The organism is Microcoleus sp. LAD1_D3 (assembly GCF_036702135.1).
Lineage (GTDB): Bacteria > Cyanobacteriota > Cyanobacteriia > Cyanobacteriales > Microcoleaceae > Microcoleus.
Genome location: NZ_JAUBSB010000010.1, coordinates 86,762 through 144,432 on the forward strand (window position 1 = coordinate 86,762; position 57,671 = coordinate 144,432).

Annotated in this window: 48 protein-coding genes and 1 tRNA gene (2 of these 49 running past the window's edge); 22 read left to right on the forward strand and 27 right to left on the reverse strand. The window is 45.8% G+C overall.

What is annotated here, in order from left to right; all coding sequences use genetic code 11:
• Positions 1-909 carry the 3' portion of a malic enzyme-like NAD(P)-binding protein gene (locus QUA74_RS08465; RefSeq protein WP_333326968.1) on the forward strand. Its footprint begins 483 nt before the window's first position, so 909 of the gene's 1,392 nt are visible here — the last part of the coding sequence; its start codon lies off the left edge, out of view; the stop codon is at positions 907-909.
• Positions 910-1,102: 193 nt separating this feature from the next.
• Complete coding sequence (locus QUA74_RS08470; RefSeq protein ID WP_333326971.1) at positions 1,103-4,945, forward strand: PAS domain S-box protein; 3,843 nt, start codon at positions 1,103-1,105, stop codon at positions 4,943-4,945.
• Positions 4,946-5,000: 55 nt separating this feature from the next.
• Here the strand turns inward: QUA74_RS08470 and QUA74_RS08475 are convergent, their stop codons facing one another.
• From QUA74_RS08475 to QUA74_RS08495, 5 genes are all read right to left on the reverse strand, one after another.
• The gene (locus QUA74_RS08475) at positions 5,001-6,389 is read right to left on the reverse strand and encodes a cytochrome P450 (protein WP_333326973.1); all 1,389 of its coding nucleotides are present in this window, start codon (positions 6,387-6,389) and stop codon (positions 5,001-5,003) included.
• A 76-nt stretch (positions 6,390-6,465) separates the two neighbouring features.
• Complete coding sequence (locus QUA74_RS08480) at positions 6,466-7,008, reverse strand: MAPEG family protein (protein WP_333326975.1); 543 nt, start codon at positions 7,006-7,008, stop codon at positions 6,466-6,468.
• A 19-nt stretch (positions 7,009-7,027) separates the two neighbouring features.
• Positions 7,028-7,519: a GNAT family N-acetyltransferase gene (locus tag QUA74_RS08485; RefSeq protein ID WP_333326977.1), complete on the reverse strand. Its 492-nt coding sequence runs from the start codon at positions 7,517-7,519 to the stop codon at positions 7,028-7,030.
• A gap of 92 nt (positions 7,520-7,611) precedes the next feature.
• The gene (locus tag QUA74_RS08490) at positions 7,612-8,208 is read right to left on the reverse strand and encodes a tRNA isopentenyl-2-thiomethyl-A-37 hydroxylase MiaE (protein WP_333326979.1); all 597 of its coding nucleotides are present in this window, start codon (positions 8,206-8,208) and stop codon (positions 7,612-7,614) included.
• A 31-nt stretch (positions 8,209-8,239) separates the two neighbouring features.
• Positions 8,240-10,420: a tetratricopeptide repeat protein gene (locus tag QUA74_RS08495; protein WP_333326981.1), complete on the reverse strand. Its 2,181-nt coding sequence runs from the start codon at positions 10,418-10,420 to the stop codon at positions 8,240-8,242.
• Positions 10,421-10,519: 99 nt separating this feature from the next.
• On the opposite strand from QUA74_RS08495, the gene QUA74_RS08500 reads away from it, so the two are divergent.
• A complete protein-coding gene (locus QUA74_RS08500) occupies positions 10,520-11,185 on the forward strand; it encodes a glycosyl hydrolase 108 family protein (protein WP_333327059.1) in 666 nt (221 codons plus the stop codon).
• 120 nt (positions 11,186-11,305) lie between these two features.
• Here the strand turns inward: QUA74_RS08500 and QUA74_RS08505 are convergent, their stop codons facing one another.
• The 4 genes from QUA74_RS08505 to QUA74_RS08520 all read right to left on the reverse strand — a co-directional run bounded on the left by QUA74_RS08505 (position 11,306) and on the right by QUA74_RS08520 (position 16,869).
• Complete coding sequence (locus QUA74_RS08505; RefSeq protein ID WP_333326983.1) at positions 11,306-11,668, reverse strand: retropepsin-like aspartic protease; 363 nt, start codon at positions 11,666-11,668, stop codon at positions 11,306-11,308.
• 28 nt (positions 11,669-11,696) lie between these two features.
• Positions 11,697-11,930, reverse strand: a complete 234-nt coding sequence (locus QUA74_RS08510; RefSeq protein ID WP_333326985.1) for a hypothetical protein — start codon at positions 11,928-11,930, stop codon at positions 11,697-11,699.
• A gap of 347 nt (positions 11,931-12,277) precedes the next feature.
• Positions 12,278-12,820 (reverse strand): GUN4 domain-containing protein, encoded by a 543-nt coding sequence (locus QUA74_RS08515; RefSeq protein ID WP_333326987.1) that lies wholly within the window; start codon positions 12,818-12,820, stop codon positions 12,278-12,280.
• Between the two features lie 101 nt (positions 12,821-12,921).
• On the reverse strand, positions 12,922-16,869 hold the full coding sequence (locus tag QUA74_RS08520; RefSeq protein WP_333326989.1) for a DUF4347 domain-containing protein: 3,948 nt from the start codon (positions 16,867-16,869) through the stop codon (positions 12,922-12,924).
• Positions 16,870-17,241: 372 nt separating this feature from the next.
• Here QUA74_RS08520 and QUA74_RS08525 point away from each other — a divergent pair, with 372 nt between their 5' ends.
• From QUA74_RS08525 to QUA74_RS08560, 8 genes are all read left to right on the forward strand, one after another.
• Positions 17,242-18,372: a serine/threonine-protein kinase gene (locus QUA74_RS08525; RefSeq protein ID WP_333326991.1), complete on the forward strand. Its 1,131-nt coding sequence runs from the start codon at positions 17,242-17,244 to the stop codon at positions 18,370-18,372.
• A 531-nt stretch (positions 18,373-18,903) separates the two neighbouring features.
• Positions 18,904-22,410, forward strand: coding sequence for a PAS domain S-box protein (locus tag QUA74_RS08530; protein WP_333326994.1), 3,507 nt, complete (start codon positions 18,904-18,906; stop codon positions 22,408-22,410).
• 212 nt (positions 22,411-22,622) lie between these two features.
• Positions 22,623-23,891, forward strand: coding sequence for an FAD-dependent hydroxylase (locus QUA74_RS08535; RefSeq protein WP_333326996.1), 1,269 nt, complete (start codon positions 22,623-22,625; stop codon positions 23,889-23,891).
• A 185-nt stretch (positions 23,892-24,076) separates the two neighbouring features.
• Positions 24,077-24,301, forward strand: coding sequence for a DUF2281 domain-containing protein (locus QUA74_RS08540; protein WP_333326998.1), 225 nt, complete (start codon positions 24,077-24,079; stop codon positions 24,299-24,301).
• A complete protein-coding gene (locus QUA74_RS08545) occupies positions 24,301-24,705 on the forward strand; it encodes a type II toxin-antitoxin system VapC family toxin (protein ID WP_333327000.1) in 405 nt (134 codons plus the stop codon). Before QUA74_RS08540 ends, QUA74_RS08545 begins: the two co-directional genes overlap by 1 nt.
• Positions 24,706-24,723: 18 nt before the next feature.
• On the forward strand, positions 24,724-24,948 hold the full coding sequence (locus QUA74_RS08550; protein ID WP_333327002.1) for a hypothetical protein: 225 nt from the start codon (positions 24,724-24,726) through the stop codon (positions 24,946-24,948).
• A gap of 307 nt (positions 24,949-25,255) precedes the next feature.
• On the forward strand, positions 25,256-25,933 hold the full coding sequence (locus QUA74_RS08555; RefSeq protein ID WP_333327004.1) for a DNA-binding response regulator: 678 nt from the start codon (positions 25,256-25,258) through the stop codon (positions 25,931-25,933).
• 80 nt (positions 25,934-26,013) lie between these two features.
• Entirely contained in the window at positions 26,014-29,067 is a 3,054-nt protein-coding gene (locus QUA74_RS08560) for a CHAT domain-containing tetratricopeptide repeat protein (RefSeq protein WP_333327005.1), read from the forward strand.
• On the opposite strand, the gene QUA74_RS08565 is transcribed toward QUA74_RS08560, so the two are convergent.
• From QUA74_RS08565 to QUA74_RS08585, 5 genes are all read right to left on the reverse strand, one after another.
• Complete coding sequence (locus tag QUA74_RS08565) at positions 29,064-29,444, reverse strand: hypothetical protein (RefSeq protein ID WP_333327008.1); 381 nt, start codon at positions 29,442-29,444, stop codon at positions 29,064-29,066. The genes QUA74_RS08560 and QUA74_RS08565 overlap by 4 nt on opposite strands.
• A gap of 111 nt (positions 29,445-29,555) precedes the next feature.
• Positions 29,556-29,807 carry a DUF5615 family PIN-like protein gene (locus QUA74_RS08570; protein WP_333327009.1) on the reverse strand — a complete coding sequence of 84 codons (252 nt, stop codon included), beginning with the start codon at positions 29,805-29,807 and terminating at the stop codon, positions 29,556-29,558.
• Positions 29,800-30,198 carry a DUF433 domain-containing protein gene (locus QUA74_RS08575; protein WP_333327011.1) on the reverse strand — a complete coding sequence of 133 codons (399 nt, stop codon included), beginning with the start codon at positions 30,196-30,198 and terminating at the stop codon, positions 29,800-29,802. The genes QUA74_RS08570 and QUA74_RS08575 overlap by 8 nt, the downstream gene beginning before the upstream one ends.
• Before the next feature lie 37 nt (positions 30,199-30,235).
• Positions 30,236-30,448, reverse strand: coding sequence for a helix-turn-helix transcriptional regulator (locus tag QUA74_RS08580; RefSeq protein WP_333327013.1), 213 nt, complete (start codon positions 30,446-30,448; stop codon positions 30,236-30,238).
• Between the two features lie 292 nt (positions 30,449-30,740).
• Positions 30,741-30,824, reverse strand: a tRNA-Leu gene (locus tag QUA74_RS08585).
• Between the two features lie 228 nt (positions 30,825-31,052).
• Between QUA74_RS08585 and accC the strand changes: the two genes are divergently transcribed.
• Entirely contained in the window at positions 31,053-32,408 is a 1,356-nt protein-coding gene (gene accC, locus QUA74_RS08590) for an acetyl-CoA carboxylase biotin carboxylase subunit (RefSeq protein ID WP_333327015.1), read from the forward strand.
• A 122-nt stretch (positions 32,409-32,530) separates the two neighbouring features.
• Here accC and QUA74_RS08595 read toward each other — a convergent pair whose 3' ends face one another.
• Positions 32,531-32,815, reverse strand: a complete 285-nt coding sequence (locus QUA74_RS08595) for a YggT family protein (protein WP_006634856.1) — start codon at positions 32,813-32,815, stop codon at positions 32,531-32,533.
• 124 nt (positions 32,816-32,939) lie between these two features.
• Between QUA74_RS08595 and psbX the strand changes: the two genes are divergently transcribed.
• From psbX to QUA74_RS08620, 5 genes are all read left to right on the forward strand, one after another.
• Positions 32,940-33,059, forward strand: a complete 120-nt coding sequence (psbX, locus tag QUA74_RS08600) for a photosystem II reaction center X protein (RefSeq protein WP_006634855.1) — start codon at positions 32,940-32,942, stop codon at positions 33,057-33,059.
• A 281-nt stretch (positions 33,060-33,340) separates the two neighbouring features.
• Complete coding sequence (locus QUA74_RS08605) at positions 33,341-34,150, forward strand: Ycf66 family protein (RefSeq protein WP_333327017.1); 810 nt, start codon at positions 33,341-33,343, stop codon at positions 34,148-34,150.
• Positions 34,151-34,432: 282 nt separating this feature from the next.
• Complete coding sequence (locus tag QUA74_RS08610) at positions 34,433-35,557, forward strand: redoxin domain-containing protein (RefSeq protein WP_333327019.1); 1,125 nt, start codon at positions 34,433-34,435, stop codon at positions 35,555-35,557.
• A 109-nt stretch (positions 35,558-35,666) separates the two neighbouring features.
• Positions 35,667-37,118, forward strand: coding sequence for a trypsin-like peptidase domain-containing protein (locus QUA74_RS08615; protein WP_333327021.1), 1,452 nt, complete (start codon positions 35,667-35,669; stop codon positions 37,116-37,118).
• A gap of 190 nt (positions 37,119-37,308) precedes the next feature.
• Positions 37,309-37,929 carry a pre-peptidase C-terminal domain-containing protein gene (locus QUA74_RS08620; protein WP_333327023.1) on the forward strand — a complete coding sequence of 207 codons (621 nt, stop codon included), beginning with the start codon at positions 37,309-37,311 and terminating at the stop codon, positions 37,927-37,929.
• Positions 37,930-38,163: 234 nt separating this feature from the next.
• On the opposite strand, the gene QUA74_RS08625 is transcribed toward QUA74_RS08620, so the two are convergent.
• The 3 genes from QUA74_RS08625 to QUA74_RS08635 form a co-directional block, all read right to left on the reverse strand.
• Positions 38,164-38,352, reverse strand: a complete 189-nt coding sequence (locus QUA74_RS08625) for a chlorophyll a/b-binding protein (RefSeq protein ID WP_006634850.1) — start codon at positions 38,350-38,352, stop codon at positions 38,164-38,166.
• A 94-nt stretch (positions 38,353-38,446) separates the two neighbouring features.
• Positions 38,447-39,463, reverse strand: a complete 1,017-nt coding sequence (locus QUA74_RS08630) for a succinate dehydrogenase/fumarate reductase iron-sulfur subunit (protein ID WP_333327025.1) — start codon at positions 39,461-39,463, stop codon at positions 38,447-38,449.
• Between the two features lie 206 nt (positions 39,464-39,669).
• A complete protein-coding gene (locus QUA74_RS08635) occupies positions 39,670-39,969 on the reverse strand; it encodes a hypothetical protein (RefSeq protein WP_333327027.1) in 300 nt (99 codons plus the stop codon).
• A gap of 424 nt (positions 39,970-40,393) precedes the next feature.
• On the opposite strand from QUA74_RS08635, the gene QUA74_RS08640 reads away from it, so the two are divergent.
• Positions 40,394-41,017, forward strand: a complete 624-nt coding sequence (locus tag QUA74_RS08640) for an excalibur calcium-binding domain-containing protein (RefSeq protein WP_333327029.1) — start codon at positions 40,394-40,396, stop codon at positions 41,015-41,017.
• A gap of 239 nt (positions 41,018-41,256) precedes the next feature.
• Here QUA74_RS08640 and QUA74_RS08645 read toward each other — a convergent pair whose 3' ends face one another.
• The 8 genes from QUA74_RS08645 to QUA74_RS08680 all read right to left on the reverse strand — a co-directional run bounded on the left by QUA74_RS08645 (position 41,257) and on the right by QUA74_RS08680 (position 51,904).
• Positions 41,257-42,075 (reverse strand): ABC transporter ATP-binding protein, encoded by an 819-nt coding sequence (locus tag QUA74_RS08645; RefSeq protein WP_333327031.1) that lies wholly within the window; start codon positions 42,073-42,075, stop codon positions 41,257-41,259.
• Between the two features lie 105 nt (positions 42,076-42,180).
• Entirely contained in the window at positions 42,181-43,221 is a 1,041-nt protein-coding gene (locus tag QUA74_RS08650; protein WP_333327033.1) for an iron ABC transporter permease, read from the reverse strand.
• Positions 43,218-44,249 carry an iron ABC transporter permease gene (locus QUA74_RS08655; RefSeq protein WP_333327035.1) on the reverse strand — a complete coding sequence of 344 codons (1,032 nt, stop codon included), beginning with the start codon at positions 44,247-44,249 and terminating at the stop codon, positions 43,218-43,220. The genes QUA74_RS08650 and QUA74_RS08655 overlap by 4 nt, the downstream gene beginning before the upstream one ends.
• 104 nt (positions 44,250-44,353) lie before the next feature.
• Positions 44,354-46,135: an ABC transporter ATP-binding protein gene (locus QUA74_RS08660; protein ID WP_333327037.1), complete on the reverse strand. Its 1,782-nt coding sequence runs from the start codon at positions 46,133-46,135 to the stop codon at positions 44,354-44,356.
• Between the two features lie 27 nt (positions 46,136-46,162).
• On the reverse strand, positions 46,163-46,564 hold the full coding sequence (locus tag QUA74_RS08665; RefSeq protein WP_333327039.1) for a DUF1636 family protein: 402 nt from the start codon (positions 46,562-46,564) through the stop codon (positions 46,163-46,165).
• A 4-nt stretch (positions 46,565-46,568) separates the two neighbouring features.
• Positions 46,569-47,399 (reverse strand): iron-siderophore ABC transporter substrate-binding protein, encoded by an 831-nt coding sequence (locus QUA74_RS08670; protein ID WP_333327041.1) that lies wholly within the window; start codon positions 47,397-47,399, stop codon positions 46,569-46,571.
• Positions 47,400-47,536: 137 nt separating this feature from the next.
• Entirely contained in the window at positions 47,537-50,575 is a 3,039-nt protein-coding gene (locus QUA74_RS08675; RefSeq protein WP_333327043.1) for a TonB-dependent siderophore receptor, read from the reverse strand.
• Positions 50,576-50,905: 330 nt separating this feature from the next.
• Positions 50,906-51,904 (reverse strand): AraC family transcriptional regulator, encoded by a 999-nt coding sequence (locus QUA74_RS08680; RefSeq protein ID WP_333327045.1) that lies wholly within the window; start codon positions 51,902-51,904, stop codon positions 50,906-50,908.
• Positions 51,905-52,158: 254 nt separating this feature from the next.
• Between QUA74_RS08680 and radC the strand changes: the two genes are divergently transcribed.
• Together radC and QUA74_RS08690 are read left to right on the forward strand one after the other, a co-directional pair.
• A complete protein-coding gene (gene radC, locus QUA74_RS08685) occupies positions 52,159-52,890 on the forward strand; it encodes a RadC family protein (RefSeq protein ID WP_333327047.1) in 732 nt (243 codons plus the stop codon).
• A gap of 317 nt (positions 52,891-53,207) precedes the next feature.
• Positions 53,208-53,546, forward strand: a complete 339-nt coding sequence (locus QUA74_RS08690) for a DUF1815 family protein (protein ID WP_015176985.1) — start codon at positions 53,208-53,210, stop codon at positions 53,544-53,546.
• 819 nt (positions 53,547-54,365) lie between these two features.
• On the opposite strand, the gene QUA74_RS08695 is transcribed toward QUA74_RS08690, so the two are convergent.
• The gene (locus tag QUA74_RS08695; RefSeq protein ID WP_333327049.1) at positions 54,366-55,412 is read right to left on the reverse strand and encodes an endonuclease/exonuclease/phosphatase family protein; all 1,047 of its coding nucleotides are present in this window, start codon (positions 55,410-55,412) and stop codon (positions 54,366-54,368) included.
• Between the two features lie 252 nt (positions 55,413-55,664).
• Here QUA74_RS08695 and QUA74_RS08700 point away from each other — a divergent pair, with 252 nt between their 5' ends.
• Together QUA74_RS08700 and QUA74_RS08705 are read left to right on the forward strand one after the other, a co-directional pair.
• Entirely contained in the window at positions 55,665-56,144 is a 480-nt protein-coding gene (locus tag QUA74_RS08700; RefSeq protein WP_006634842.1) for a DUF4079 domain-containing protein, read from the forward strand.
• A gap of 210 nt (positions 56,145-56,354) precedes the next feature.
• Positions 56,355-57,671: the 5' portion of a ComEC/Rec2 family competence protein gene (locus QUA74_RS08705; RefSeq protein ID WP_333327051.1), read on the forward strand. The gene runs 1,275 nt beyond the window's last position; only the first 1,317 of its 2,592 coding nucleotides appear in the window; its start codon is at positions 56,355-56,357; its stop codon lies off the right edge, out of view.

Genomic DNA, 57,671 nt, shown 5'->3' on the forward strand with positions numbered 1-57,671 from the left:
GCCGCGCTGCCAGTCATGGAAGGCAAAGCCATGCTATTTAAAGAATTTGCAGGTATTGACGCCTTTCCTATCTGTTTGAATACCCAAGATACCGAGGAAATTATTCGCACAGTGCAGAATATCGCCCCGGTTTTTGGCGGCGTTAACCTCGAAGATATTTCTTCTCCCCGCTGCTTTGAAATCGAAGCAAGATTGCGGGAAACCTTAGATATTCCGATTTTTCACGACGACCAGCACGGCACTGCGATTGTTAGTTTGGCAGCATTAATTAATGCCTTGAAACTCGTCAAAAAAACAATAGAAGAAGTGTGTATCGTGATTAACGGAGCAGGTGCGGCCGGAGTCGCGATCGCCCGCTTGCTGCGTAAAGCAGGTGCAGAAAACATCATCATGTGCGACTCCAAAGGCGTTCTCTCCGAAGACCGCACGGATATGAACCCAGAAAAACTAGAATTTGCTGTGGCTTCGAGCGGTACTTTGGAAGATGCGATCGCCGGTGCCGATGTATTTTTAGGAGTCAGCGCCCCCGGGGTAGTCACCCGATCGATGGTGCGTTCGATGGCCGAGAATCCCATTGTTTTTGCAATGGCAAATCCCATTCCCGAAATTCAGCCCGAATTAATTATGGAAGATGCGGCGATCATTGCCACCGGACGTAGCGACTACCCGAATCAAATTAACAATGTTTTGGCATTTCCGGGGATATTTCGAGGTGCTTTGGACTGCAAAGCTGCCACGATTACGACCAGTATGTATTTGGAAGCAGCTTATGCGATCGCCTCTTTAGTCAGTCCTTCCCAGCTTGACAAAGAGCACATTATACCGTCTGTTTTTGACGAAAGAGTTGCCATTGCTGTCGCCGGTGCAGTGCAGTTGGCCGCCCGCTCCGAAGGTATTGCCCGCGATTAATTGAAGAAAGAAGGAAGAAGGAAGAGGGCCTTCTTCCCTCAACCCTCAGCATCCATCCGTTAAATCCGTTAAATCTCTTATACAATCTGTTGCTGAACTTCCTTCTTCCCTCTTCCTTAATGAAGGATAAAAGTTACACTAATAAACAAGATAAAAAGATATAATTAAATAACTTAAGCCCAGCTATGTTCAGATGCAAAGCCAGTTAGGAAAAGCCAAGCGCGATCGCTCCCGCCGCCAATTGTTAGAACTAAGCCCGCTCGGGCTGGCATTGTGCCGGACAGACGGGACTTTTATCGACGTAAATCTAGCTTTTGCAAGTATTATCGGCCGCACAGTTGCAGAAACTCTTCACATCAACTACTGGGAAATTCAGCAAACGCAGTGCGCGGGCCGAGAAAAATATCTACCAAGTCAAGCAAAAAATAGCTGCACGGGCCTGTGCGAAGCAGCATACAAACATAAAAACAACCATCTCGTACCCGTGCGAGTTTCTGAGCGGACAATTGAAACAGGGGGAGAGTGCGCGATTTGGCTGAGCGCTGAAGAAATCTTTAATTCTGAGCCTGAAAATAGCGATCCGCTGGAATCAGCGCCGCCGGAGTGCAATTCACATCTGGAAAAATTGCTGACAAAGCAGACTGCCGAACTGGAAAAAACTCAGAAACTACTCGAAGAAAAAATCGCCGAACTGGAACAGGCTCAAGAAAGATTGCGTCTCCAAAGTCAAATTATCGACCAACTTCACGAGTCGGTGATTTCAACAGATATGGACGGCTTGATCGGTATGTGGAATCAAGCCTCCCAAAAGTTATACGGCTATCAAAAAACTGAGGCTATCGGACAGCACATTTCTCTAATTTACTCCCCTGAACAGCACGAATTTTTGTTAGATCAAGTCATCAAACCGCTACCAAAAGAAGGCGATCCTGAAATAGAAGTTATCACACGCCGTAAATCAGGAGAAAATTTTTACTCGCACCTAATGCTTTCGCTATTGAAAGACAACACGGGAGAAGTTGTCGGGATGATTTGCTGTTTAACAGATCTCAGCGATCGCAAAGCTTTAGAACAAGAATTAGCACAGAGACAAGCACTATTTGATGCCTTTTTTCAAGAGGCGCCTGCGGGACTTTGCATTTTGGACTCCCAACTGCGCTACGTGCAAATTAATCAATTTTTAGCAGAAATAAATTGCCTGAGTCCAGCAGAGCACATCGGCAAGACTGTACGCGAAATATTGCCAAATATCGCTCCAATAATAGAGCCTTTGTACGAACAAATTTTGAGGACGAAACAACCCTTAATTAACATCGAGATGAGTGGGGACAATCCAAGAAAGCCGGGGTTTGTGCGACACCTGACAGGCTCTTATTTTCCCCTGCTCGACCAAGATGGCGAGGCGTTCGGCATCGGTGCAGTCATAATTGACATTACCGATCGAAAACTTGCAGAAGCTGCGCTGCAAAAAAGCGAACAGCTTTACCGCACTATGGCACGCAACTTTCCTAACGGCGCGGTGATGTTGTTCGATCGAGAAATGCGCTTCACCCTGGTAGAAGGTAGAGAATTAGCAGCAGTCGGGCTTTCCAAAGAATTGATGGAAGGCAAGACAATCTGGGAAGTATTCGAGCCAGATTTTTGCGGTGTCCTCGAGCCAAATTATCGGGCGGCACTGGCAGGAGAAACAGTTGTTACAGAATTTACTTATCGCGATCGCATCTACCTCGGTCATACTTTGCCAGTCAGAAACGAACGGCAAGAAATCATCGGCGGATTGCTAATGACTCAAAACATTACCGCTCGTCAATTAGCAGAAGAAGCGCTCAGGGAAAGCGAGGAAAAATACAGGTGCATTGTCGAGACAGCAGACGAAGGAATTTGGATGATAAATACGGAGGGTAACACTTCTTTTGTCAACAACAAAATGGCTGATATGCTCGGCTGCACTCCAGAAGAAATGATCGGGCAGTCGCTATTTGCTTTCATGGATGCAGAAGGCATCGCACTCGCACAAGCCAATCTCAACCGCCGCCGTGAAGGAATTCGCGAACAGCTCGATTTTAAGTTCCGTCGCCGAGACGGCAGCGACTTGTGGGCGATAGTTTCTACTAATTCCTTGGCAGACAAACAGGGACGCTATGTGGGCGCTTTGGCAATGGTTGCCGACATTACCGATCGCAAGCAAACAGAAGCCGCCTTGCAGCAGTCGGAATCCAAATTTCGATCGCTCTACGAATTAACCAGTTTGCCCGTTTTGATGTTATATGAAAAGGCGATCGCAGATGCCAACACAGCCACCCTAAAACTATTTGGCTGCACTGCCCCGCAACAGTTGTACGGAAAAAACCCCGCCCAATTGTCGCCTCCTTTCCAACCCAACGGCAGAGATTCTTTGAGTTTGGTTAACGAAATGATGGATCTCGCCTTTGAGCGGGGAAACCACCGTTTTGAGTGGGTTCACCAGCGCTTAGACGGTACTGATTTTCCTGCAGAAGTCGTGCTGACAGTCATCGAAGTTGGAAATGAAAAAATTATCCAAGCCGTCGTCCAAGATTTAACCGATCGCAAACTTGCAGAAGAAACATTAGTGCGATCGGAACAAGCGCTCAGGCAGCAAGCTCAGCGAGAACAACTGCTCAATCAAATTGCCAACCAAATCCGCACTTCTTTAGATTTAGACACAATTGTAGAAACCGCCGTTCAAGAAATTCGCAATTTGATACACCTAGATTGGTGCATCTTCACTTGGTATCGCCCCAACAGCAATTCTCCGGTTTGGGACGTAACTTACGAAGCGAAGAATGCAGATTTGCCGAGTATACTGGGCACTTATCCTGTAGACCACAAATCTAGTCTCGCAGTGGGACAGATTTTGCGGCGAGAAATTCTGCGAATTGATGATGTCAGCACTTTTGAAGATGTAGAATTGCGCGAAGTTTTGCAGGGTTCCAATTTTAATTCAGTCCTGTCGCTGCCAATTTATACTGCTTCCGGGGATATTGGGGCGATTACGTGCTATCAGGCTATGTCCGTGCGAAATTGGAGCGACTCTGAAGTCGAACTGATGCAAGCGGTGGTCGCTCAAATTGCGATCGCGATCGACCACGCCGAACTCTACACCCAAACCCGCACGGCGGCCCGATTAGCTCAAGCTCAAACTCAACAACTAGAACAAACTTTGCAGGATCTCCAACGCACCCAAACTCAATTAATTCAAAGTGAAAAAATGTCGAGTTTGGGACAGTTAGTCGCAGGTGTCGCCCATGAAATTAACAACCCGGTTAATTTTATTTATGGCAATCTCAGCTACACCAGCGAGTACACTCAAAACTTGCTAAAAATGCTGCAACTTTACCAGAAAGAATACCCGCAGCCTAGCGCCAGAATTGTAGATGCAAGGGAAGACTTTGAAATTGATTATCTTATTGAAGATTTACCGAAAATTTTAGCATCTATGAAAGTCGGAGCCGATCGCATCCGCGACATAGTTTTGAGCCTGCGGACTTTTTCAAGACTTGACGAAGCTGAAAAGAAACAAGTTGACATTCACGAAGGCATTGAAAGCACGCTGCTGATTTTGCAAAACCGCCTGAAACATAAAGCCGATCACCCGACAATTAATGTGATTAAAGAATACGGTACGTTGCCTTTAGTTGAATGTTATCCCGGTCAGTTAAATCAAGTATTTATGAATTTGTTGAGCAATGCGCTAGACGCATTGGAAATGGAGATGAAGGAATCCGAGCGCAACGCCAAAAATCTCTCAATTACGATTCGCACCCAAGTAACCGACAATAACAGCGTTGCCATATCGATAGCTGACAGCGGTCCAGGAATGAGCGAAGATGTGCAAAAGCGCTTGTTTGACCCGTTTTTCACTACTAAACCCATTGGCAAAGGAACTGGCTTAGGATTGGCTATTTCGCACTCTATTATAGTAGAAAAACACGGCGGCAAACTTTCTTGCACTTCTTTATTGGGAGAAGGTTCCGAATTTGCGATCGAGATTCCTCTGCGGCAGAAAATAAATTAAAACCTTTTGCATTGGTATCATATCATCTCCGGTCGCTCGACCGGATTGATAGGATTCAAATCCTACCCTTTACAACCAAAGGCACACCACCAGCGGGTGCCATTGTCAAACCCCGGCGTACTGGCAAAACCGGGCGATTTTCTGCAAGTTCTAAAGAGTATCGTGACAGCACTTTCGCCAATACTAACTTCATTTCAAACATGGCAAATGCCGTGCCAATACAGCGGCGGTTCCCTCCCCCAAACGGTAAATATTCGTAAGGCGAAAATTGCGTTTCTAGAAAACGTTCTGGTTTAAAACGCTTTGGTTCCGGGTAAATATCCGGTCGGTGGTGAACCAAATAAATACAGAGAGAAAGTATCATTCCTTTGGGAATATTAAAACCCATTAACTGCATGGGAGCTTGTAGAAGGCGCGGAAATGTAAAAAATAGGATCGGATAAATCCGCAGCGTTTCGCAACATACAGCATTCAAATACGGGAGTTTAGTTATTTCCGCAGGATCGCAATTTTCGACATCCAGAGAATTGAGTTCTTGCAGCAGTTTTTCACGGACTTCTGGGATGTAGTGAATCCAATACAAAGCCCAGGCTAAAGCTGTGGCTGTAGTTTCGTGTCCTGCGAATAAGATTGTCATTAATTCATCCCGCAATTCAACGTCGCTCATCGGCTGTCCCGCTTCGTCACGAGCTGAAATTAACAAGCTCAGGATGTCTTCGCCCAATGGTTCAGACTGAGTTTTGCGATCGCGAATTTCTTGATAAAGCAGTTCATCTAAACGCTGTCTTTGTCGAATAAATCCTCCCCAAGGACTCCAAGCACCTAAATCTTTTTGCAACGACTTGATAAACAAAAAGGTAGCGCTTAATGGATTGCTAAACAGGCTGAACATATTAGTAATTAGTTGCTTAATTTGCTGGTAGCGTTCTCCTTCGCTCAACCCGAAAACCGCGTGCAAAATTACTTCCAAGGAAATTTCCTGCATAGTTGATTGCGCGATAACCGAGTTACCAGGAGTCCAATTATTAATTACTTTTTCGGTGGTATTGCAGATGATGTGTCCGTAAGCTTTCATGCGTTCACCGTGAAAAGGTGGCATTAAAAGTTTGCGCTGCTGCAAATGTCGAGCGCCATCTAACAACAATAACGAATTGGAGCCTACTAAAGGTAGCGCTATCTGGTTTCCCGTACCGCATTCAAAGAGTTTAGAATCGGCTGTAAAAATTTCTTGAATAGCTTGAGGATTGCTAATAATTACTTGCGGCGGAAAGTTGCTGAATTTGCTGGTAAAAAGGTCGCCGTAGCGTTTATAGTTACTATCTAAATAATACAGAGGATTTAAAATTCCCCCCACTGTCTGAACAAATCTATTGTCTTTAGGGCCGTCTAGAATTTTTTTTGTAGCCTGATTTTGAGAGTGAGAGTTTTTGGTGGGGATAGTCATTTGTTTTCCTCCTAGTTTTAGGGTTTCACAGGACTAATCAAAGCATAAGTCTTATTCCAAAAAACTCTCAAATCCCTCAGCTATTGAAAAATAGTAAGCGGTAGGCATCATAAATTAGTACGGCAATAGTAGGATACAGAGTAACTCCCAGGCCAAAAGCTCGTTCGATCGGCTCTTTGAGATAGCCTATCCAAAACGCTATTCTTCCGAAAACAAACAAAGTTGCCAAAATTGGAATCAGCTTGATGCTGTAAGTATCTAAAAAGGTAGAAAGAATTAAACTCCCTACAAAAAACAGCACAAATTGCTCTAGAGTGTTGCTCAGATAACGCACATTAATCCGCATTGCTTCTGATTCGGCATTTGCTAAAGGGTTGATGGCTGGGCTACTAAATCTACCATTACCAACTGCAACGATGCCGGCAAATAACATCAGTACCGGAAAAATTTGGCAGCGAAGGCTGAAAATTAGGCGCGACTCTGGGGTATTTAATAGGGGTAGGGGCAGCGCTATCAAAAAATAACCAATTAGTACAAAAGTTAGGCAGAAGATTAAGGCAGAAATGCCTCGCCAAACAACTATTTGCTGTTGTGGATTGAAGCTGAGTAAATTAATCATTGTTTACAGAAACCTTATTCTAACTTTTTTTACCTAGACATTTTAAGTAAACCCGATCGCACCTTTGCGTCTCCACACCAGTTGTCGGTAGATATCCGTTATTTTCGTACATTTTCACAGCTTCCTTGAGAATGCTCGCAGTTTCTATCCAGATTTCCTCAAAGCCACGAGCGATAATTTTACTTTCCAATTCTTGCAGTAAAAATTTCCCCAAACCCTGTCCCCTTGCTGCGGGCAAAATATACATTTTGCGAATTTCTACAGCATTATTCCCGCGCTCAATCGGATAATAAGCGGCTGTACCCACTATTTTATCCTGCCGTTCAACTACCCAAAATTCACCGCCTTGATTATGATAATGTAGTTCTACATCATAGACATCTCGATCTGCCCCGTGAGGTTCGCATTTTAAACCGTACTCTGCTAAAACATCCCTAATTAAATAGAACGCCTCAGCGCGATCGCGCGTTTCCCAGGAACGAATTAAAAAATCCAGATGTTGGGTTTTCATTGGTGGTTGCAACTTAATATTTATTTGTTGACTTTAGCAACTGTAAACTTACTAATTCTTTGTGTTTTACAGTTTTTAAATGCAGCTAACTTTTAACTGTGAATTCTCGGTTCAGGATGAAGAATGGCCAGTAACTCGCTCTCTACTAATGATAATTCCTCCAGTCTGTCAATCACAAGAGCGCGATCGAAATAAGTTGTTGCCAAAATCCAATATACACCGTAATGACGCGCCTCCGAAGCCATCAAACTGCGGTAAAACTTAGCTAATTCCGCGTCGGGACAGCGATCGCCCAGCAACCCCAACCGTTCGTGACTGCGCGCTTCTATCAAACCAGAAACCAACAAAGAATCCAAAAGTCTATCGGGTTCCTGCTTGCGAATTTGGGCGGACAAACCAGCACCGTAGGGAGGTGCAGCCAAAGGGCCTAAAGCAATGCTGCGCTGTTCTAACCGCTGGTTGACTTGCTCGAAATGCTCTAATTCTTCGCGGGCGATCGCCGTTAGCATCCTCACCAATTTTTCCCGGGCTGGGTAGCGAAACATCAAATTTAACGCTACTCCCGCCGCTTTCCGCTCGCAGTGAGAATGGTCTAATAAGATTGTATCCAAATGGGCGATCGCCTGTTCTATCCAAGCTTCCGAAGTCGGCTGTTTTAAAAACTTAATAGTTGATAGTGTTGAAGTCATTAGTCATCAGTCATTAGTCATTAGTCAGCATTTATCCTATTTTACACAATTTTTCAAACACCCCATACATATCACCAGCAAACTTTTTCGGATTCCACAGCGGCGACAAAGTGGCTGCCTCTTTAGATTGCACCAACTGTGATTTAATTGCGTTTCTCAATTCACGGTCTGTACCCAATTTTACACCCAAATCAACATATTCCGACCAAGACCAAGCCACACCAGTTTCAATTCCCAAAGTCTGCAAAAACGAATAACCCATTCTCGACAAAAATTGCTCTCCTGTGCGAGTCACCACCGGCAAATTAAACCACAAAGCCTCTAAAGTGTGAGTTCCTCCGTTGTAAGGATAAGAATCTAACAAAACATCAGCCAGCAAATAGATAATTCTGTGTTCTTCCTCAGTAGCAAACCTCGGCAAAAACTTAATTCGGTGCTTGCTCACTTTCTCCGCTTCGCAAGCTTGGTGATATGCAGCCTCAAACACGGCAGCATCGCCTAAAGCTTTGTGAATTAAAATACTGTTCGGCACTTCTTTGAGAATCGCAATTTGTGCTTTTACCAACTCGCGATTAAATTTTCTGCCGGGAGCGACGCACAGGTAAACTATCTGATCCAAACCGATCCGGTTCGACCTTCTCAATGCAACGGGATCGACTGCATATCTCTGAAAACCTGACACCGCTACAAAGGAATCAGGCATCCTAATTAGCTGCTCGTCATAATATTTTTCCCGGTCTGCTGGGTGCGAGTGCCAGTCTGTAAGAAAGTAATTTTCCCGCGATATGTAAGGCGCATCAAATCCCAGCCAAGAAACACAAACTGGTGCGGGTTTTTGGTAGAGAATGTCAGCGTGAACTGGTACGCTGAGAGAATCTAAATCAACTAAAACGTCCAATTCATCTTGCTGAATTTGGTCGATAATTTCTGCGGAATTGGCAAGTCCGTTCGGGTAGGTTGTCGGAAAAGTCAGTTTGCCCCAAGTTTCAAATTGCTGAGTGCGATCGTCAGGAACAATTTTTTCGGAAGCGTACAAATACAAATTGGGTGTGATGTCCGACAATTCGCGAATGATGTCAGCGCTGCACCAACCTACAGAATGGCGGCTGAAGTGATTGGACAAAAAGCCGATTTTTAACTTGCTGGATGGGGTACTTGGTTTGAAACTGTAATTGGCGGGTTGAGAAAAATTAGGTTTAATACATTGGTCGATATACTTTTGGGCAATTAATCTGTAAAGTTTTGAGTTGGCTGCCAAGTCATCTCGCAAATAGGGTGTACTGAATAACAAATTTGCATAAAGCGATTTAATTTCCACCGGGCTAGCGGTTTCTAATTTTTGCTGCAAGTACGACTCTAGCTCTAAAAATCGATCGCCCGCAATTTGATTTAATCCCGACACTTGATAGGTGCTAATGAAGTAAATCGCGGTCATAATTGGATCGGTTTCGGCACACATTTGGCTGTATTGGTGCACGGCTTGCCGCGCGGCAGCTAAATTGCTAGTATCTCTGAGGATGCCGCACAAATGTTGGTGGGCAGAAATAAAATCGGGTTTAATTTCTAGGGCTTTTTGAAGGTTGGGTATTGCGTCTTTAAATTGACCCTGGTGGCGCAAAACTCGGCCAATTTGACAGTATGCTTCGGCTAAATCGGGTTTGAATGCGATCGCCTGCTGCCATGCAGCCACTGCCTCATCTAACTTCCCTTGCCGCGCTAATTTATCTCCTAAATTTAAGTGAAAATCTACTTGAGCTAGGTGGGGATTGAGTTCAAGAGCTTTTTGCTCGTATGCTACCGCTGCCTCCGGCTGCCCCTGCTGTTTCAGTGCCCCTGCCAAATTCCAGTAAGCAGCAGCCAAATTCGGTTTAAGTTCGATCGCCTTTTCGTAATTGACAATAGCCTCCACCAAATGCCCTTGTTTGTAGAGCATACTGCCCAAATTAGCATAGGCCTCAGCAAAATCGGGATTCAGGGCGATCGCCTCGGAATAAAACCGCATCGCTTCCTCAATTTGGCCGCTTGCTTGCTGCACATTGCCCATTGTCACGTAAGCCGCCGCCCAATCCGGTTGCAATTCCAGAGCTCGGCGACAAGCAGCGACGGCTGCTGCTAAATTGCCTTGAGAGTAATAGGTTTCTGCAACGACTGTCAGCGATGCAGCATCTTCAAATTGGGGTGTTTCGGATTGGTTGGGAAAATCGGACTTCATTTGGCGGCCTATCTGTGCTATCAAGTTAAAGGTTGAATCTATATTATTTTGCAGAGTAGCAGTTTTAGCGGAATTACGGGCGATCGTCACACAGAATTTATGAGCGACAAGCAAGCGACACAGCGCCAACATAACATTAAGTGGAAACCAAACCTCCTGCTGGGGATACTCTTGTTAACCTTAGCAATCCCCTTGCCATTTGCCCAAAAGACTTTCGCACAGCAGCAGCAGACAGCCAGCTTTCGGCAGAAATTATTTCAAACTGCTCTTTATTTCACCCTCTATTTTGAGGGCGGATTCAGCAATCACCCAGCCGATAAGGGCGGCAGAACTTATCGGGGCGTCTTGCAAACGGAATACAACGCCTACCGCTACAGTCGTGGGCTTCCGCCCCTCGACGTGACGCAGATGTCGGAAGCAGAGCTCCTAGAAATTTATAAATATTACTGGGATTCGAGCCTATCGGGCACGATGCAGCCGGCTTTGGCGATCGTCATGTTTGACACCGCCGTTAATTTCGGTATTAATAACTCAATTACCTTTCTTCAGCAAGCCTTAGGATTGCCACAAACGGGAGTTTTTGATGCCCGCACCAAGGAAGCGCTGAAAGGGGCAAATAATAGAAATACCGCGCTGCAAATGATTAATGAACGAATTATTTACCGCTACAAACGGGTGCAAGAAGATCCGAGTCAGATGGCATTTTTCCGGGGTTGGCTGAGTCGAGATTATAGTTTGTGGGGCTATGTTAATAAGATTAAGTAGTTGACAGTTGATTGTTGACAGTTGACAGTTGATTGTTATTTCTTATTCTATATTTGTGGAACAGGCATCTTGCCTGTTGCTGATATTTGTGTAACAGGCATCTTGCCTGTTTTCTATAAATTATCGGCTATGAAATTCTACTTGGTTTTCGAGAATTCGCACATTATAACGAGCTAGAAAATCTTGTCCTAAAAGCCCATAGGTTATCCGATTATCACCGATCGCAATTTGAATGTTGCATACAACGGCAGTTTGCACTGCTAAAGATTGCACCCAACCTAAGTCAAACGTTACAACGCTACCATCAGCAATCATCGACTGACAGGTTCCAGACGGCACAATTTTTAGGAGCTCGGCCATTTGTTTCGTAATTAGTGTCCTGCTTGCTCCTGTATCCAAAAGCAGATCGAATGTAAAAGCACAACCATTATTTAAGACAACTTCAACTATTGGAACTCGTCCCCAACGATATTTAATCGGCACTCGAATGATGCTTGCTTCCGCCGCTTTTTTAGCTTGCGCGATCGCCTGTTGGTGAGCTTGCCAATTGCCTTGATTGAGCCTTCATCGCGGCCGCTTGCTGGAAATCTGCGATCGCCCCTTCTATATCCCCCGATGCTTCGGCTACGCCCGCGCGACTGGCAAAAGCTTCTGCATCGCGATCGCACATGGCGATCGCATTCGAGTAATCTTTGAAAGCTTTTTCCAAGTCTCCCAGCAAGCGATACCCGTGTCCCCTGTGCAAAAACAGGCGAGTGCGATCGCACCTTTCAAATCCTGGAGTTTTGCGCGCACTTGTGCTCTGGGCCGATAAGCTTGTGCGAACTTAGGATTTTTTTTGATAATGCGATCGAGGCTTTGCAGAGATCCTGCTAAATCTCCAGTTTCTATCTGTTTTAATGCCTTTTGATAATCTGCTTGGCTCATATATTTCTCAGCACATATAAATTGCCGGCCCCTTGAACAATAATAGCTTTTTAAAGGAAGCAGAAGTATGAAAGCAAAAGAACGTAAAACGCTCTCGCGCTTTAGATACCCGACTTCTTAAAGAAGTCGGGTATCTGGGTGTTCTGTTTTTTTAGGTTGGTCTACTTACTTGCCGCAATTAGCAAAAGTAGAGAACAAGTTATAACCTTGAACTTTCCACGCTTGCCATGTATTCCGGGTGCCAAAAAGAATCTGCATAGTTGCATCTCCATCCACGTAGCCTTGCCAACCTAATGCAGCAACTGTTGGGTACTGAGCTGGAAAATCCCCTAACATAGGAGTTGCTTGCGGGCCTAGTTTCCATCCTACCTTTTCGCTAAATTCTTTAATTTCACCTTCGCAACTTTGACAATTTAAACCCTTGCCCGCCTTCTGCCAAATCTCTAACTGCGGGGTCAAACCGTATTTGTTACTGCTGTGTTGCATCCACAATTGGTCGATCGCGCGGAGGTTCGGACAAGACGTGGGGTTGTTGCGGAGTAGAGAGACGGTTTCGCGATCGGCGTCGTCCCATTTCTTAGCTTCTAATAAGGTTTGCAGTTGCCTGAATTCGCTGCTGGTTTCTTGGGCGCTAGCTGAAAAAGCTGGCTGCAAAACAGCAACAGATGCGGTGATGAATACTAGGGTCATTTTTCCCAATTTAAACATGATGCTCCTCCCGGTAAAAGTGATTTAACAAATGATTCGTTTTTAGTGCCTACCTCATTTAGAAGGGCAACCACAGGATTGCCCCTCCGCTGGAGTTAAATCTAAAGCAACACAAAATCCGATGCAGTAATCGAACTATTCAACCCAGTCACAGTTGCCAAAACTTGATCGGTGGATATAACTTTCAGCACTGTTCCTCCCGCAGTTTGACTAATTTCTAACTGCTGGAAAGTCAAACCGTTATCGATCGCAAATTTATCGATACCCACCTCAAAATCAATCACCGTATCCGAGCCGGTACTTGGAGTTAACAAAAAGCGATCGCTCCCAGCACCTCCAATCAGAAAATCGTTGCCATTTTCGCCGCTGAGAAAATCATCTCCTAAACCGCCAAGCAAAGTATCATCTCCCTTGCCACCGTACAAACTGTCATTGCCGATACCGCCGTCCAAACTGTCAGCACCGCGGCCTCCAAATAGGATATCATCGCCACTGCCACCTGTCAGCGTATCGAGTCCCCGCCCACCGTAAATCGTGTCATTGCCGCCGCCACCATCGAGGGAATCACTAGCTTTTCTGGCACTGATAAAATCGTTACCGCTGCCGCCGATTAAAGTATCGCTATCATCAGTACCGACAAGATTTTTGCCCTCAGCGCCGAGAATTTCAGGAGAAGTATTGACAAGTTCCACATCACCTTCCACAACTGGAACAGCGGGTTGAGAAGGTGCTGGATTTCCTTGAATTTTGGCAGTTAAAAATTCGCCAGTATTTTCGGAAACTACCTGTGCAATTGGTTTTGTGCCAGCGGCAGCTTCTTCGAGGGCGATCGAACTTTCACCTAATGTCACCTTTTGGACTTTGGCAATTTCCGAGGGAATAAACTCAGGCAAAAATTTAGATTTAACTTTATCCGTGCTTTGATTTGCCTCAGCCATTACCTTCGCCGCTTCCGGGGCAATTTGGGAAAGTTTTTCAGTGTTGAGATTGGTGTCAATTTCTTTGACCTTGGCAACAGATTGCTGGATAATGCTTTCTACCTGTGCCGCATCGCTCAAATCCAGGGAACCACCGGATTGAATTTTACTGTTAATTGCCCCGACAACAGCTTTGACGATCGCAGCATTGTCCGCCGTAGATGCACCGTCTATGAGGCTGCTGGTTTGGGTGATGACGTTTTGGACTTTTGTCATGGCGACTAGAGTTTCAACGCCGCCCGGTTCATTTTTGGCTGTAGAGGCGATCGGATCTAAGTCTAATAAGTCAACTCCTGCAGGAATAGACAGAGTAGATTTAACTTTTGACTCCGCTTCACTCTGCGTCATTCCCCCAGCCATCAAATCAGTTACCAAACTGGTTAATAGAGTAACCACAGCGGCATCCGCAGGTGCAGAAACAGGAGTTTCCAGCGGCAAACCAGTGGCAGTATCCGTCCCGCCAAAAGCCACTAAATTTCCTTCTTCTGCGTCAAAAATTCCATTTTTATTCGTATCAAAACTGTCCGGGATATCGAGTTCGTATTCGCCATTAGCATCAGTCGTTGCAGACGGTTCGCTAGCATCCTTTACCCCGTTTTTGTTAGCATCAAAAAAGATAGTCGCACCCTCAATATAACCATCAATTACCACACCCGTTTGACGAGATCTTAACAGGATGACATCGCTAGCAGTTGCACCAGCTTTGTCGGTGACAGTTAACTTAATCGCCAGAGACTGCCTTTGAGTATTGTCGCCGCTGAAAGTACGGGTATTGGGATCGAAAGTCAGCCAAGTTGGTAAAGGTTGACCATCCTCCAGAGTTGCTGAATAAGTCAGTTTGTCGCCCGGATCTGGATCGGTAAATGCCTTTTCTGGAACCGTATACTCAAATTTCGACGACTTGCTGACACTCACATTGCTGAAGCGCCAGGGAGTTGTTTCTGGGCCTTCGTTTAGCTGCGGCGGGCGGTTAATTGTAGTTGGAGTTGGTGGAGTTGGTGGAGTTGGTGGAGTTGGTGGAGTTGGTGGAGTTGGTGGAGTTGGTGGAGTTGGTGGAATTGGTGGAATTGGTGAAGTTGGTGTTGGAGTAGCGGACGTGTTGCCAGGAGTGTCATCGTCTATAATCGTACCCTTAGCGGTAGCAGTAGTAATGGTAGGTTTGGGGCCTGGTGCGATCGGATTTGACAAAGTAACGATAATGTCTTCATTGCTTTCTGGTAATGTATCGCCCAAGACATCCATAATTAGGGTTTTGGATGTTTCACCCGGAGCAAAATCGATCGTGCCTTTAATACCAGTTGCCTCAGAAGTCCCACCAATATTGTTGTAATCGCTGCCGTTAGTAGCATTGCCAGTAATGTCATAACTAACACTGCTGCTAAATTCAAGATTGCCACTGCGAGTCACCGTGAAAATGGGATTTTTTACACCGGTGTTGCCTTCAGTATCGCTAGCAGCATTGATAGTAATAGCGTAAGAAACGGCCTGATTAGCGTCTAAATCGTTGAGCAAAACCCTGATATCTCCAAGGGTGTTGCCAACTATATCGTCCTGTTTATCTGCGTTAAGGTCTACTATGACAGGGTTGAGACCAGTGTAGGGAACCTCGTCGTAAGTGTTGAAGCCGCCCGTACCGTCTCCCCACAAAATGAAGGTCGAAATGACATCAGAAACTGCTAAATCAAGTTTGGCATCAGCATTAAAGTCTGCCAGGGTAAGTGAAGAGGGGTTCACTCCTCCATAAGCACTGGTGGTAGAACCAAAGCTACCCTTGCCATCTCCAAATAAAATAGAAACGCTGTTTGAGGCGCTATTTGGAGTTACTAAGTCAAGGTTGCCGTCGTTGTTCACGTCTCCCACATCTATAGAAGTGGGGGATTTTCCTACATCAAAGTTCGTGGCTTTGCCGAAACTACCTTTGCCATCTCCCAACAGTACGGAAATATTATTAGAGTTCTGGTTTGCAGTTGCTAAATCGAGCTTGCCATCGCGGTTAAAGTCTGCCACAACGATGCCGCTGGGAAATGTTCCCACACTAAAGTTAGTGGGTTTGCCATAGCCGCCCTTGCCATCTGCCAACAGTACGGAAATGTTGTTAGAGTCGGAGTTAATAGTAACTAGGTCAAGCTTGTCATCACCGTTAAAGTCTCCCCAATAGACGAAGGTGGAGGACGAACCCAAATCAAAGTTGGTGGCCGGACTAAAGCTGCCTTTGCCGTCTCCTAATAAGACAGAAAAGCCTTTAGAACTCAAGTTAGTAATGCCTAAATCAAGCTTGCTGTCACCATTAAAGTCTCCGGCAGCAAAGTCGTAAGGATCTACTCCTAAATTAATTTTGGGGCCAAAGTTAAATGTGCCATTGCCATTTCCAAAGAGAATGCCAATGTTGTTTGAGGAAAGATCCATAGTGGCTACGTCAGGCTTACCGTCACCGTTAAAGTCTCCGGCGGTGATATTGGTGACGTAGATTTCTGGATCGTAGTCATTAATTTTAAAGAGTGAGAGAACGTGGCTGTAAGCAGCCAATACCTCTGGTTTCAAGGCTAAAGGTGTTTTGATTTTTCCTGTTTTTATTTCGAGTTCCCAATCGCCGCCGAGGGTCGCACTTCCTGTTAAATTCTGGGAGGCGGCAACGCTGGCTCCGGTTAGTTCGCTCAGCCTTTTGACAAAGGCAATACCTGTATCGCCTGCTGCTACTTGGCATCCATAAAGCAGAATTTCTGGTTGAATCTGTTCTTCCCCAGAGTTTGTGGGCTGCGAATTTTTGATCGCGCCCATTGATGTCGAAAACCACTGCTGTAAAGAAGTTCGATCGCACTCGATGCTGTCTGCATTCAAGTTGCTGCTGCCCAATTGCAAGCAGCCCGGCGATCCGTGGGAAATTATGTGAATTGCGGAGACACTGCGATTTTGCAAGGCTTCTGCTATTTGTTCGACGCCGCTGCGACTTGCATCTAATTGAATGACTTTGATTTCTGGGTTAATGCCGTTGGTTAAGGTTTGGGATTCGGGTACGGCACTGTCGATAAATGCGATCGACTTGGTAATTGTTTGAATCATTGAGTTTGGCATGATACACCTCTAAATAGTTTGCTTAAATTGGGTACAGTCAAATCAGCGATGTGCTAATTTGGCAATGTATTCCTAGTTAAAACTTGTAATTGAGATAATAGCCAAAACTACTTATAACGTCAATTCATAAAAGTCATAACTTAAAGTCATAAAAGTCATATTTGTAAAAATATATTTCAATAAGTAGACAAGCTCTCAAAGTAAAGTTAAATCATGTATAAGCTAAATGCAGCAGTTTTCGGTTGCCCCATCGCAACGCAATCAATACTTGGTAATTGGGAAGTGGAAAGCTGTACATCATCCCTTGAAACTTGCTATTTTAGGACAAAAAAAATGTGCAGAGCCTGTACAAGTAACTTAAGCCATGAAACTATGACGGTAGAAGAAGCCATAATTTTTTTGGACAATCTGGTATACGAACAAACGGAAAAACACCTGAGTCGGCTGCAACAGTCGATAATTCGAGGCGTTGTAGGGGGTTTGACGTACAAAGAAATTCAGCAAAACGATCCGATCGCCCGCGGGTACACAGTGGGCTACCTGGGGCGGTATGTCGGCTACAACTTGTGGAAAGACCTCACCAAGGTACTCAAGCAAGCAGAAATTCTCGGTCAAGAAGAAAGAGTAGTCGGAGCAAATCTTTGGGACTGTATCATGAGAGCTGTAGAACAAGGCACACAACCCGCTAAATCTGTCGATCCGATCTTGCAAAAGCTGCTGCGGATGCGTTACCGAATCAGAGAACATTTGGTCAGCACGGAGTACAGCGATACCTATCTGGCTGAAGATGAAAATTTGCCCGATCGACCTTTGTGCCTCGTCAAGCGCCTGAAAAGCCAGTGTGAGAGAACCAGGCATTTATTCGATCGAGAAACGCGGGTTTTATATCGATTGGGTCAACACGATCGCATCCCGGAATTGTTAGCTCGCTTTGAAGAAGATGGATATTTTTATTTAGTCTATCAATTCATCGAAGGGCAACCGCTGTATCAAGAACTAATCGAAGGTCAACCTTGGGAAGAACATCAGGTTATCGCTTTGTTGAAAGATATCTTGGAAGTGCTTGTTTTTGTTCACAAACAAGATGTAATTCACCGCGACGTTCACCCTCAAAACTTAATCAGGCGGACATATGATGGCAAGATTGTATTAATTGACTTTGGGGCCGTTAAAGAAATCAACACTTCACTTCACAGCATCGGTCAAACGAAATCGCGCGGTGGGACTCAGCAAGATTATATTCCTCCCGAACAAGCCATCGGCTCGCCGAAATTTTGCAGCGACATCTATGCTGTCGGGCTCATCGGGATTCAAGCCTTGACAGGGATGCGCCCGAAACAACTCAGAGTTGATAATTTAGGCAATCTCATCTGGCAGAAAAATGCAAGTGTCACCCCGGAGTTGGCTCGCGTTTTAGACCAGATGGTGCTGTACGCTTTCCCCCAGCGTTACCCGTCAGCAACCGAAGCTTTGGAAGCACTTCAAAAGTTGGGAGTTAGTTGACTGTTGTCAGTTGACAGTTGACCGTTACCAAATCCGACTTTAATATCCCCTCTTTAGTCCCCCTCTGCGGGGACTTTGTTTGTGTAGTAGCGGTTTTCAACCGCCGAGTCTTATCTGTTGTGCCGATCGCATTTCCCACAGCCACAGCAGCCGGTTTACAATGCGAGTGATCTTGTTGCAGAGTGATTCATCCGCTACCATTATCCCTCGATGTACTGAGTAAAAACACTCGGTCTTGCCGATGAATCGGGCGCCAATTTCCGAAATCGAAGGGACAACGAACAAGGAACAAGGAATTTTTTATTAAAATTTATACATAAAAAATTAGTCAATTCTGCCGAATGCCTTCTACATAAGAGCCTTCAACCTTCATTTGACTATCTCTCTAAAGTTAGATAAAATAATTCATATTTTATGATTAGCAGGTTAGAGAAAATCTTAAGCAGCTTTGTATAGTAGGCAACAATATTACTAGAGTGTTTATTGTTACGTTAGATACGTAGAAACCCAATAATTAGAGGGATCGAGAAATTGGAAGTTTTTGAACGAACACAACAACGGCAAACGCCCTCCACCCGAATGGCTGCTGTCGAGTCTTTTTCCAAAAAAGCGAGTATTGCAGTAATGGCGATCGGCTGTACAGTCCTTTTGGGTTGGATATTCGATCTGCAAATGTTAAAAAGCATTCTGCCCGGACTCGTTACCATGAAAGCCAATAGTGCGGTCTGCTTTATTTTGGGCGGGTTTTCTCTATTCATCCAACAGATCCGGCGCGCCAAATTTACAGCAAGAAAGCCTCAAAGAAATCATAAATATTTAATTTTGGGATGTTCATTTTTAATTATATTAATTAGCTTATTAACCCTAGTTCAATATAGCTTTAATTTAGACTTAGGCATCGACCAACTGCTATTTAAAGAAAGTTACACCTTGACAAGACCCGGAACACCAGGACGCATGGCACCGAATACTGCTGGTGCTTTTTTATTGCTGGGAACAGCGCTGCTGCTGCTGTCAGAACGTCGCCCTAAATACCTGCGGATTCAAATCTTAAGCTGTTCAGCATTTTTAATTGCATTTACGGGTTTGATAGGCTATTTCTACGACAAAGCTTTATTTTACCAAATTGGCAATAATACAGGAATGGCTTTGCACACCTCCGCAGCATTTATGTTGCTGAGCTTCGGCATTTTATTTGCCAGTCCAGAGCGAGGATTGATCGCAGTAATGACGAGCGATCGCGCGGGCGGCATCATGGCGCGGCGCTTGTTACCACGGGCAATCATTATCCCGCCTTTAGTGGGTTATTTCATCATATCGGGAGAGCGGTTACAAGCCTACACACCGGAGGTAGGGATATCGCTGTTAAGCGTATTGAACGTGATTATTTTTACAGTTCTGATTTGGCAGAATGCCAAAACTCTCTGCACCGCAGACCGGAAGCGCTATCGAGCGGAACTGGGACTGAGGAAAGCTAAATTAGACTTAGAAACTCAAGTTGAGAAACGGACTCTCCAACTGCAACTCGCCAATGAGCAATTGCAGGAGCAAATTTTTGAATCTCAAACAACAAAGCAGGCGCTTCAAAAAAACTACAACCTGTTGATGGCAGTCATTAACAGTACGCCCGAAGCCCTATTTGTCAAAGATATTCAGGGCCGTTACCTGATGCTCAATGCTGCGGGAGCTAGTATAATTGGCAAGTCTGTAGACGACATTATCGGCCGAGATGACAGCGAGTTATTTCCGCCGGAAATTGCGGGAAATATTAGGAAAACCGATCGCCCAATTATGACAGCCGGCGAAACGCAAGCGATCGAAGAAGAACTACCAGTTAAAGGCAATTTGCGGACATTTATTTCTACAAAAAGCGCTTATCGGGACGGGCTAGGAAATATCATCGGTATAGTTAGCATCGCGCGGGATATTACTGAGAGAAAACAAGCCGAAATCGCCCACAAAAATCTGGCAGCAATTCTGGAAGCAACGCCGGATTTTGTAGGTATCTGCGACCTCGAAGGACGCGCGGTTTATATCAACAAAGCAGGCCGAAAAATGGTGGGTATAGACGAAAACGAAGATATATCCAACCGACAAGTTCCAGAATTCACGGCAGAGTCAGCCCGCAGCACTTTGAATCAAGCGATCGCCACCGCTGTTTCCGGGGGCGTTTGGAGCGGAGAAACCGCCTTCGTGTCAGCATCAGGACTCGAAATTCCCGTCAGCCAAGTCATCATCTCCCACTCCGCACCGGACGGCAAACTCACATACATTTCGACGATCGCCCGCGACATCAGCGATCGCAAAGAAGCTGAAAAAGCGCTGCAACTGTCTCAAGCTCGTTTCGCCGGCATTTTAGAAATTGCCGACGACGCGATTATTTCCGTGGATGCTGACCAAAAAATTATCCTGTTCAACCAAGGTGCAGAACGGATTTTTGGGTGGACGGCTGCTGAGGCGATCGGGCAATCCCTGAGCCTGCTGTTGCCCGAAGCTTTGGTCGCCCCTCACAGCCACCTCGTCAGTAATTTCGGCGACAACATTAAACAAGCCCGAAAAATGGGCAGCCGCAAAGAAATTTTCGCCCGCCGCCGAGACGGTACGGAATTTCCCGCCGAAGCTTCTATTTCCAAACTCGAAGTGGCAGGTGAAATCATATTCACAGCTATTTTGCGCGATGTGACAGCCAGCCGAGAAGCCGATGAATTTGTGCGTCTGAGCGAGGAAAGATACCGATCGCTGGCAATGGCCACCGCACAGATGGTTTGGATGACAGACGCTAACGGAATCGCCGAGAAACCTCAGCCTGATTGGATAGCTTATACGGGCTTGAGTTCTGAAGACAAGGACTACTGGATAAAATCAGTGCACCCAGAAGATCGCGATCGCACAATACAAGCTTGGATGCGGGCCATAGAAACAAAAAGTCTCTATGAAATCGAGCACCGCTTGCGGGCTGCAGACGGCAGCTACAGATACTTCTGGGTGCGGGGCGTCCCCATTTTGGCCGCCGACGGCAGCATTCGCGAGTGGGTGGGAACTCACACCGATATTAGCGATCGGGTGGAAGTTTTGGAAGCACTCAAGCAGTCCGAGGGACAGTATCGAGTGCAAGCAGCCCAGCTCGAAAAAGCTGTCCAGGAGTTGCACCAAACTCAAACTCAACTAATCCAAACCGAAAAAATCTCTTCTCTGGGGCAGCTAGTCGCCGGCGTCGCCCACGAAATTAACAATCCGATTAACTTCATCTACGGCAACATCACCCACGCCAGCCAATACGCCACAGACTTGCTCGGTTTGCTCCATCTTTACCAAGAAAAATACCCAAATCCCGTCCCGGAAATTGTAGAAGCAGCCGAAGATATTGAAGTCGATTTCTTAATGGAAGACTTTACGAAGATTTTGGAATCAATGAAAGTTGGAGCCGATCGCATCCGCGACTTAGTTGTATCCTTGCGTAACTTTTCCAGACTCGACGAATCGCAGATGAAGCGAGTAGACATTCACGAAGGAATCGAAAGCACTTTGCTAATTTTGCAGCACCGGATCAAAGCTAATGTACTTCGTCCCGCTATTGAGATTATCAAAGAATACGGCAATTTTCCAAAAGTCGAGTGCTATGTAGGTCAGCTCAATCAAGTATTTATGAATCTTTTAGGAAATGCGATCGACGCCCTCGAAGAGTACAACAGCACTCATTCTTCAAAAGAAATATATGCTCGTCACAACAGAATTCGGATTAGCACAAGTGCGAATTCAGACACAGTAACAATTCGGATTGCCGACAACGGTATGGGAATCAATCAAGAAGTTATTAGCAAGTTGTTTGACCCCTTTTTCACTACTAAACCAGTCGGCAAAGGCACAGGCTTGGGGCTGTCAATCAGCTATCAGATTATAGTTGAAAAACACCGAGGCCAATTGCAGTGTATTTCCGCCCCTGGCGAAGGTGCAGAGTTTGTCATAGAAATTCCCATTTGCCAGAAACTATCAGCGCTGCCCGCCGAAAACACAAAGGAAATGGTCAGCAGTCATTAGACAGTTGACAGTTGACAGTTGACAGTTGGCAGTTGGCAGTTGATAGTGGGCAGTTGCTCGTTGATGGTTGTCATTAATCATAAATTTCTCAACGTCTCCCCATCTCCCCGTCTCCCCATCTCCCGTCTCCGTCGCTCGATCGCCCTAAATCGAAATAATTCTTTACAATAAAAAAGTAACAATCCAATTAACTTTGACAAAATCCCTTGAAAATGCCTGTAAACCAACTTTCTCCAACAACAGCCTCCACGGAAACACAGACACTCGACTTTGACATAGCCATCGTCGGAGGCGGCATAGTCGGGGCCACCTTAGCCAGCGCCTTAAAAGATTCAGGATTGAAAATCACTATAATTGAAACCCAACTCCCCGCAGTCGCAGCAGCCAAAAAACAAGCCTATGCAATTACCTTACTATCAGGAATGATCTTAGAAGGTATCGGCGTGTGGCAGCAAATCTTGCCCCAAATCACCACCTTCGAGCAAATTAGCCTCTGCGACGGCGACTATCCGGGCGTCGTCGAATTCCACCGCCCGGATTTGGGAAATACTGGCAAATTGCCCGTACCAAAAGCAGCTTTAGGTTACGTTGGCGAGCACGGAGTCATGCTGTCAGCTTTGCAAGAATCTTTGGCAAAAAACCCGAATTTTAGTTGGGTTTGTCCGGCGGAAGTAGTCGAGGTAAAATATTTAACCGATTGCGCGGAAATAGAAGTCAAACAAAACGGCGAAACTCGGACTATTCGCACCAAATTATTAGTCGCCGCCGACGGTTCGCGATCGCGCATCCGCACCGAAGCCAACATCAGCACTCGCGGCTGGAAATACTGGCAATCCTGCGTTGCTATCACTATTAAAGCAGAAAAACCGCACAATGATATCGCTTTTGAGCGCTTTTGGCCGAGCGGCCCGATGGGAGTTTTACCATTACCGGGGAACCGTTGTCAAGTAGTTTGGACAGCACCCCACGCGGAAGCGAAAGCTTTGCAACAAATGGATGAAACAGAGTTTTTGACTTTGTTGGAACAGCGCACGGGCGGGCTTTTGGGGCGTTTGGAATTGGAGAGCGATCGCTTTTTGTTTCCGGTGCAGTTAATGCAGAGCGATCGCTACGTTTTGCCCAGATTAGCACTAATTGGCGACGCGGCCCACTGCTGCCATCCCGTCGGCGGCCAGGGATTAAATATGGGCATTCGAGACGCAGGGGCGATCGCCCAAATCTTGCAGCAAGCGCATCAAAAAGGCGAAGACATCGGCGACTTGCGAGTATTGAAACGGTATCACAACTGGCGCAAAAAAGAGAATTTAATCGTGTTAGGATTTACCGATTTTCTAGACAGATTATTTTCTAATACTTGGCTGCCAATTGTAGCATTTCGCCGCTTCGGATTGTGGTGTTTGCGGACAATTCCGCCAGTGAGGTTTTTAGCCTTGCGCTTGATGACCGGTTTAATGGGGCGGCCACCGAAATTAGGCATTTAGTCAAAATCTAAGAAACCGGGTTTTTTTCCATTTCTTCGGCTGTCACCAAATATTCTCGCAAAAACCCGGTTTCTGGCCACTCACCACCATCAAACTAAATTCATCAATGACTGGTATATAATTAAGATAGAACATAGCGGAGTCAAAGCTATCTCAACTACAGCCAAAACGGAGGAAAAAAGACAATGAATTTAGAGCAAGCAGTTTTAGATAAATTGCGCGAATTACCCTCGAATCAGCAGCAAGAAGTTTTACATTTCGCTGAATTTCTTCAGCAAAAAACTATGGCTAAACGACCGCTAAAGAGTGTCAAAGGGTTGTGTGCTGACTTAAAAGTAGATATTACAGAAGAAGACATCGCCCAAGCCCGACAAGAAATGTGGGGAAATTTTCCCAGGGAGATTGTTTGATGCCTTCAGTCGTAGCAGATACGCACACCCTAATTTGGTACATTTTTGAACTACCAAGATTGTCGGCAGCAGCATTAACAGCATTAGATCAAGCGGTTGATGAGGGAAATTTTATCTACTTTTCTGCAATTACAATTGTAGAAATTTCTTACTTAATTGAGCGAGGGCGTTTGGCAGGGGAGGTGCTGACACGAGTTTTAAATGCTGCGGACGATCCAAATGTGGGAATTCTGCTAGCACCTTTGGATCGCAATATCTCGGCAAGTATTCAACAAATTGACAGGGCAACAGTTCCTGATATGCCAGATAGAATTATTGCGGCCACTGCTTTATCTTTGAGTCTTCCGTTAGTCACCCGCGACGCTAAAATTCAAGCGTTAACCACTATTCAAACAATTTGGTGAGTATGGGTGGAATTTACCATGCAAGAGAGTGAGTGGGAGTTTGCGGAAATCTGGGCGGATACTCTGATATCTCCGCCTTATATCCTGATGTTAGTCAAGGAAATTTCAGGAAAATTTTGCATCCACAACCCGGCACAAAATTATAAAGTTATCTTTACCAGTGACAATTACGAATCTGCTAAAATGTGGCTACTAGAGGATGAATATGAGCGTTTGAATAGTCGGATTTTACGAGAAGTATAAAATAAAGTGGTGTCGCCATATCCGCCAGGGGTTCAAACCCCTGGCTCATAGCGAAAGTCGGTTGAAACCGACTGAAAAGCTGAGATAAAAATGAAAAACTCTTTAGTCCTCTTCAGAGGACTTTTGCTATGAGGCAGGGGTTTCAACCCCTGGCGGACTATCGGGCTAACCGAGGTTTCTCGCCACTCGCACCATCAAAGAAACCTGGTTTTTTCCTCAATCTTTGCAATGTTACGAAGTTGGTCGCAAAAACGCGGTACAATGATCGACTCAGCTCGAACCCAGCCCTGACGGCAATAGAAAAACCATGCAGCCAGAACAAGAACAAGAAATTCTCAACCTGCGCGATCGCCAATTAACGCCCAAACAAATTGCCCGAAAGTTAGGACTGAAAGCATCCGAAGTCAGTACCTTTCTTCAATCTCATGCAGAACAAACAGCCCTCGCTAGCGCCGAAAAAGGAGAGTTATTGCCCGTTGCTCAATGTCTCGTGGATGTAAATTTTGCGAAGGTATTGTTAGGGAATGAAACCTCTGAAACGAGCGGTTTGGGTTTAGTGGTGGTTACCCGTTCTAAGGGATACAATCGTTTTGTTGCAGCCTCTTATTTGATCGACTACTGGTGTTTGGGAGTTAAGGATGTCATCCCGCCACGTAACTGCAACGATAGCCAATATAAAAATTTCGTTCAGCTTTCTTACTCGCAGTTTATGCAAGAGTACGAGGAGATTAGTGTAGAGCAAGCACAAGCCCTGGTTTGGGGCGCGATCGCCTATGCCAAAACATTAGGCTTTGAACCGCATCGCGATTTCGAGCAGTCGAAGGCTCATTTAGGAGAATCAACCAGCGAAATTGGCTTGAAATTCGGTCGCAATGGAAAACCTTGTTATATTGAAGGGCCTCACGATAATACAAGGAAAATTATCAATACGCTTAAAAACTCTGTGGGAGAGGGTAATTTCGATTACTTGTTCGGGATGGGGTAGAAATTGATACGGGGGAGCGTCAACCGCCAAACCATCAATCGTGATAAAATAAACATCGGTGTTACTGACAACTCCCCACAATGGAAGAAACCCGCGCCCAAGCTTATCAGCAATTGATTGTGACACTCCTGAATTGCTCCAACGGTGAGAAACCGCAGATTTTAGAGGCTAACTCAGGATTGGTAGATTCGGGGTTTCTGCAATTTTGCGAGGTAGTAGCAGAAAAATTGGCAGAGGAAGGTCAGGAAAATCAGGCTCATTTTTTACGAAATTTTGCCAGCCAAATATGCGATTTTTTGGGGATTAATGAAGAGGAAGATAGCGATAACTTTGAGGGTAAAAATCCACAAAAATATTCAAATTTTATTAGACAATTATTGCAAGCAGAACAAGATAGCAAGAGCGATGTTGCGGTAATTTACCGAATGCTGGCTCGACGGCAATATCTCCTCAATGCCCGTTTTGCCGAGATTTTACAGCAAGTGGCTCAAAATTTAATTGCCGACGAAAATCCAGAAAAAATTGAATCAATTATCGCCGTTATTGAAAATTTAAGTATTCATATTAGTAAATTTTCGCTTGGAAATACAGCGAATAATATTGAAATTGCGATCGCAGGTTATCAAATAGTTTTAAGTAATTGGGAACGGGGGAGTCAAAAATGGGCAAGGACGCAAAATAATCTGGGAACTGCCTACTGGAAGAGAATCAGGGGAGATCAAGCAGAGAATATTGAAAAGGCGATCGAGTGTTACACTTCGGCATTAGAAATTTACACCCGCGATGGCTTTCCCAAAAATTGGGCAACGACGCAAAATAATCTGGCAATTGCCTACTATAAAAGAGTCAAGGGAGATCAAGCAGAAAATATCGAAAAGGCGATCGACTCTTACAATGCAGCATTAGCAGTCTACAGCCGCGAAGCCTTTCGCCAAGATTGGGCAGGGACACAAAATAATCTGGCCACTGCTTACTTATACAGAATCAGGGGAGATGAAGCAGAGAATGTCGAAATGGCAATCGCATCTTATACTGTGGCATTAGAATTCTACACCCGCGATGACTTTCCCGAAAATTACGCAATGATACAAAATAATCTGGCAACTGCCTACCTTCACAGAATTATGGGAGAGAAACCTGAGAATATCGAAAAGGCGATCAACTCTTACAATACAGCATTAGCAGTCTACACCTGCGAAGCCTTTCCCCAAGATTGGGCAGGGACACAAAATAATCTGGCAACTGCCTACTTTCACAGAATTATGGGAGAGAAACCTGAGAACATCAAAAAGGCGATCGCACTTTATCACAATGCTTTAACTATCAGAACTCATGAGAATTTCCCGCAAGACCATACAGCAACTTTGTCTAATTTAGCTGATCTTTATCGAAGTAACCAGCAATGGCAACTCGCTTATGATACCTATGCCCGAGCGATTGAAACAGTAGAATTTTTACGGGGCGAGATTCAATCTGGAGATGAAAGCAAACAGAAATTAGCTGAAGAATGGAATGAACTTTATCTGGCCATGGTAGAGGTTTGCATCGAACTGCAACGCGACACCGAAGCTGTGGAATATGCCGAACGCAGCAAAGCCCGAAACCTTGTAGAACTGTTTGCCAACCGTGACATCAAACCTAAAGGCAATATCCCCGAAACTGTTCTCAACGAATTGTCGCGCCTCGGTCGAGAAATTGAGGCCGAACAGCGACAACTGGAAATCGAACAGATAAACCGTAACAGTAATGGTGGCAGAATATTGGGAGAACGCCGCCTCAAAATCGACAGCCTAACCACTAGCCGCGATTTTACTCATCTCACCAAACTGCGTAAACAACTCGATGAATTGATTGCTCATGAAATTACACCAATCGATCGTGATTTTAGCCTAACCCAAAAAGTTAAGCCCATCCTCTACAAAGACATTCAAATTCTTACAGGTGAAAACACCGCTATTCTTGAGTGGTACATCATAGGCGATAAATTTATAACTTTCATCATCACCCCACAATCCCCAACACCAATAATCTGGCAATCTTCAAGAGCAGACTTTCAAGCCTTGGAAAATTGGGATAACGAGTATCAAAAAGACTACAAAGAGAGAAAACCCCAATGGAAGCAAAAACTAGCCTCCCGCCTCCAAAACCTAGCTGAGATTTTGCATCTTGATGAGATTTTAAAGAATATTCCGAAACCGTGCGATCAACTGATTTTAATTCCCCATCGCTTCCTGCATCTTTTCCCCCTTCATGCGTTGCCAATCTCCCACGAAAGGGATTTTGAAAGCGGATGCACCGATGAAATCGATTCTTCTATCACTGTATCCCTGTCCAAATCCGAATCGTGCCTTCTCGACTTATTCCCTGGTGGAGTCAGCTATGCCCCCAGTTGCCAACTACTGCAACAGGCGAAACAGCGACAACGCCCTAATTTCTCTCACCTATTTGCTATTGCCAATCCTACCAAAGACCGCTACTTACTTGAACTGCAAGCCGCTAACATCCGTCACAAATTCAAATCTAATGATTTCTTGGCAAAAGATGATGCTAATAAGAACGCAATTCTAAAGGCGAAACTCAGCTTTGCCAACTGCGCCCATTTCGGTTGTCACGGCAAGTTCGAGCCTGACTGGCCTTTGGAATCATCCCTGGTATTCGCCAATAAAGAACGTTTGACACTGTTGGAAATCTTTAATCTTGACCTAAATCAATGTCGTCTTGTCACCCTCTCCGCCTGCGAAACTGGATTGACAGAATCCAGAACCAGCGATGAATATATCGGCTTACCTTTCGGATTTCTCTTAGCAGGTAGCCCTAGTATGGTAAGTACCCTTTGGAAAGTGGATGAACTCGCCAGCACTTTGTTACTGATTCGGTTCTATGAAAACCTAGAAACTCTATCAACGGTTACTGCTCTCAATGAGGCACAACAATGGCTGCGGAATCTGACTTCAGAGGGGCTTGAAGCATTATTAAAATGCCTCAAACCGCAAATTGATCAAACATTTAAACTGTTGCCCAAAAAAGAACGCACACGCTTTGTTAATGCTCCTCTGGATGGCGCACTGAACCGCAAGCCGTTTCCTTTTGCTGAACCTCATTACTGGGCTGGCTTCACTGCGATCGGCGTTTAGCAATCCTGACAAAAATTGTCCAAATTTTTCGTGCTTATGTAAATAAGTACCAGTGTTAATGGTACTCCTATGTAAACGCCAGCAGTTATTAGCGAACCCAAGGCAACAGCAAAACCTTGACTCAATACGTCTTTAAAGGCTTGCGTACAAATATGAGGACGCAATTTATCTGCTGATTTTTCTAACCAGCTAGGCTCATTCGGGTCTTTTGCATCTAGATCGTTGTCTAATTCTCCTGACTTAATTGCTAAGGTTTCGGCTGCATATTCTAAATCGCCTTCACACTCTTCAAGTACATCAAGCTCTTTTAGAGCATCGGGATATTCTTGTAATTGGGAGCGATACAGTTCAATTTCTGCTTGGGTAACGGTAGTCATTGGGATAATGGCGATCAAATAAATGAGTAATTCTTATTTTGCCATAATTATTGTACTTCTTTTGTGTAGAAATCCGGCGGTTGAAACTGCGGCTACACAAACAAAGAAACTTCATCTTTGAGCAGCCAAAATGATGCCACCATGTTCGGGATAACGCTGAGCTAAAACCTGAAAATCCCGGATATTAAACGTAAAAATACACCGCCCTCGCGCTGTTGCTTCTAGCAATTGAGCCTCATCGCTAGCATCTAAAGCCATCCACTCAGTCGGTGTCCGAGTGACATCGTGACTGCGAGATAAAAGGGCGGCTTGCAAAGCTTTAATAGAGGTATCGGCATCTAGATGCAATAGCGGTTTAGACATGAGCAGCTTCGATAATTTGCTCAGCGGCAATAGATGCGTCTATTTCGTGATGGTGAGCGGCATAAAAAGCGAGAACATCGTTCACTTGATCTTCACTTAAATCATACTCAGTGGCAATTTGGTTTGGAGAAAAACCCCATTTCTGCCCTGCGATGACTACTGTTTGCACCCGCAACCGAGTGCCGCGCAAAACGGGAACGAGTTCGCCGCTAGCGCCGCGCACATAGGTGATTTCAGGAAAAGCCGGATCGTCATTCCGCTGGTTGAGGGTAGCGACTTTTTCGGCTACAGCCCAGAGGATAAACTGATCGAAGGAAATGCCTTGGAGTGTTGCCAATTTTTCAGCTTCTTGCTGTAACTGAACGGGTAAGTTTAAGGCGTAGGATGTCATCGATCTAACTTCCGTTTGCTAATATAATTTCATCGGTTCATTCTTTAACAACTTCCATCAACTCCTCAATCAAAACATCGAGGGTGCGAGCTATCTTTTGAATGGATGTGATATCAACCGTTGCTAGTCCTTCCGATCGAGCATAGTGCCTGACTGTGCTGTACGGAACCTCGGCTCGATCGGCAACATCCTTTAGCGTCCATCCTTTTTCGTCAGCCAACTCTCGGATTCGGAACCTAACTAATCCCATTCTACTTGACAAACGATAAGTATCTATGTTTCTAATTCAAACACAATTGTCGATCGACAGTTAAACAGTATTTTGTATGGTGCGGATCTGTCAGAAGTTCGATCGTACTTAAAGATATCTGATGAATCCGCATCCGAGGTATTCGCGCACAATCAAAGAAACCGGGTTTTTTCCCAAATCTTCGCACCGTAACCAAATATTCTCGCAAAAACCCGGTTTCTGGCCACCCACCCATCAAATATAAAACAACTGCCAACAGCCAAAACTGTCAACAGTTGTTTTATATATTCAATGCGGATGGCGAGACTCGAACTCGCAAGGACATAATGCCACACGCACCTCAAGCGTGCGCGTATACCAATTCCGCCACATCCGCTCTTTCCGACAATCTCCGGGATTTTTGCGTTACCAGTTAAAGATTCACAGGTTGAGGTTCCTGACATTTAACTTGTGACTTGCCCTTTGACACCGCCGATTTACAATCATAGCACCACTACCAGCAAAATGTAAAATAAATTTTTGTGAACAATTTCTGGAAAACGATTATCCAGAACATACCGAAAGGCATTATTGTACAGAATATTGAGTGAATTAAGCAGCGAAGATGGGGTTCTCGAAAATTTTAATCGCTAATCGGGGAGAAATAGCTCTCCGCATACTGCGCACCTGCGAGGAAATGGGGATTGCCACGGTCGCCGTTCACTCCACCGTAGACAAGCACGCCCTGCACGTCCAGTTGGCAGACGAAGCCGTTTGCATCGGCCCCCCCACCAGCAGCAAAAGCTATTTAAACATCCCCAACATTATCGCGGCAGCCCTGACACGCAACGCCGCAGCCATTCACCCCGGTTACGGCTTCCTCGCCGAAAACGCCCGATTTGCCGAAATCTGCGCTGACCATCAAATTACCTTCATCGGCCCTTCTCCTGCCGCGATGCGGGCGATGGGCGACAAATCCACCGCCAAAGAAACTATGCAGCGGGTGAAAGTCCCCACAGTTCCCGGTAGCGAGGGATTGCTGGCAGACGATCGCGAAGCTTTGTCGATCGCCCGCGACATCGGCTATCCTGTGATGATCAAAGCCACGGCCGGCGGTGGAGGCCGCGGGATGAGGCTAGTTAGAGAAGCATCCGAACTCCCCAAACTATTCTCAGCAGCCCAAGGCGAAGCCGACGCAGCCTTCGGCAACCCCGGACTTTACCTCGAAAAATTTATCGAAAAACCCCGGCACATCGAAATCCAAATCCTCGCCGACAACTACGGTAACGTCATCCACCTCGGCGAGAGAGATTGTTCGATTCAGCGGCGACACCAGAAACTCCTCGAAGAAGCCCCCAGCCCCGCCCTCAGCCAGAAACTGCGAGATCAAATGGGTCACGCCGCCATTGCCGCCGCCAAATCCATCAACTACACGGGTGCGGGGACTGTCGAATTTTTGCTTGACAAATCGGGCAAGTTCTACTTTATGGAAATGAACACCCGCATCCAAGTAGAACATCCCGTCACCGAGATGATTACAGGCCTCGACTTGATAGCCGAACAAATCCGCATCGCCCAAGGAGAAAAACTGCAAATCAAGCAAAACCAAGTAATTCTCAACGGCCACGCGATCGAGTGCCGCATCAATGCCGAAGATCCCGATCGCAATTTCCGACCCCACCCCGGCATAATCAGCGGTTATTTGCCTCCCGGTGGCCCCGGCGTGCGGATGGACTCTCACGTTTACACCGATTACGAAATACCGGCTTACTACGATTCTTTAATCGGTAAAGTAATTGTATGGGGGCGCGATCGACCGACAGCCATCCGCAGGATGAAACGGGCATTGCGGGAATGCGCCATCACTGGCGTTCCTACCACCCTGGGCTTCCACCAAAAAATCCTCGATTCCCCCGAGTTTCTCAGCGGCGAAGTTTACACTAATTTCGTCGAACAGTTCTTGAACCAAAACAGTCATTAGTTAAAGTCTTGGACGCAGAACCTAAATTATGTAGGGTGCGCAGTGCGCACCTTACCCCTATACTTCCCGCGTCAAACCTCTTTTTGCGTCAGTCATGACTAATGACTAATGACTAATGACTCTTACATCATCATGGTCAGCAGCCCTTGCTGACCGAGAATCATTTCTCGCAGCAAGCTACAGATACCCACCCAAATAATCGGCGTAATGTCCACCCCGCCGATCGGCGGTACAATCTTTCTTGTTACGGCTAAAAAAGGTTCCGTCGGCCAAGCGATCAGACTCAACGGCAACTTGCTCAGGTTCACCTCGGGATACCAAGTCAGGACGATCCGAAAAATAAACAGCAAGGTCATCACGACTAGGACAGATCCCAGAATCCAACTTGCAACGGTAATACCAGTCATGGGTCTTATCTCGAAAATTTAAGTTTTGTTAAGTCTGCCCTTCATAATTTTAACCGTTTCACAGGTGCGATCGAAAGTATAAAATTAATAAAAATCAAATTGTTGTAACAAAGGCTTGGAATCTATGACTCCTTCTCTCGCGAACTTTTTGTACAGCCTGCTGGTCGGCGTGGTGGTGGTAGTGCTTCCAGCAACGATCGGCCTGATATTCATCAGCCAAAAAGACAAAATCAAGCGCACCTAAAAAGTCAGCGGGTCTCTAAGTCCGGCGCTGCAAGTCAATTGTGGGCTACAAGTCGGGCATTTCCCCGATCCGAGAAACCTCGGCTGCCAGCAACTGTCAAGGCAAAACCTTCAGTTGACTGCTAAGCTGAGGTTTTTTCCCGTTAAACTCATTATTATACTCACTTCCCAAGCTGAAACCCTGACCGGAGGCTGCCCCAGAAAGCACAGTCGGGCTGACAGACTTAATGATAGATGTAAAATCTAACTCGCTAACATAGGAAAGACATAGGAGATAGGCTAATGGTCAATTTAGGATTGAACTGGAGCAGCCTGCTAGGGATCATCCTAGCAGTAGCAGGGGCAGGACTGTATTTTCTGCGATCGTGGCGTCCCAAACTAGCCCGAGACCACGATATTTTTTTTGCAGCAGTCGGCTTGCTGTGCGGCGGTATTCTGTTATTTCAAGGGTGGCGGCTTGACCCAATTCTGGCATTCGGTCAATTTCTGCTCAGCGGTACCGCCATATTTTTTGCAACGGAAAGCATCAAGCTGCGAGGAGCGACCACAGCCCAAGCCAAAACTCGCGCCCAATACGTAGATGAAGAGCGACCGGTCAGCAACGCCTACGGTTACGACGGCTACGATGCCGAAATGGAGCAGCTAGAACCAGAGGAAGACTATCCGCCGCGTCCCCGGATCAGAGGCAGCCAAGACTACCGTTCCTCTCGGGAAGCCTACGACGACGAACCCCGCCGCCGTCCCTCGAATCGTAACGGCAGCGTTAACACCTCCAAGCCCGATTTGCCCGATCGATCCTCGCGCAAACGTCCCTCTCGCCCAGAAGCCCCGCCTGCCCAAGAGTCTGACAACTGGGACGTTTCAGACAACCCCGAAGAAAGACCGACCCGCAGCCGCAGCAGTCGCCCCCCAGCTTCGGAAAACCGCAGTTCCGATACCCCGCCGAGAACCAAAAAACCCCGTCCTACGGAATCATCCAGGTCTCGCCCCAGCAACCGCGACGTGGAAGCACCGCCGTCAGACTACGTGGAGTATCGACCTGTAGAATACCCGGAAGACCAACCGGATAATTCCCCCAGTTTCGACAAATAGCCAAACATAAGTAGGTGGGTGAAATAAACATTTATCCCGCAGCTCCGGCTTGCGACACCGCAGAACTCTAAGTTGCGTATTATTGATACCCATCTACTTATTATCAGATATTAGACTTATTAAAAAAACTGTAAATTGCGAGTGTGAAACCCCAGACAAACGCAGATATACACAGATAAAAGCTAATTTTTTTGTAAAAAACAATTTTAACATACCGCACCTGTGGAACTAATCGACAACATAATAATCTAAATATAAAATCCCAAATCTTAAATCAGCAATATGCCATTACTCGAAATAGGAGATCCGGCTCCCTGGTTTTCTGTTCCTTCTACAAATAACCCCTCATTTCATTTCCCGACTGTTGGCGGCCGACGAGTCGTGCTTTTTTTCTTTGCCAGCGCAGCTTTTGAACAAATCCAAGTTATCCTCAAAAGCTTTCAAGAGCTTTCAGAAGAATTCCAAAGCTTGCAAGTGCCGCGGTTCGGAGTGAGCGTTGACCCAGCAGACAAAGAACAAAACAGACCGACAACAATTGCTCCGTCATTCCTCTTTTTCTGGGACTTGGATAAAACAGTCAGCCAGCAGTACGGTGTTTCCCAAGATGTCGAACAAAATGGAGTTGCCGGAGTTCACTATGCACCACAAACTTTTGTACTCAACGAAAACCTTCAGGTAATTAATATTTTGCCGATGGGTGAACCGCACCAACACGCCCAACAAGTATTAGATTTTCTCAAAACTTTGCCCCCAATTGAGGAAGCCCGACCAGCCACTCGCCACGCCCCGGTGTTGGTAATTCCTAACGTTTTGGACAAAGCCTCTTGCCGCCGTTGGATCGATATGTACAAAGCTAATGGTGGCAGTCCCTCGGGCTTTATGAGGCAAGTGGAGGGGAAAACTGTTGGCATTCACGACGAGAATTTCAAGAAACGCCGAGATTTCTTTATTGAAGACCCAAAGTTACAGCGACAATTGAATACGATTATTTTGCGCCGGGTGCGGCCGGAAGTAGAAAAAGCTTTTCAGTTTACAATTACCAGGTTTGAACGGTATTTGATAGGTTGTTACGATGCTGACAGCGGCGGTTATTTTCGGCCGCACCGCGACAACACTAGCAAAGCTACGCTGCACCGCAGGTTTGCGATGACGCTAAACTTGAATGTGGGAGAGTACACGGGGGGATTTTTACGGTTTCCAGAGTACGCGCCGCACGGTTATAAAGGGGATTGTGGCACGGCGATTATTTTTTCGTGTTCTTTGCTGCATGAAGCGACGCCGGTGATTAGCGGCCAGCGTTTTGCTTTGCTGTCTTTTTTCTACGGCAATGAGGATGCTGCGGTACGACAAGCTAATTTTAAGTATTTAGCTGCTGATTCAGATTCCCGAATTGGAGAACCGGCGTGAGGAATGTCACTACCGTGGTGCAAGTCATAAAATAATTACAGAAGGTAGTTAGCGGTTAGCCACAAAACCTAATTCCTAGCTACCGATCGCTAAATAATAATCGATCGCCATGAATTTCAAACTTCTAAGTTTAGCAGTACCGGGAATTTTAACGGTTGGGGTTGCAGCCAGCGCTGCTGCGGTTGTTACGACATCCCCTGTACGGCAATCAACAGATTTAACGGAATTTAACTCGGTGCATTCCCAGGGTGCGATCGCCCAAAGTGTCGCAGAACAAACCAATATTCGAGTCTACGAAAAGGCTAGTCCGGCGGTTGTTACCGTCGATACAGATAAATCTAACGGCAGCGGCACAATTATCAGCCCCGACGGCATGGTGTTAACTAACGCCCACGTTGTTTCGGCAGGCGGTACCGTCAATATCATTTTGTCAGACGGCAGAAAAGTTGTCGCCGATGTCATCGGATTCGGCGAAGACGGTCTAGACTTAGCCGTGGTGAAGATTCGCGGTCAAAACAATTTGCCCACCATCCCTTTAGCCAGTCCCGGTTCGGTGAAAGTCGGCCAACAAGCATTTGCGATCGGCAATCCCTTCGGTCAATTTCAAGGTACTTTGACAGTCGGAATCGTCAGCCGCATCGACCAGCAGCGGGGCTTAATTCAAACCGACGCCGCCATCAATCCCGGCAATTCTGGAGGCCCACTGCTCAACAGTTCAGGAGAATTAATCGGCGTCAATACTTCTATTTTTACTCGCGGTCGGGGCGGTGGCAGTATCGGTATCGGTTTTGCAATTTCCGCAGACAAATTACCCGCTTTCCTGACAGCGGTGCGAGAAGGGCGAGCTCCCCGCGCGGCTCAAGCCCGATCGCCCTTTGGTGGCAACAAATCACCTCAAAAAGTTGCGTTAAATGGGCCCCCCGTCAGCGGCCTCCTCACCGACAAGTCTAGCGTTCTGCCCACCGACAACAGCTTTTTTGACCTCTACTCATTTGAGGGAAAAGCGGGCCAGCAAATCACAATAGAAATGAAAAGTCAAGAGATTGACCCTTATTTAATTTTGCTCGGGCCCAACCAGCGCGAAATCGCGCAAGACGATGACGGGGCCGGGAATAAAAACGCCAGAATTACAGTCAGGCTGCCAGCAGACGGGACTTACACGTTAGTGGCAAATTCCTACCAAGCTAGGCAGTCGGGGGCTTATACGTTGGAACTGAAAGCGAGTGCTCCTACCGGGCCTTCTCGGGCGATTTTGCAAGAAGAAGGCGCTTTAGTCGCAGGCGGCCCGGTATTGCCGTCTGACAACAGTCTGTATCGCGAGTATACTTTTGAAGGTCGATCGGGTCAGTCTGTAGCCATTTCCCTCGAAAGCACAGATTTCGATCCCTATGTGGCTATCTTTGGCCCTAATAGCCGATTAGTGGCAGAAAATGACGATGCGAGCGATTCGACTAAAAATGCGTTTCTGAGCGTTACTTTGCCCGCTACGGGTCGCTACCGCGTAATTGTCAATGCTTACGATGCTGCGGGCCGGGGTCGTTACACTCTAACTGTCCGGTGAAAATGGGTAATTGGTAATTGGTAATTGGTAATTGGGAATTGGGAATTGGTCGAATTATTTTTCTTCCTGCTTCCTTCCATCCGTTAAATCCCGTACATTGCTCGTTGCCGAACTTCCTTCTTGCATCCGTTAAATCCGTTACACTCATCCGTTGCCGAACTTCCTTCTTCGTTGCAAATCGAGGTAATTCATGCGTCAAGTTAGATTTTGGGCGATCGCGCCAATTGCTCTGGTAGCTACTTTTTCTGGTAAGCCGACACTCTCCCTGCCAGTTTCAAATTCAGGTGGAGTTGCTAACAGTATTTCCACCCTCATTTCAGGAGAAATTCCCCAAAATTTACCTAACGCGAAGCCTGCTGACAAGGCTGTTTTAGCGCAAGCAAGCCCCAACCCGTCGCCCTCACCACAGAGTTCGCCAACTCAGAGCCCAACTCTAGAACCTCGGCCGAGTCCTGATGCGGGTTCATCTAAAGTCATTTTAGAACAAAACGGAGAACTCAGCCCTGCCAAGTCTTCTGTACTGCCCTCCGACAGCAGTTTGTACGACGAGTATACCTTTGAAGGCACTCAGGGCCAGAAAGTGGTTATTACTGTAGAAAGTACCGAGTTTGATACTTATCTCGCCATTTTCAACTCCCAGGGCGAGCTACTTGGAGAAAATGATGATGCAACGCAGCAAAATTCCAATTCAGAGATTTCTGTTACCTTGTCTGCGAATGGTCGCTATCGCGTCATTGTCAATGCTTACGATCCGCCTCCAAAAGGTAGAGGCAAGTATAGTTTGACCGTCCGCGAAATAACTGGAAATTAGTTTGAACGAAACTTCGGAGTCAGGGCACGGCATTGCCGTGTCCCTATAATTCAAGGACGAGCGCACTTACTTGTAGTGCGCTCGACGTTGGTACATTCCTGTGTTATCGGAAACTAGAAAAGTCATAATTTTGCATTTATAATTTGATAAACTGTATTTTAAATAAATTTTAAAAGTAGAAGGGAAGCTGAAATAGCGATAAATTTTCAACTTCCATTCTGGATTTAGATTAATTTAACGAAAACCCAGCCAGGTAAAAAAATCCTGGCGGGTAAAGAATTCTAGCAGCAAAAGTCCCACGAATCCCACCATCGCAAATCGGCCGTTGATTTGTTCTGCATAGGCATTCCACCCAAACGCTGGTTCTGGTTTTGGGGTATTTGGGGTTGTCGGTTTTGGGGAGGGAGGAGTTTTAGCAGTCATTTAAAAGTTTTGAGGTTCGAGTTTTGAGTGATGAGTTTTCGGAAGCTTTGCGATCGCACAACTTCTAATTTACAAGAGAAATGACAGCCGATCGCTAATCTGCTGACTTTTCTAAACTTTGAACCGATTCGATCAGATTTCGCACGGTTTCGGTACCTTCTGAAGGCTCAAAAAACAGCGGGAACTTGCCGCGAGCGATCATTCTCAAACCCAACGGGCCCAGACTCAGCAAACCTTTAACATCGCGGAAGTAGTTTCCTACTACTTCGATGCCAAACTTGCGCTCGTCTATCCAGCCGCCTTCTTTGACGAGCTCGATCAAGACTTTGCGGTGGCGGATCGATCGACTCGCTTGGTCGTCTTTGCGATCGAGAATCTCCTGTTTAATCTTACCAATTTGATCCATCGGCGCGACTTCCATCGGACAAACCGAGTTGCAGTAGTAACAGCGGGTGCATCCCCAGACGCCTGCGGTGCCTTCGTTGTATTTTTCGAGCCGATTTTCGGTTTCGCTGTCGCGGGAGTCGGCGATCGTGCGGTAAGCTTTGGCGAGGGCGTGGGGGCCGACAAATTCCGGGTTGACTTCGCGGGCGTTGCACTGAGAATAGCACGCACCACAGAGGATGCAGTTGCCGGTTTGGTCGAGTTTCGATCGCTCTTCTGGAGTTTGCAGAAATTCGCGTTCTGGAATTGCTCGCGAGGCGGTGCTGACATAAGGTTCCACTGCTTCTAGGTTGTCCCAAAAACTGGTCATGTCAACAACCAAATCTTTAATGACCGGCATATTTCCCATTGGGGCGACGGTGATTTCTGGGATGAAATCAGTAGGCTTTTCTGCTGAGCTGGAATCGGCTATTTTTTGCAGTCTTGCGAGTTCGCTGGCCACATTTTCTTTGCAAGCTAATGCCGATCGACCGTTAATTCGCATAGAACAACTGCCGCAAATTGTATTGCGGCAATTTTTGCGAAAAGCTAAAGTGCCGTCGTGTTCCCATTTGATAATGTTGAGGCAGTCGAGGATGGTATTGCTCTCTTCCACATCTAGGGTGTAAGTGTGAACCCGGGGAGCCTCGTTTTGATTTTGGCGGACTACGTTAAAGCGGACTTTCATATTTTGAGTGAGGAATTTAGTGTCTATTTTAAGCTAAATTTTCGGACGCTCTAGAAAGCTATTATTTGTTTTAACCACTACCTAAAGTAAGAGATTTAACCAGTTTTTATTATTGCTTGATCAAAGGCAATAAGTCCCAAGTCATAAATCCTAAACTGTAACTTTTTTAAGCGGATTTTTGAGCTATCAATTGGAGATAAAAGTAATTAATAGCTGCAATTCGCTAGTCGGAGGTGCGTGATGTCCAGCTTGTTTGTATTAACTTTCATGTTTTCCACACCGGCTTTTTGTCTGGGTCTGCTAAATCCTAAATGGGTGGGACTAGGAACTCGCAAGCGATCGGCTGCCTTGTACGGCGGCTTGATGGCAGTTTCGTTCGTTTTGCTTGGGGTTACAGCACCTAAGGCGCCACAACCAGTTTCATCGGGGCTGCTGGCCTCAACTGAATGGCCAGAATTTAGGGTAAGCGCACCTTTGCGCTGAAGGTAGCTGGGTATGCAGCTCACTTTTTTGGCAGCATTACAAGAAATTTTACCAGGACTTACGCCCGGTTGGGGCCAGAAACGTAGTTTTTTAAGAAAAATACTTGGTTCTACTCATTTACTGCAATTAAAAACCCCGGTTTATAGGCGTCGGAGTGCGATCGCGAATTGTAGGAAAAAATCGTGGGTTTACTAACGAGAAATACACTCATCAGCCGGCTTTCACCCGCGTAGGATATCCAGCGTTCTATTTACTTTGTAAATCATAGGGATTTGTGAGTTGGTCGGTCGATAAATAAGGAAGTTAACTTCTCAGGACTTACGCACAGGGATTAAAGAAATCAGGTGGTTTAAACAGATATCCTTCGTGCTTCACCTCGGATTTTGGTAAAAGAAACCCGGTTTCTGCGTCCTGGATGACTTCTCTTTTTTACTGCTAAAAATCGCTATGTTTAATTTTTTCGTCTTAAGCTTTCTATTGTCTATCCCTGCCTTCTTTCTGGGTATTGTTAATCCGAAATGGGTGGCCGCACCAACCCGCAAGCGATCGGCCGCGATGTACGGCGGTTTGATGGTGGCTTCGTTTGTACTTGTTGGCGTAACCGCACCCAATCCGCTAAGCCAAGTTTCGGTGGCGCCTCCGGCCCCAACCGATCGGCTAGAATCATCTCAAACCGCTAAGCCATCACCGCTTTCGGCAGTGGTGACACCCAAGCCGGAGACTGTGAAAACCCTATTACCAACACCGAAACCTACAATTTCTCCTCCCGCACCTGCACTTGCCAAACCAGATCCCGATCGCAAATTGCCATCTTCAGTCAAATCTGTTGAACGAACCGCAGAGATTGCTCTTGATGCACAGCAGCCAAAGGAAGATACCAAGAAAGTTATTTACGAGTCTTCTAAACCTTCGGTTAAAAGTGCCGATTTTCCGAGTTGCGTTAACTCGGATTGCAACTGTTCTGACTTTGCGACTCAAGCCGAAGCGCAGCGAGTTTTAGAGGCATATCCGGGCGATCCGTTTAAGCTCGATCGAGATCGAGACTCGATCGCTTGCGAAACACTGCCTTAGATTTGATCTCAGTTCGCGATCGCAAAAACCCGGTTTCTTCACGTAATTTGGTCATATACGCTCGATCGCGACAACGAGAAACCGGGTTTTTTTGGGTAGCGTGCGATCGCGAACTGAACTAAAAACCAGTCGCACTGCTAGCCAGAAAGAACGATCGCGCCTGATTCAAAAGTTATCGGGAGCTCGTGGAGTGGCTGAATCAGACTTATCAGTCGTTAATGTACATTTTTGTTCCATTGCTACTCGCACACGTTTGTTTCCGAGGAAGTTAACTTTCCCTTACGTCCTATCGGCACACACATTGGCGTACCCAAAATTGGGTCAGAAATAATACGACACTCTAACTCAAAAACTGAGAGTATCATCTCCTCAGTCATTACCATTTTCGGTTCCCCAGCCGCAAAAATCTGACCATCTTTGACAGCAACTAGATAATCAGCATAACGGCACGCCTGATTCAAGTCATGCAATACCATCACAATTGTCCTTCTCTGACTTTGGTTCAACTCATACAACAAATCTAAAACTTCTATCTGGTGCGCCAAATCCAAAAAAGTAGTCGGCTCATCCAAAAGTAAAATATCTGTATCCTGTGCTAGTGCCATTGCAATCCAAGCTCGCTGTCGTTGTCCACCAGACAAAGTATCTAATGCTCTATCTGCCAACTTCAGTAAATCTGTAATTAAGAGTGCCTGTTGCACAATTGTTTCATCTTTGGCTGACCACTGCTGCAACCAATTTTGATAAGGGTAACGTCCTTGTGCTACCAAATCTCTGACTGTTAACCCTTCCGGTGCTACTGGCCCTTGAGGCAAAATACCCAACTGCTGCGCTACTTCCTTGGTGGAAAGCTTAAAAATTGAGGTGCTGTCAAGATATACAGTACCATGATCTGGTTTGAGAAGTCTTGCCAGACCTCTTAACAAAGTTGATTTACCGCAACCATTAGCACCAACTAAAGCACTAATTTGTCCGGTAGGAATGGCCAAATTTAAGTCTCGGATAATTGGCACACCATCATAAGCTAAAGATAAACCTCTGGTTGATAGTCCTTTCATAAGTGATACCATTTTAGATTTTGGATTTGAGAGTTTGGATTTAGGAAAACCTAAATTTTGGGTTGATAAAATATGATCTTTATCAAGTTCCCAGTCGCCAATTACTTATTTTTTGCGATTCCGAATTAACAAAAAAAGAAAATAAGGAGCGCCGATAGCAGCAGTTACCACGCCACAAGGAAGTTCGATAGGTGCAAACAACGTTCTTCCTAGCAAGTCTGCGACCACCACAATCACACCTCCTAACAATGCAGAAGTAGGAATTAACCCTTCATGATTTGTACCTACCAACTGTCTGCCTAAATGAGGTGCAATTAAACCGACAAAACCAATCATTCCCGCAGTAGCGACCCCTGCACCTGCTAAAGCTACACCCACCAGCACTAGCAAACCACGTTGCCATTCCACGCGAGTACCTAAACCTTTAGCGACATCATCTCCTAAATTTAAGGCGTTCAAATGTCTTGCCAATGTCAACGCCATTGGTACGAAAACAATCAACCAAGGTAAGAAGGAAAAGACTTGCTCCCAAGTGCGTCCGTAGACACTGCCAGCTAACCAAACCAAAGCATTACTAACGTCATAAATGTCCCCAAAGGTAATCATTAAACTGGTGAATGCACTGGCGATCGCAGACAAGCCAATACCCATTAAAATTAATAGAATCGGCGAACTACCGTTATTCCAAGCCAGGGAGTAAATTAAAACAGCCATCAATAAAGCACCTGCAAAGGCTGAAACAGGCAACGTATAAATCGGTGCTGATGGAAATAAGACAATTACTGTCACTGCTGCTAAACTTGCCCCAGCATTGATGCCAATAATACCAGGGTCAGCTAAGGGATTGCGTGTGAGACCTTGAAAGATAGTGCCAGAAATAGCAAACGCCACTCCCACCATGAAAGCGACAAGGGTGCGGGCTAGCCGTAGGTTATGAATCACGAAAGCATGGTCTGGGTTGCCTGTATCTAAACCAAATACAGTTTTGACGATATCCAAGGGCGAAATGGGATATTCTCCTCTGCCCACATTCATCACCATCGCCACTACAATCACCACTGCCAAACATAACAGCATCAGTGGCACACGTTTGTCTATGCGAAAAGATATCGCTTCGGAACGGATGACGAGCCAATCTAACTTCATTTCTTCACCTTTGACTTAGCCAAGTAGACAAAAAAGGGCGCACCAACCAGTGCTGTCATTATTCCCACAGGTAGTTCCTGGGGTTTAATTAATACACGCGCCGCAATATCTGCAACCAAAAGTAAAGTTGCACCTACCACTGCGGAATAAGGCAAAATCCAACGGTAATCAGCTTTGATGAAAAATTTCACGATATGGGGAACAACTAAGCCGATAAAGCCGATTGGGCCGGCAATAGATACGGCACTTCCCGCCAGTAAAACAACGCTAATTGCCGTGATGATTTTCACCCAAGCTGTCTGTTGACCTAAGCCTTTTGCTATGTCTTCACCGAGACTCATGGTAGTAATTTGTTTACCAAGGGCAAAAGCAACGACTAATCCAAGGGCGACGAAGGGCAGTGCTTGCAAGAACATATTGATATCGCGCCCAGCTAGTGAACCTGCTAACCAAAATCTAATTTCTTCTAAGGTGCGTTGACTGACGATCAGGATAGCAGTAGTCAGGGAAGAAATCAGAGCCGTGAGCGCAGCGCCTGCTACTGTGAGATTCAATGGTGTAGGCCCTCCTTTTCCTAGAGAACCAAGGAAGTAGACTAAAATTGCTGTGACTCCTGCACCCAAAAAGGCCACAATGGTTAAAACACTCAAAGACGAACTACCAAAAACAAAAATTGTGGCAACTACAGCCAATGCAGCCCCCGACTGAATACCTAAAATACCTGGATCTGCTAAGGGGTTGCGTGTCAAACCTTGCATTAACGCTCCTGATACTGCCAAGGCTGAACCTACGAGTATAGCAATGAGCGATCGAGGTAATCTTACTGTCTGAATGACTAGGTGATCGTAGGAACCATCAAAGGCAACAAAGGATGTCAAAATCTTTTCTAGAGGTATTTCTGCTGCACCTAACGTGACACTGTATACCAAGCAAATCAACAAGATAACCAGTCCCAAAACCAGACCAACTAAGGCTGATATTTGAGGCTTTTTCCATTCTCTATACGATTTTGTGAACCCTTTTGTCATTTTATGCACTCTCTCAACAATTAACTGTTTATTAGCCCTCAGATTGAACAGGGACATATCCAATTACTGGGTGTTGTTGTAGGCCGTTCCATCTAAGGCAAGTATTAATGAATCCCAGACTGTACGCGCCACAGACTGGCATAAATTCCATCAAGTGCTAGTAAATCCTCGTGCTTACCCTGCTCGACAATTTGACCGCGATCCATCACATAAATACAATGACTGTGACGAATTGTGGAAAGACGATGGGCGATCGCGATCGTAGTTCGATTTTGAGTAATCATCGCCAATGACTTCTGAATCGCCGCTTCCGTCTCATTATCCACCGCAGAGGTAGCCTCATCCAAAATCAAAATCGGTGGATCTTTGAGAATAGCACGGGCGATCGCAATTCGCTGCCGTTGACCACCGGAAAGTTTCTGACCTCTTTCACCGACGATAGTATCGTATCCTTGGGGTAGTTGCAGGATAAATTCATGAGCCTGGGCTAATTTGGCAGCATGGATAATTTCTTCATGACTAGCATCAAAACTGCCATAAGCAATATTTTCTGCAACCGTACCGTGAAATAAAAATACATCCTGACTCACCCAACCAATACAGCGTCGTAATTCCCCAAGTTGTAACTCCCGAATATCGATACCATCAACCAGGATTTGTCCGCCTTGGACTTCGTAAAAGCGTAACAGTAGCTTAACTAGGGTACTTTTACCAGAACCTGTTGCACCGACAATGCCAATGCTTGCCCCGCCGGGAATGTGCAATGATAAATCTTGCAGTACATTGGTGCGATCGTTGTATGCAAAGGTAATATTGTCAAGATGCAGCTCACCGCGTACTGTTTTTAACGGTAAAGGATGTTTCCCTGTGGGAATAGCAATGGGAGTATCTAACAATCCCATGACTCGTTTGGTGGAAGCCATAGCCCGTTGATACTCGTCCATAATTTCGCTCAAACTGGCAAAAGGCCACAGTAATTGCTGCACAATGAATACCATGAAACCATAGGTTCCCACAGTTAACTGATTATTTGCCACTGCAACCCCACCAAAAAACAGTGTGGCGATGAAACCGATTACAACCACTAATCGAATAGCTGGATAAAAAGCAGCAGAAAGTGCGATCGCACGGGCATTACTGCGGCGATAGGCTTCACTGTCAGTAAGGACACGACCTCTTTCGTAGGTTTCAGCAGTAAAGCTTTTAATTGTAGCAATCCCTGAGAGGTTATTAGCTAAACGACTATTAATAAATCCGGCTTTGTCACGGACATCTGCATAACGGGGTGCGAGTCGTTTCTGGAATTCTAATGAACCCCAGAATATGAAGGGTGTGGGTAGGATTGCCAACCAAGCTACAGTGGGGGCGATGAGAATAAATGAACCGCCTACAGCTAAAATAGTGGTGATAAATTGCAGAATACTAGCCGCCCCAGAATCAAGAAATCTTTCTAATTGATTGATATCGTCGTTTAATATTGACAAAAGTGTGCCTGTAGAGCGTTCTTCAAAGTAGCTCAGTTCTAGTTCTTGTAAATGGCTATAAGCATCAAGACGTAGCTCATGCTGCATGGTTTGGGCGAGGTTGCGCCACAGGCGATCGTAAATAAATTCAGATAGTGATTCTAAAGTCCAAATTAATAATGTTAATAATGAGAGGATTGCCAGTAGTCCAATGATGTTAGTAATCCCAATCTGGGCAATGATAGAGTTCTCTTTTTCCACTACGACATCTACTGCCACACCTATTAAATAGGATGGTGCCAGGTCGAAGATTTTATTGAGGATGGTAAAGGTTACAGCAGTGCATACTTGAAGGCGGTAGTTTTTGGCGTAGTGTAACAACCGTAGGAGGGGATGCTGTTTGGTTAATGGTAAAGAGGTCATGGTAAATGCTCAATTTAGAGAAGATAATTAATCAGAATTACTTTGGTTTTCATTAATTCCTACAGGAGGTATTTGGGCGAAAATAGCAGATTGTAACAGTTCAGGAATCTGTTTCCAAACTACATTCCCTTTAGCACTTTTGATATACAGTTGCATAAAATCTAGTAATGCAGTGGCACTTTCTCCGGGGGTGAGATTGACGAAGAGATAGGTGGGTTTATCTGGACTGGCGACGGATACCACACAGCCATGATTGCACGCCCATAAGCATCCCACTGGTTGAATTTCCACTTCATTGTCTGGGAATTGTTCGGCGCATAAAGTATTCAGCTTGTCAACTAAAATAGTGCCATCAAAAGGGGGATTTTTTGGTCGTTCTGCGGAGGAACGGTGGCAGGATTTGCAGATAAATAGGGTGTGTTTAGGCATAGGTTTATGGTGTGTTGACTAAATATTTAAAAAGGTCATCAATTACAGCGTCAGTTCCAAGCATATGTGTCGCCGCCCATGCCATAAAATCAACATAATAAACGTGATTCTCTTGAACGGCTTTAAGTTTTTTCCAAAGTGGCTCTTGTTGTTTTTTTGCCAGAAATTCCTTGCCATTTCTCGAAAAAGTCGTCACAAATAAAATATCACCATCTGCTTTTTCTAATTCCTCTAAGGAAATAGGAAAAGATCCATAGGTTGAATCAAGATTTTGTGCGGCTGGACGCTGCAAAAGCGCATCGCTGATAATAGAACCAGGAAATGAGTTTTTGGAATCAATGTATATCTGCTCACGCCCAACAGTTATGAAGGATATTTTTTTACCTTGATAGCGAGTTCCTAATGCTAGTTTTAGCTGTTCTATTCGCTGATAGTAGCGATCCCAAAGGGCTTTTTCAACCTTTTGCTTTCCCAGTGATTTAGCTACAAAACTCAGATGTTTTTGCCAGCTTATGAAATCAATCTCACCTAATACCGTAGGGGCAATTTTAGATAGTAAAGGATAAATGGGCTTAAACCAATCTACACCAATAATTAAATCTGGTTTGAGTCGTAACGTTGCTTCTAAATTTGGTTGTGAAAGTCCAAGTAATTTTATTCCCTCCGTTTCACCATTAATGGATGTCAGAGAGTTTCCCTCTACGTAAACTTCGTTAGTTGTCCCGATGGGTTTAACCCCAAGTGCGAGGACATTGCCTAAAGTACATGAAGATAAGGTGACAACACGCTGGGGGTTAATAGGAACACAAGTTTCCCCCATTGTGTGTTTAACCATGCGACATTCTGCGGTTGATTGTTTAGGTAAAGAGGATATATTTTGAGATGTGTGGAGATTGCAAGCTGTAACTAGAGTAAATCCGAAAAGGCCTAATATTAGCCAGTAGGAAAAATGTCGCATGATTGTCTCAATTATTAAAACTGCCAAGAAATAGTTCCTTGAATTGTAAAAGGTTGTCCATAATAAACACGATTACCTAGCGAACTTTCAAAATATTCTACGTCAAATAGATTTTTGAAGTTGAGTGCGGCTGTGAAGCGATCTCGTTTATAGAAAATAGAGGCATCAGTCCGAAAATAGCTAGGTACAGTATAGGTATTGTTAAAATCAACGCGATCGCCCACATAAAACAAGCCTATTCCAGCACCTAAGCCTTGTAGATTACCTTCTTGAATCTCGTAGCTTGTCCATAAGTTAAAAGAGTGATTTGCACTATTTGACAATCGGCTTCCAGGTGTCAAAGTATTATCTTTAGTAACACGGGCATCGATATAAGCATAGCCCGCAAAAATATTCCATCCTGGTAAAATTTCGCCCGCCAGATTCAGTTCTACCCCTTGGCTATTCTGCTCACCGACTTGAATGGAAAAGTTTGGTCTGTTAGGGTCTGCTGTGGTGACATTGGTACGGGTCAAATCAAACAAGGAAAGCGTTGCTGAAAGTCGATCGTTCAAATCTGCCTTTACCCCAACCTCATACTGATTACCGCGTTCTGGCTTGAAGGAAGAGTCAACACCAAAAAAGTATGAGCCGCCTGGTGGAGTAAATGAGCTTGTATAGCTGGCGTACAGTGAGATTGCAGGGATGGGTTGATAGACAATCCCAACGCGAGGACTGAATGCACTATCTGTCCCACTGCTTTCTGTGTTGCTGATTAAATCTTCATATTTTCGATCGATAAAGTCAAACCGCTCACCCAACAAAATCTTCAAGTTATCGGTCAGTGCAACTTGATCTTGAAGATAAATTCCTAATGAGTTTGTCTGCTGTCGAATCCCAAAAGAAGACGGGAGTGTTGCTCCTCGCGGTTGACCGTATACAGGATTGAAGATATCAATTGATGCCGCCTCGAATTCATCGATTGGTGGATCAAAGTTGTCAAAACGATTTAAATCAAATCCCAATAATAGCTGATGCTGAATTGAACCTGTGGAAAACCTACCAATCAGATTTGTCGTCATCGCATAATTTCTATTTTCGGAAGAGCTTTCGGACGCTGATCTCGTAAAAGTCCGATTGTCGTCTGCATCTAGACTCCCAGCATTTGTGCGTCGTTGATAGAGATCGCGAAATGCAAACCTAAACGCATTGTTTATCGACCAATTTTCGCTAAACTTATGGTCTAACCGGTATCCAAGCCTAATAATTGTCTGCTCAAAACTATCAGAAGGTTCAAAAAGGTTGAGATTACGGGACACTTTCCCGTTTGGGTTAGGTAATACACTACCAATGACAGGTACGCCAGATGCGATCGTATCCCTTGTCCTGATATATTCTGCTTCCAAGGTCAGGTTAGTTTGCTCTCCGAGCGCTATACTGATTACGGGCGATACATTTAAGCTTTCACCATTAAATAAATCGACAAAACTACCTGAGTTTCTGTAGGCTAAATTAAGACGATATAAGACTGTCTTCGAGTCATTTAGCGGTCCCGACAAATCAACTGCACCTCGATAAAAACTATAGCTGCCAATCGTTGCATTAACAGCATAGAAAGGGTCGCGCAAAGGACGTTTAGATACGAGGTTGATGCTTCCTCCTGGATTACCTAAACCAAATAGCACTGATGCGGAACCTTTGAGAACTTCAACTCGCTCAATACTGGAAAGTTCGCTGACCTGTCCAGACAATGTATCAATTAGTCCATCCCTGAGAAGATTCGTCTCTGTTACATCGAATCCGCGAATGCTATAGAAAGTAAGTGGCCCAAAGTTAAAAGCCTGATTGACACCAGCAACATTTCTAAGTGCATCCTCTAAGCGAGTCACCTGTTGGTCGCGCAGCACTTCTTGAGGCACCACTTGAATCGATTGGGGAATGTCACGCAAAGGTGTATCAGTTTTTGTCCCAGTCGTAGTATTCGGAACGCGATACCCATCTCGTCGATCGCCCGTCACGACTAACTCAATTAGCCGCCGATCGGTTTGTGCCGATGGTTCCTCTTGCGGTGTCTCACTCGTGGGCTGCTCTGGTTCTAGTTGCAGTGGAGGCTGCGTCGCAATGGCCGCAGAGGTTATACCAAAAACCAGACCTGCATCATCATTAAATAACTCAACCGTTGGTAAAGTTTTATCACCTACCACCGTCACCCGAATAGTATTGGCATCCAGATTAGTTACCGTTATCTCAGTAATCCCCTCAACTGGATTTGGGGAACTGAATGTAAAAGCATCGCCCGACGGTAAACGCAGTTGGGCATTAGGAATATCAGCAATAAAGTTATTATCAGCACTGCGATCAGTGATTTGCAATCGTTCTCGAACAGTCGTCTGTAAAATCACCTCCACACCTTTCTCTGTGGGTCTAGCTTGCACTCCCGTCACCTGTACAATTTCTGATGAGGGGGCTGTTTGGGGTGCTGGCGACTGCACCAGCATGATTGCGCTAGTGCTGGGATGCTCAACTTCACTCAATTGCCGAATTTTTCCAGTCAACAGAGATTGTACATTTTCCTGACTTTCAACTTCCTGCTTTTCACCCATTGGTTGAATTTCTGCCGATGTAACTTGCACAATTTCACCCCCCTGGCCTTGGTAAGGGGGGACGGAAGGCAGGGCTGTTTCATTCGACTTAGGGGCCGTGCCCCCGTGCCGGCCCTCTTGGTCTGACATGCCGATCGAATCGTCTGGGTCGGGGGTAGGCACGGGGGCACTATCCCTAAAAAATTCACGTTTTTGGTGAGAATGAAACCGCCCTTGGACGGAAGGGGGGTTAGTTGGTGCTGGCGACTGCACCAGCATGATTGCGCTAGTGCTGGGAAGCTCAACTTCACTCAATTGCCGAATTTTTTGAGTCAACAGAGGTTGTAAATTTTCCTGACTTTCGACTTCCTGCTTTTCACCCATTGGTTTAATTTCTGCCCATCCCGGCCCAATGGCAACAGCATTCAAGCATCCCGATAGACTCAGTAAAAACCACAGTCGCCCACTACCAGACAAACACCAACGCTTCATCGCAACTCCCAATACACCAGCTTTTTGCAGAACTTGACTGAATTAATCCGCTTTGCAGTAATATCGCTCCCCCAAGAGGTGTCAACTTAACGTCAAACCCAGTCACAGAATGCTGTTTGACTATTAAATCTAGATCCCCCCTAGCCCCCCTTAAGAAGCTACCGTGTACACACAAGCTCCTTACCAAGGGGAGGGTGCGCGACATCGCGGGTGGGGTGCTTCAAGAGTTATTAGGTGTTAGACCCAAACTCGATTACTGCAAATAGTTTCTAATTCAATGGAGGTGAGTATAGAGAATCAATCGCAAGTGCGTCTATGCCAAAAACCGCATTATGTGCCTGAAAACGACTTTCTACCAAATAAACATCCGCTCGGCGTGATACCAAACCTGCGCTTAAAGGCTTCAGCAAAGCGTCTTGGCTCGGAATAACCAACTCGGTGAGCAACCTCAGTAATAGTTATGTTTCCTTGACGCAATAACTGCTCTGCCGATTCCATACGTTTCTCTGTCAGGTAGCTAAATGCTGTTTTGCCAAACAGTTCCTTAAATCCACGTTGCAGAGTGCGATCACTCACCCCGACACTTTGCGATAATTCCAGCAATGACGGCGGATTCTCCAAACGTGCCACTAAAATTTCCCTAGCCAGATGAATCCGGGCGATGGTGTCTGTCTTCAATCGCGGCGATGGTTGCAGTCCGTCTTGAGCAGATAAGATGGGAGCTAACTGCAACGCCATTAGTTCCAACACCTTACCCTGTAAATACATCCGCTTTGTCATGCCCTGGAAAGGACAGTTGACAATTTGCTGTGCTACTCCCTGAATAGCCGCCGTAGTTTCCGGGTAGAGCAAAGTCTGCCAATCATTACCCTTTGCCAACAGACGCAACTGCTGGGGAATTTCTCCTGTTTCATCGGGGAAAAAAGTTGCCAGCAAGTCAGGAGGCATATGAATGTCAACGCCCACCTGTCGAGATTTGGGGGATTTTGTAAGCATTTTGCGTTGAATACCGCTACCAGAAATACACGTATATCCTTCCCCTGACTGCCCCCCGTATTCGTCTATGACTTTGCCGGAAAGAAGAACGCAAAATTGCAGTGGGTGATCCCATTCAGGGATTTTATATAGGACCTCATCGTGATATTCATAGTCCAAAATCGCAAGCCAAAGATGAGGGTGCACCTCAATATCCCGTAAGTAGCCTTTGCCGAGTTGCTTGGGCATTTCACAGAGGATTTCAAATGGTTCTGGTTCTGGTGGTTGGAGGCTGTTGTGGTTAGCTTCTGCCCACAGTTCCCAATCCTCTTTCATCGTCAGGGTGATGGTCATAGCTGGATGATCTCTAAAAATTAATGATATTTATTATCAATAATCTTACCGCGAATGCTCAATACCATAGAATATTAAGTAGGGCTTGCTGATCGAGATCGAGACTCGATCGCTTGCGAAACGCTAGGTTAGATTTGCTCTGCCAACAGCCTCGGTTAATAATGAAGGCTTTTTTCGGTGATTGTACCAATTGAAGAACGCAAATCGATCGGCTAAAATTGTGCAATTGTTGAGCTTGCGGTGCTGGTGCATCTATGACTTACAGCTTGAGAATTGTCGATTTGCCAACGAGTGAACGGCCACGGGAACGGCTGATGGCGGGCGGCCCGAAAAGTTTGGCGACTGCAGAATTGATTGCGATTCTCCTGGGTACTGGTCAGGGACCCGGCAAACTTTCCGCCGTCGGACTCGGACAGTATATTTTAAATCAGTTGAGTTTGCATTCCCGTGATCCTCTGGCTGTGCTACGCAGTATTAGCGTTCAGGAGTTGACGCAGATTCATGGGATTGGCCCTGCTAAGGCAACTTCGATTTTGGCTGCGGTGGAGTTGGGGAAGCGGGTATTTCAGTCGCGGCCGCCGGAAATGGCGGTGGTTGACTCTCCGCAAGCGGCGGCGGATGCCCTGAGTCAGGATTTGATGTGGCAGTCTCAGGAACGTTTTGCTGTGGTGCTGCTGGATGTGAAAAATCGGTTGCTGGGTACTCAGGTAATTACGATCGGCACAGCAACGGAAACTTTGGCTCACCCTAGGGATATATTTCGCGAGGTCATCCGCCAGGGGGCGACGCGGGCGATTATCTCGCACAATCACCCCTCCGGGATTGTGGAGCCAAGCCCGGAGGATATTGCTTTGACGCGACAGTTGCTGGCGGGAGCGCAGTTTTTGTCGATTCCGCTACTGGATCACTTGATTTTGGGGAATGGCGATTTTCGGAGCTTGCGGCAGACGACGACGCTTTGGGACGAGTATCCCCAGGGCGATTGAACTCTTATACTTAACTAATTTCATTACTATCATTAGTTATTTGTATCTTTGCCCGATCCGACGGGTGAATCAGCTCTGACAGCAGGCAAATTTTCAGGCTGGAGTCCCCCGCGAGAGCCTGTTTTGGCTGAATGTCGCTGCTGATACTTCGTTTCGAGCACAACTCGGTTAATCTAGTATAGGTAGGCTGAAGAGGTCGCTAATCCGATTTTTTTTGAGCATACTAAACGTATACTGAACCAGCACCTAAATACCCATTTATTAAGCAATTATTAAATGGGCTGTAAAATACACGGTGTGGTGATAGGAGGAGAACTGTGTTTCTGAGACTTGCAGAACAACACCGTAAATTCGTTCAAGATTTGGTAATGAATCTCCAAGCTTTAGCGATCGTGCTAGAGCATCGGGGTTATCTGGCATCCTGCTACACTTGCGGGGGTCAGATGAACAGTGCCTCATTTATGGTCAGTTTGACGGACAACCATCTGATTCGATTTTTAGTGTCAGATTACGGTATCACTTGGACTGAGATGCGGGACGACCGCGAACTCATGAAACTAGAAGGTGCAGAAGCGATTAATCAGTTACAAGAACTGGCAAATCTCGTAAAGTATCAAATCCAACCTTCGGAAGCTACTTTAGCGACGGCGCAGTGAGTGTAGCGATTGCACGGTTCCGAGGAAGGCGACGCAAGAAAGTGGGTGCTTGTCTGCTAAAACCGAATCCCCAGCGAGTTAGTTGAGAGGGTTGACGTGTTGCACAGCGATGGCTGCTCAACATAGAAGGGTGCTTTCAGACGGTTTAGCGCTCAGTCGATCGAAGTGAGCCTGGGCAGACGGCATACTATATGCCAGAAGTCTCAAACTTGGAACCTCTAGTTTTTTTCAGCAGTTGATTCTCCCTTGAGAGCGATTAGCAAAATGTAGAAGTGTGACTCCTCGTCGGCTGCGATGTTAATTTCTCACTTGGCATTCAAAAGTCAAGGAATTGAAATTAACTTTAAGCAGGCAGGTAGAATTTAACATCCAGAGTGAGGATGAGGCTGTGAAGATTGGGTGAAGCGCATACCGGAGGCTATGGCCTAGGGGCGATTCAGCAGTCAACTGCCAAGCCGGTAAGGCTTAATTCGAGCAATTAGTGAGTGCTTGATTGAAAACATCTTCATTTGTCTAAAATTCCTGGTTTGGATAGCCGCGAATTCCATGAGACTGTTGGCGAATCAATACTTTGTTGGCTTGGGGGGTTTAATAATGAACTGCCAAGATGCCAAGTACGCCAAGAAGGAAGAAGAAAGAGAAACAGGGAAAGAAAAATTAATTGCGGGTAATTACCGGAAATGATCTAAGAGGGGTGCGACGGGAGCAAATGTGGGGTGTCACCCTTCACGGATTCGCCAACAGCATCATGATCTTCGCCCGCAGCTTTAATTGACACCAATTCCATTGTGGTAGCCCCACAAAAGTGTTGTCCACCCCCTACACTCGTCCTAATTTCGGTCGCATCCGCAGTTCTGCCCACATGGGCAGATGCTCTGAACCAATTGGCGGTAAAACCTTGGCTGATTTCGCCCCCCAGTGCTGAGAATACCAAACATAGTCAAGCCTCACCAGGGGAAAAGTTAATTTCCAGTTTAACTGTTTAACCAGTAAACTCAAATCCCATCCGTGAGGAAAAGTAAAGCCAAAACCCACTCCTGCTGTTCGGAAAGCATCTTGCATAACCGCTTTCAAATAAGAGTAGTCTTGAGACTGGTCAGTCAGATTAAAGTCCCCGGCGGCAATAGTCGGCAGCGTTTCTTTCTGGAGTCGTCGCACTAAATCTTGAATTTGTGCCGGTCGGTCGCCGTAGTCGTAAACTGGGATTTTGAGAAAAGGCAAAATTTTATGCTGGCGAAACCACGGTGGGGTTGTTGAAATGTTATAAAGAACTACATCTTGCTGGTTCATTTCGATAATAGCTCGTTCCTGTGGTTCGTTCCCACCGGCTAGCTTTAACTTGTGGAAAGAGCGAATCGGATATCGGCTGAGAATCACATGGTATCCGCGCCCCAGGTGGTGCGGGTATAATGCCACCAACTTAGAGAATACTTCTTGGGCGTAATCCTCCTTAATTTCTTGCAAACAAATGAGGTCTGGTTTTTCTTGCTGAATTAGGTTAACCAAAGCTTGTGGGGATTTGTGATGCCAGCCGAGGTTGAGAGAAAAAACCTTGAGGGTTGGCTGGGAGTCACTGATCTTCGCCGACTGGGGAGAAAAGTAGGTGACGTGTAGCCAACCCAGCAGGCAGAGGCTAGCCACAGATGAAACAATCGCGAACCAGCGTTTCTTTATGAGAAAAAACCCTAGAATTGGCAGCAGGAAGATTGGCAAGAAAATCCAAGGAACAAAATCCCCCATCAAGGCAACCGGCCACAACCTGTCCCAAAAGATCAGTCTCAGAATCAGATAGCTGACAATCAGTGCTGAGTAAGCGTAGGCGAGCAGTTGAGCAATTCGCTGCAAAAATCGGTAAGGCTTAATCATAGCGCCGTCTGCAATAGCATCCTCTTACTGGTGTGGGGACAAAAAACTGGATACTGCTCAGCTCAAATTAACTGAAATGGCAGATCCCCTGCTGAGGCTAGGTAATACACTTCTCCTGTGTCCGGCTCTTTTATTTTATACAGACTTCGGGCTGGAAACAGTGATTGAAAATCACGATTGGTATATTGCTATTTATAGTAAGTTGTTGGTTAAACCAAAATTAGCGATCGCAAAGTTAGGAATCTCAAGCAAATGATCAATCTCAGCGAACTACTCGAACCCATCGCCAGTCAATTTCGCAGTCTGGGAATTCCCGAACCAATTACCCATTGGGGACACCCTGTAATGATGGGGATCGTGGTAGTGGCAATGGGCAGTTTTGTCGGGTATACGGGATGGCAAGGACGTTTGGCCACCGATAAAGATGTCGCACTCAAAAGTCGCTCGGATCACCGCAAGCTTGCACCGTGGATGTTTCTGTTTCTAGCTTTGGGCTATACAGGCGGCTTGCTGTCGCTGGTGATGCAGCACCAGCCAGTCATGGAAAGTCCGCATTTTTGGACAGGTTCGGCGGTGCTGGTTTTACTGGCTGTTGGCAGCTTGATTTCGCTAACGGGTTTTGGGGGCAATAAGCTGGCACTGCGTGCGGTTCACGCTTATTTAGGCACGACAGCCCTTGCACTTATGGTGCTGCACGCGGCTTTCGGTTTAAAATTGGGGCTGTCTATTTAGAAGAGGAAGAAGAAGGGGAAGGGGAAGGGAAAGAATGTAAGGAAAGAAATTTTTCCATAACTTACGCACGGGTAGCCAGAAACAGGTTTTTTATCGAAATACACGGCGTTTAGCCTTTGATCCTGATTAAAAAATCCGGTTTATTTGGTAAGGAGTGCATAAGTTCCGCATAGTTTTCCCTGAAATATTCCCCCTCTCAATTACTAATTAATGAATCAAGCAACGGGTGTCATCTTCTGTCTTGCATACATTTTGGGATTGATTTCTACAGCGGTTTCTTGGGGTAGATACGCGATACTTGCTTTGGGAGTAGCGGTAGCGATCGCCCTGCCAAAATTGTTGCGAAAATTTACTAAAAATTCTGTCAAAGTCACCAATAAAAGACGCAGCAGACAAAAAGAAAATCCTCTTGAAGCACCCTTAGATGCGAGGGAAGAGTTGAGTTTGTTGGAGATGCTGCCGAGAGCGAAATGGGTGTGGGCAGTTGCGGGTTTGGTGGCATTTCTAGCGAGCGTTTATTTTGCAGTTCGATCGCCCCAACCAGCAATAGATGACATCAGCAAACTGATTCCGGCTGGCGGGAATACTCAAGAAGTGGCAGTGACAGTTCGCGGTAGAGTGGTCAGTACACCTCGATTGACTCGATCCGGTCGATCGCAATTTTGGCTAGAAACAGATTTAGTTAGCGAAATCAACGGCGGCGAGGGAGGAGCAGTTGTCAACCGCCCAGTATCCGGCAAACTTTACGTTACATTGCCCCTGCTGCAAGCAACGGGTTTGTACGCCGACAATACGATCGCAGTTGTGGGTTCCTTGTACAAACCGCAGCCGCCGTCGAATCCAGGGGCTTTTAATTTTCAAGCATATTTAGCCAGAGAAGGGGCTTTTGTAGGGCTCAAAGGTCGTCAAATCGACTGGAGGAGAGAAAAAGCGATCGCAGATGTAAATCGAGTTAACAGCCAAACGGCTGCTTTCTTGGAGCCAAGCGGGATGCAGCCATCGAAAATTCAAGCGATGCGGCAGCGGATCGTGCGATCGCAGCTATCGCAGTTAAATGTTCCCGAAGGCCCGCTGATCAGTGCGATCGCCCTCGGCAAACAAGCAGTAGATTTACCTTACAACATCCGCGACTCTTTTGTGCAGGCTGGATTAGCCCACGCGATCGCAGCTTCCGGCACTCAAGTTTCTATGGTTTTGGCTTTAGTTCTAGGTTTAACCAGGCGTTTTTCCAAACAATTACAATTTAGTTTTGGCGTCGGTGCTTTATTTTTGCTTGTGGGATTAACTGGCTTTGAAGCTTCAGTATGCCGTGCGGCTTTGATGGGATTTGGAACATTATTTGCTTTGGTGCTGAACCGCCAAGTTAAGCCGCTGGGATTGCTGTTAATCGCTGCTACTATTTTACTACTGGTTAACCCTTTGTGGATTTGGGATTTAGGTTTCCAACTGAGTTTTTTGGCGACTTTGGGGTTAATTGTGACAACGCCGCCACTGATGGCAAAGTTGGACTGGATGCCTCCCGCGATC

Bases quoted from the DNA above. Each gene is read 5' to 3' on its own strand.
- QUA74_RS08545 (WP_333327000.1), top strand. From the start codon at position 24,301: ATGCCTTCAGTCGTAGCAGATACGCACACCCTAATTTGGTACATTTTT.
- QUA74_RS08470 (WP_333326971.1), top strand. From the start codon at position 1,103: ATGCAAAGCCAGTTAGGAAAAGCCAAGCGCGATCGCTCCCGCCGCCAA.
- QUA74_RS08495 (WP_333326981.1), bottom strand. From the start codon at position 10,420: ATGAAGTCCGATTTTCCCAACCAATCCGAAACACCCCAATTTGAAGAT.
- QUA74_RS08660 (WP_333327037.1), bottom strand. From the start codon at position 46,135: ATGACCTCTTTACCATTAACCAAACAGCATCCCCTCCTACGGTTGTTA.
- QUA74_RS08480 (WP_333326975.1), bottom strand. From the start codon at position 7,008: ATGATTAATTTACTCAGCTTCAATCCACAACAGCAAATAGTTGTTTGG.
- QUA74_RS08650 (WP_333327033.1), bottom strand. From the start codon at position 43,221: ATGAAGTTAGATTGGCTCGTCATCCGTTCCGAAGCGATATCTTTTCGC.
- QUA74_RS08620 (WP_333327023.1), top strand. From the start codon at position 37,309: ATGCGTCAAGTTAGATTTTGGGCGATCGCGCCAATTGCTCTGGTAGCT.
- QUA74_RS08595 (WP_006634856.1), bottom strand. From the start codon at position 32,815: ATGACTGGTATTACCGTTGCAAGTTGGATTCTGGGATCTGTCCTAGTC.
- QUA74_RS08500 (WP_333327059.1), top strand. From the start codon at position 10,520: ATGAGCGACAAGCAAGCGACACAGCGCCAACATAACATTAAGTGGAAA.
- QUA74_RS08655 (WP_333327035.1), bottom strand. From the start codon at position 44,249: ATGACAAAAGGGTTCACAAAATCGTATAGAGAATGGAAAAAGCCTCAA.
- QUA74_RS08700 (WP_006634842.1), top strand. From the start codon at position 55,665: ATGATCAATCTCAGCGAACTACTCGAACCCATCGCCAGTCAATTTCGC.
- QUA74_RS08490 (WP_333326979.1), bottom strand. From the start codon at position 8,208: ATGACTTCAACACTATCAACTATTAAGTTTTTAAAACAGCCGACTTCG.
- accC (WP_333327015.1), top strand. From the start codon at position 31,053: ATGGGGTTCTCGAAAATTTTAATCGCTAATCGGGGAGAAATAGCTCTC.
- QUA74_RS08670 (WP_333327041.1), bottom strand. From the start codon at position 47,399: ATGGTTAAACACACAATGGGGGAAACTTGTGTTCCTATTAACCCCCAG.
- QUA74_RS08630 (WP_333327025.1), bottom strand. From the start codon at position 39,463: ATGAAAGTCCGCTTTAACGTAGTCCGCCAAAATCAAAACGAGGCTCCC.
- QUA74_RS08665 (WP_333327039.1), bottom strand. From the start codon at position 46,564: ATGCCTAAACACACCCTATTTATCTGCAAATCCTGCCACCGTTCCTCC.
- QUA74_RS08570 (WP_333327009.1), bottom strand. From the start codon at position 29,807: ATGTCTAAACCGCTATTGCATCTAGATGCCGATACCTCTATTAAAGCT.
- QUA74_RS08625 (WP_006634850.1), bottom strand. From the start codon at position 38,352: ATGACTGCTAAAACTCCTCCCTCCCCAAAACCGACAACCCCAAATACC.
- QUA74_RS08565 (WP_333327008.1), bottom strand. From the start codon at position 29,444: ATGACTACCGTTACCCAAGCAGAAATTGAACTGTATCGCTCCCAATTA.
- QUA74_RS08640 (WP_333327029.1), top strand. From the start codon at position 40,394: ATGTTTAATTTTTTCGTCTTAAGCTTTCTATTGTCTATCCCTGCCTTC.
- psbX (WP_006634855.1), top strand. From the start codon at position 32,940: ATGACTCCTTCTCTCGCGAACTTTTTGTACAGCCTGCTGGTCGGCGTG.
- QUA74_RS08540 (WP_333326998.1), top strand. From the start codon at position 24,077: ATGAATTTAGAGCAAGCAGTTTTAGATAAATTGCGCGAATTACCCTCG.
- QUA74_RS08550 (WP_333327002.1), top strand. From the start codon at position 24,724: ATGCAAGAGAGTGAGTGGGAGTTTGCGGAAATCTGGGCGGATACTCTG.
- QUA74_RS08680 (WP_333327045.1), bottom strand. From the start codon at position 51,904: ATGACCATCACCCTGACGATGAAAGAGGATTGGGAACTGTGGGCAGAA.
- QUA74_RS08605 (WP_333327017.1), top strand. From the start codon at position 33,341: ATGGTCAATTTAGGATTGAACTGGAGCAGCCTGCTAGGGATCATCCTA.
- QUA74_RS08475 (WP_333326973.1), bottom strand. From the start codon at position 6,389: ATGACTATCCCCACCAAAAACTCTCACTCTCAAAATCAGGCTACAAAA.
- QUA74_RS08695 (WP_333327049.1), bottom strand. From the start codon at position 55,412: ATGATTAAGCCTTACCGATTTTTGCAGCGAATTGCTCAACTGCTCGCC.
- QUA74_RS08515 (WP_333326987.1), bottom strand. From the start codon at position 12,820: ATGTTTAAATTGGGAAAAATGACCCTAGTATTCATCACCGCATCTGTT.
- QUA74_RS08560 (WP_333327005.1), top strand. From the start codon at position 26,014: ATGGAAGAAACCCGCGCCCAAGCTTATCAGCAATTGATTGTGACACTC.
- QUA74_RS08520 (WP_333326989.1), bottom strand. From the start codon at position 16,869: ATGCCAAACTCAATGATTCAAACAATTACCAAGTCGATCGCATTTATC.
- radC (WP_333327047.1), top strand. From the start codon at position 52,159: ATGACTTACAGCTTGAGAATTGTCGATTTGCCAACGAGTGAACGGCCA.
- QUA74_RS08525 (WP_333326991.1), top strand. From the start codon at position 17,242: ATGACGGTAGAAGAAGCCATAATTTTTTTGGACAATCTGGTATACGAA.
- QUA74_RS08615 (WP_333327021.1), top strand. From the start codon at position 35,667: ATGAATTTCAAACTTCTAAGTTTAGCAGTACCGGGAATTTTAACGGTT.
- QUA74_RS08610 (WP_333327019.1), top strand. From the start codon at position 34,433: ATGCCATTACTCGAAATAGGAGATCCGGCTCCCTGGTTTTCTGTTCCT.
- QUA74_RS08535 (WP_333326996.1), top strand. From the start codon at position 22,623: ATGCCTGTAAACCAACTTTCTCCAACAACAGCCTCCACGGAAACACAG.
- QUA74_RS08485 (WP_333326977.1), bottom strand. From the start codon at position 7,519: ATGAAAACCCAACATCTGGATTTTTTAATTCGTTCCTGGGAAACGCGC.
- QUA74_RS08580 (WP_333327013.1), bottom strand. From the start codon at position 30,448: ATGGGATTAGTTAGGTTCCGAATCCGAGAGTTGGCTGACGAAAAAGGA.
- QUA74_RS08645 (WP_333327031.1), bottom strand. From the start codon at position 42,075: ATGAAAGGACTATCAACCAGAGGTTTATCTTTAGCTTATGATGGTGTG.
- QUA74_RS08555 (WP_333327004.1), top strand. From the start codon at position 25,256: ATGCAGCCAGAACAAGAACAAGAAATTCTCAACCTGCGCGATCGCCAA.
- QUA74_RS08575 (WP_333327011.1), bottom strand. From the start codon at position 30,198: ATGACATCCTACGCCTTAAACTTACCCGTTCAGTTACAGCAAGAAGCT.
- QUA74_RS08675 (WP_333327043.1), bottom strand. From the start codon at position 50,575: ATGAAGCGTTGGTGTTTGTCTGGTAGTGGGCGACTGTGGTTTTTACTG.